At 38.8% G+C, this 57671-nt stretch carries 54 protein-coding genes (2 of these 54 cut by a window edge); 37 read left to right on the top strand and 17 right to left on the bottom strand.

Going from position 1 to position 57671, the window contains the following annotated elements; all coding sequences use genetic code 11:
* On the bottom strand, nt 1-255 hold the beginning of the coding sequence (locus NXS00_RS22540; protein ID WP_258101548.1) for a hydroxypyruvate isomerase family protein. Its footprint begins 618 nt before the window's first position; only the first 255 of its 873 coding nucleotides appear in the window; its start codon is at nt 253-255; its stop codon lies beyond the left edge, outside the window.
* Nucleotides 256-383: 128 nt separating this feature from the next.
* Between NXS00_RS22540 and NXS00_RS22545 the strand changes: the two genes are divergently transcribed.
* Entirely contained in the window at nt 384-2084 is a 1701-nt protein-coding gene (locus NXS00_RS22545) for a GMC oxidoreductase (RefSeq protein WP_258101549.1), read from the top strand.
* Between the two features lie 2 nt (nt 2085-2086).
* Nucleotides 2087-2668 carry a gluconate 2-dehydrogenase subunit 3 family protein gene (locus NXS00_RS22550; RefSeq protein ID WP_258101550.1) on the top strand — a complete coding sequence of 194 codons (582 nt, stop codon included), beginning with the start codon at nt 2087-2089 and terminating at the stop codon, nt 2666-2668.
* 84 nt (nt 2669-2752) lie between these two features.
* Here the strand turns inward: NXS00_RS22550 and NXS00_RS22555 are convergent, their stop codons facing one another.
* Entirely contained in the window at nt 2753-3241 is a 489-nt protein-coding gene (locus NXS00_RS22555) for a hypothetical protein (RefSeq protein ID WP_258101551.1), read from the bottom strand.
* 63 nt (nt 3242-3304) lie between these two features.
* Here NXS00_RS22555 and NXS00_RS22560 point away from each other — a divergent pair, with 63 nt between their 5' ends.
* From NXS00_RS22560 to NXS00_RS22590, 7 genes are all read left to right on the top strand, one after another.
* Nucleotides 3305-3934 (top strand): LON peptidase substrate-binding domain-containing protein, encoded by a 630-nt coding sequence (locus NXS00_RS22560; RefSeq protein WP_258101552.1) that lies wholly within the window; start codon nt 3305-3307, stop codon nt 3932-3934.
* Nucleotides 3935-3954: 20 nt separating this feature from the next.
* Nucleotides 3955-4437 (top strand): NADH-quinone oxidoreductase subunit A, encoded by a 483-nt coding sequence (locus NXS00_RS22565; RefSeq protein ID WP_258101553.1) that lies wholly within the window; start codon nt 3955-3957, stop codon nt 4435-4437.
* Nucleotide 4438: 1 nt separating this feature from the next.
* Nucleotides 4439-4966: an NADH-quinone oxidoreductase subunit NuoB gene (gene nuoB, locus NXS00_RS22570; RefSeq protein WP_258101554.1), complete on the top strand. Its 528-nt coding sequence runs from the start codon at nt 4439-4441 to the stop codon at nt 4964-4966.
* Nucleotides 4966-5469, top strand: coding sequence for an NADH-quinone oxidoreductase subunit C (locus NXS00_RS22575; protein WP_258101555.1), 504 nt, complete (start codon nt 4966-4968; stop codon nt 5467-5469). The genes nuoB and NXS00_RS22575 overlap by 1 nt, the downstream gene beginning before the upstream one ends.
* A gap of 37 nt (nt 5470-5506) precedes the next feature.
* Nucleotides 5507-6718: an NADH-quinone oxidoreductase subunit D gene (locus NXS00_RS22580; protein ID WP_258101556.1), complete on the top strand. Its 1212-nt coding sequence runs from the start codon at nt 5507-5509 to the stop codon at nt 6716-6718.
* A gap of 87 nt (nt 6719-6805) precedes the next feature.
* On the top strand, nt 6806-8299 hold the full coding sequence (locus tag NXS00_RS22585; RefSeq protein ID WP_258101557.1) for an NAD(P)H-hydrate dehydratase: 1494 nt from the start codon (nt 6806-6808) through the stop codon (nt 8297-8299).
* A 109-nt stretch (nt 8300-8408) separates the two neighbouring features.
* A complete protein-coding gene (locus NXS00_RS22590) occupies nt 8409-8786 on the top strand; it encodes a T9SS type A sorting domain-containing protein (protein WP_258101558.1) in 378 nt (125 codons plus the stop codon).
* A 324-nt stretch (nt 8787-9110) separates the two neighbouring features.
* Here the strand turns inward: NXS00_RS22590 and NXS00_RS22595 are convergent, their stop codons facing one another.
* Both NXS00_RS22595 and NXS00_RS22600 read right to left on the bottom strand, forming a co-directional pair.
* Complete coding sequence (locus tag NXS00_RS22595) at nt 9111-12119, bottom strand: glycosyltransferase family 117 protein (protein WP_258101559.1); 3009 nt, start codon at nt 12117-12119, stop codon at nt 9111-9113.
* Between the two features lie 141 nt (nt 12120-12260).
* Nucleotides 12261-12554 (bottom strand): TIGR03643 family protein, encoded by a 294-nt coding sequence (locus NXS00_RS22600; RefSeq protein ID WP_258101560.1) that lies wholly within the window; start codon nt 12552-12554, stop codon nt 12261-12263.
* Nucleotides 12555-12595: 41 nt separating this feature from the next.
* On the opposite strand from NXS00_RS22600, the gene NXS00_RS22605 reads away from it, so the two are divergent.
* Both NXS00_RS22605 and NXS00_RS22610 read left to right on the top strand, forming a co-directional pair.
* Nucleotides 12596-14053: a cryptochrome/deoxyribodipyrimidine photo-lyase family protein gene (locus NXS00_RS22605; RefSeq protein WP_258101561.1), complete on the top strand. Its 1458-nt coding sequence runs from the start codon at nt 12596-12598 to the stop codon at nt 14051-14053.
* Nucleotides 14050-14202 carry a DUF2256 domain-containing protein gene (locus tag NXS00_RS22610; RefSeq protein ID WP_258101562.1) on the top strand — a complete coding sequence of 51 codons (153 nt, stop codon included), beginning with the start codon at nt 14050-14052 and terminating at the stop codon, nt 14200-14202. The genes NXS00_RS22605 and NXS00_RS22610 overlap by 4 nt, the downstream gene beginning before the upstream one ends.
* On the opposite strand, the gene NXS00_RS22615 is transcribed toward NXS00_RS22610, so the two are convergent.
* On the bottom strand, nt 14189-14836 hold the full coding sequence (locus NXS00_RS22615; protein ID WP_258101563.1) for a hypothetical protein: 648 nt from the start codon (nt 14834-14836) through the stop codon (nt 14189-14191). The genes NXS00_RS22610 and NXS00_RS22615 overlap by 14 nt on opposite strands.
* Before the next feature lie 127 nt (nt 14837-14963).
* On the opposite strand from NXS00_RS22615, the gene NXS00_RS22620 reads away from it, so the two are divergent.
* Genes NXS00_RS22620 through NXS00_RS22630 form a run of 3 tightly spaced genes read left to right on the top strand, consistent with a single transcriptional unit; the run spans nt 14964 to nt 16740 of the window.
* Complete coding sequence (locus tag NXS00_RS22620; RefSeq protein WP_258101564.1) at nt 14964-16142, top strand: tetratricopeptide repeat protein; 1179 nt, start codon at nt 14964-14966, stop codon at nt 16140-16142.
* A gap of 21 nt (nt 16143-16163) precedes the next feature.
* Nucleotides 16164-16454 carry a Uma2 family endonuclease gene (locus NXS00_RS22625; RefSeq protein WP_258101565.1) on the top strand — a complete coding sequence of 97 codons (291 nt, stop codon included), beginning with the start codon at nt 16164-16166 and terminating at the stop codon, nt 16452-16454.
* A 10-nt stretch (nt 16455-16464) separates the two neighbouring features.
* Nucleotides 16465-16740 (top strand): Uma2 family endonuclease, encoded by a 276-nt coding sequence (locus NXS00_RS22630; RefSeq protein WP_258101566.1) that lies wholly within the window; start codon nt 16465-16467, stop codon nt 16738-16740.
* Here the strand turns inward: NXS00_RS22630 and NXS00_RS22635 are convergent.
* Entirely contained in the window at nt 16737-17720 is a 984-nt protein-coding gene (locus NXS00_RS22635; RefSeq protein ID WP_258101567.1) for a glycosyltransferase, read from the bottom strand. The genes NXS00_RS22630 and NXS00_RS22635 overlap by 4 nt on opposite strands.
* A gap of 83 nt (nt 17721-17803) precedes the next feature.
* Between NXS00_RS22635 and NXS00_RS22640 the strand changes: the two genes are divergently transcribed.
* From NXS00_RS22640 to NXS00_RS22675, 8 genes are read left to right on the top strand one after another with little or no spacing between them, the layout of a single operon-like run.
* A complete protein-coding gene (locus tag NXS00_RS22640) occupies nt 17804-19114 on the top strand; it encodes a hypothetical protein (RefSeq protein WP_258101568.1) in 1311 nt (436 codons plus the stop codon).
* 11 nt (nt 19115-19125) lie between these two features.
* Nucleotides 19126-20064 carry a nucleotide-diphospho-sugar transferase gene (locus tag NXS00_RS22645; RefSeq protein WP_258101569.1) on the top strand — a complete coding sequence of 313 codons (939 nt, stop codon included), beginning with the start codon at nt 19126-19128 and terminating at the stop codon, nt 20062-20064.
* Nucleotides 20061-20729 carry a class I SAM-dependent methyltransferase gene (locus NXS00_RS22650; RefSeq protein ID WP_258101570.1) on the top strand — a complete coding sequence of 223 codons (669 nt, stop codon included), beginning with the start codon at nt 20061-20063 and terminating at the stop codon, nt 20727-20729. Before NXS00_RS22645 ends, NXS00_RS22650 begins: the two co-directional genes overlap by 4 nt.
* Before the next feature lie 12 nt (nt 20730-20741).
* Entirely contained in the window at nt 20742-21947 is a 1206-nt protein-coding gene (locus tag NXS00_RS22655) for a glycosyltransferase (protein ID WP_258101571.1), read from the top strand.
* Nucleotides 21922-22761 carry a putative nucleotide-diphospho-sugar transferase gene (locus tag NXS00_RS22660; protein ID WP_258101572.1) on the top strand — a complete coding sequence of 280 codons (840 nt, stop codon included), beginning with the start codon at nt 21922-21924 and terminating at the stop codon, nt 22759-22761. Before NXS00_RS22655 ends, NXS00_RS22660 begins: the two co-directional genes overlap by 26 nt.
* A gap of 10 nt (nt 22762-22771) precedes the next feature.
* The gene (locus NXS00_RS22665; RefSeq protein WP_258101573.1) at nt 22772-23737 is read left to right on the top strand and encodes a glycosyltransferase family 10 domain-containing protein; all 966 of its coding nucleotides are present in this window, start codon (nt 22772-22774) and stop codon (nt 23735-23737) included.
* A complete protein-coding gene (locus tag NXS00_RS22670) occupies nt 23737-24867 on the top strand; it encodes a glycosyltransferase family 2 protein (RefSeq protein WP_258101574.1) in 1131 nt (376 codons plus the stop codon). Before NXS00_RS22665 ends, NXS00_RS22670 begins: the two co-directional genes overlap by 1 nt.
* Before the next feature lies 1 nt (nt 24868).
* Nucleotides 24869-25933 carry a glycosyltransferase gene (locus NXS00_RS22675; RefSeq protein ID WP_258101575.1) on the top strand — a complete coding sequence of 355 codons (1065 nt, stop codon included), beginning with the start codon at nt 24869-24871 and terminating at the stop codon, nt 25931-25933.
* Here the strand turns inward: NXS00_RS22675 and NXS00_RS22680 are convergent.
* Nucleotides 25914-27200, bottom strand: coding sequence for a glycosyltransferase family protein (locus NXS00_RS22680; protein ID WP_258101576.1), 1287 nt, complete (start codon nt 27198-27200; stop codon nt 25914-25916). The two genes, NXS00_RS22675 and NXS00_RS22680, sit on opposite strands and share 20 nt — an antisense overlap.
* Nucleotides 27201-27448: 248 nt before the next feature.
* Here NXS00_RS22680 and NXS00_RS22685 point away from each other — a divergent pair, with 248 nt between their 5' ends.
* The 15 genes from NXS00_RS22685 (at nt 27449) to NXS00_RS22755 (ending at nt 45963) form a co-directional block, all read left to right on the top strand.
* On the top strand, nt 27449-28276 hold the full coding sequence (locus tag NXS00_RS22685) for a glycosyltransferase family 2 protein (RefSeq protein WP_258101577.1): 828 nt from the start codon (nt 27449-27451) through the stop codon (nt 28274-28276).
* On the top strand, nt 28273-29508 hold the full coding sequence (locus tag NXS00_RS22690; protein WP_258101578.1) for a glycosyltransferase: 1236 nt from the start codon (nt 28273-28275) through the stop codon (nt 29506-29508). The genes NXS00_RS22685 and NXS00_RS22690 overlap by 4 nt, the downstream gene beginning before the upstream one ends.
* Nucleotides 29509-29686: 178 nt before the next feature.
* The gene (locus NXS00_RS22695; RefSeq protein WP_258101579.1) at nt 29687-30784 is read left to right on the top strand and encodes a glycosyltransferase; all 1098 of its coding nucleotides are present in this window, start codon (nt 29687-29689) and stop codon (nt 30782-30784) included.
* 4 nt (nt 30785-30788) lie between these two features.
* A complete protein-coding gene (locus tag NXS00_RS22700) occupies nt 30789-31610 on the top strand; it encodes an ABC transporter permease (protein WP_258101580.1) in 822 nt (273 codons plus the stop codon).
* A gap of 4 nt (nt 31611-31614) precedes the next feature.
* On the top strand, nt 31615-32853 hold the full coding sequence (locus NXS00_RS22705) for an ABC transporter ATP-binding protein (RefSeq protein ID WP_258101629.1): 1239 nt from the start codon (nt 31615-31617) through the stop codon (nt 32851-32853).
* A gap of 5 nt (nt 32854-32858) precedes the next feature.
* A complete protein-coding gene (locus NXS00_RS22710) occupies nt 32859-33611 on the top strand; it encodes a sulfotransferase domain-containing protein (RefSeq protein WP_258101581.1) in 753 nt (250 codons plus the stop codon).
* Nucleotides 33608-34252, top strand: coding sequence for a sulfotransferase (locus tag NXS00_RS22715; RefSeq protein WP_258101582.1), 645 nt, complete (start codon nt 33608-33610; stop codon nt 34250-34252). Before NXS00_RS22710 ends, NXS00_RS22715 begins: the two co-directional genes overlap by 4 nt.
* Entirely contained in the window at nt 34249-35325 is a 1077-nt protein-coding gene (locus NXS00_RS22720) for a DegT/DnrJ/EryC1/StrS family aminotransferase (RefSeq protein WP_258101583.1), read from the top strand. The genes NXS00_RS22715 and NXS00_RS22720 overlap by 4 nt, the downstream gene beginning before the upstream one ends.
* Nucleotides 35322-36509, top strand: a complete 1188-nt coding sequence (locus tag NXS00_RS22725) for a sulfotransferase domain-containing protein (RefSeq protein ID WP_258101584.1) — start codon at nt 35322-35324, stop codon at nt 36507-36509. The genes NXS00_RS22720 and NXS00_RS22725 overlap by 4 nt, the downstream gene beginning before the upstream one ends.
* 11 nt (nt 36510-36520) lie before the next feature.
* On the top strand, nt 36521-37207 hold the full coding sequence (locus NXS00_RS22730) for a WbqC family protein (protein WP_258101585.1): 687 nt from the start codon (nt 36521-36523) through the stop codon (nt 37205-37207).
* Nucleotides 37204-38211, top strand: a complete 1008-nt coding sequence (locus tag NXS00_RS22735) for an NAD-dependent epimerase/dehydratase family protein (RefSeq protein ID WP_258101586.1) — start codon at nt 37204-37206, stop codon at nt 38209-38211. Before NXS00_RS22730 ends, NXS00_RS22735 begins: the two co-directional genes overlap by 4 nt.
* Before the next feature lie 13 nt (nt 38212-38224).
* Nucleotides 38225-39127, top strand: coding sequence for a glycosyltransferase family 2 protein (locus tag NXS00_RS22740; protein WP_258101587.1), 903 nt, complete (start codon nt 38225-38227; stop codon nt 39125-39127).
* 48 nt (nt 39128-39175) lie between these two features.
* Nucleotides 39176-44869: a PKD domain-containing protein gene (locus tag NXS00_RS22745; RefSeq protein WP_258101588.1), complete on the top strand. Its 5694-nt coding sequence runs from the start codon at nt 39176-39178 to the stop codon at nt 44867-44869.
* Between the two features lie 102 nt (nt 44870-44971).
* Nucleotides 44972-45460 carry an Lrp/AsnC family transcriptional regulator gene (locus NXS00_RS22750; protein ID WP_258101589.1) on the top strand — a complete coding sequence of 163 codons (489 nt, stop codon included), beginning with the start codon at nt 44972-44974 and terminating at the stop codon, nt 45458-45460.
* Complete coding sequence (locus tag NXS00_RS22755; protein WP_258101590.1) at nt 45457-45963, top strand: phosphoribosyltransferase family protein; 507 nt, start codon at nt 45457-45459, stop codon at nt 45961-45963. Before NXS00_RS22750 ends, NXS00_RS22755 begins: the two co-directional genes overlap by 4 nt.
* Here NXS00_RS22755 and NXS00_RS22760 read toward each other — a convergent pair.
* The 10 genes from NXS00_RS22760 to NXS00_RS22805 all read right to left on the bottom strand — a co-directional run.
* Complete coding sequence (locus tag NXS00_RS22760; protein WP_258101591.1) at nt 45960-47021, bottom strand: hypothetical protein; 1062 nt, start codon at nt 47019-47021, stop codon at nt 45960-45962. The two genes, NXS00_RS22755 and NXS00_RS22760, sit on opposite strands and share 4 nt — an antisense overlap.
* A 1-nt stretch (nt 47022) precedes the next feature.
* Nucleotides 47023-48096: a glycosyltransferase family protein gene (locus NXS00_RS22765; protein ID WP_258101592.1), complete on the bottom strand. Its 1074-nt coding sequence runs from the start codon at nt 48094-48096 to the stop codon at nt 47023-47025.
* A 36-nt stretch (nt 48097-48132) separates the two neighbouring features.
* Complete coding sequence (locus NXS00_RS22770; protein ID WP_258101593.1) at nt 48133-48801, bottom strand: LytR/AlgR family response regulator transcription factor; 669 nt, start codon at nt 48799-48801, stop codon at nt 48133-48135.
* Nucleotides 48798-49805: a sensor histidine kinase gene (locus NXS00_RS22775; protein ID WP_258101594.1), complete on the bottom strand. Its 1008-nt coding sequence runs from the start codon at nt 49803-49805 to the stop codon at nt 48798-48800. The genes NXS00_RS22770 and NXS00_RS22775 overlap by 4 nt, the downstream gene beginning before the upstream one ends.
* Nucleotides 49802-50497, bottom strand: coding sequence for a hypothetical protein (locus NXS00_RS22780; RefSeq protein WP_258101595.1), 696 nt, complete (start codon nt 50495-50497; stop codon nt 49802-49804). The genes NXS00_RS22775 and NXS00_RS22780 overlap by 4 nt, the downstream gene beginning before the upstream one ends.
* 114 nt (nt 50498-50611) lie before the next feature.
* Complete coding sequence (locus NXS00_RS22785) at nt 50612-51994, bottom strand: sensor histidine kinase (RefSeq protein WP_258101596.1); 1383 nt, start codon at nt 51992-51994, stop codon at nt 50612-50614.
* On the bottom strand, nt 51984-53366 hold the full coding sequence (locus NXS00_RS22790; RefSeq protein ID WP_258101630.1) for a sigma-54-dependent transcriptional regulator: 1383 nt from the start codon (nt 53364-53366) through the stop codon (nt 51984-51986). Before NXS00_RS22790 ends, NXS00_RS22785 begins: the two co-directional genes overlap by 11 nt.
* Nucleotides 53367-53493: 127 nt before the next feature.
* Nucleotides 53494-54921: a TolC family protein gene (locus NXS00_RS22795; protein ID WP_258101597.1), complete on the bottom strand. Its 1428-nt coding sequence runs from the start codon at nt 54919-54921 to the stop codon at nt 53494-53496.
* Nucleotides 54918-56273, bottom strand: coding sequence for an HlyD family secretion protein (locus NXS00_RS22800; protein WP_258101598.1), 1356 nt, complete (start codon nt 56271-56273; stop codon nt 54918-54920). Before NXS00_RS22800 ends, NXS00_RS22795 begins: the two co-directional genes overlap by 4 nt.
* A gap of 1 nt (nt 56274) precedes the next feature.
* Nucleotides 56275-57671: the 3' portion of a peptidase domain-containing ABC transporter gene (locus tag NXS00_RS22805; RefSeq protein ID WP_258101599.1), read on the bottom strand. Its footprint extends 781 nt past the window's final position; the window shows 1397 of its 2178 coding nt (coding positions 782-2178); its start codon lies beyond the right edge, outside the window; it ends in the stop codon at nt 56275-56277.

The following is a 57671-nucleotide window of genomic DNA, read 5'->3' on the forward strand; positions in this document are numbered from 1 at the left end:
CCCATATTTGTTAATAGTGGCATAATCTTCCGGGTCTACTAACTCAACAGATTTGATTCCTAGTTCTACAGCCCACTCACACAGCTCCTCAACAGTCTTGCTTCCAAAAGGCCATCGAGTGACAGAGTGATTGATTTTGCCATTTAGTTTAAATGGTTTTTTATCACTAGCCGAAGCTAAAGAAGGTAGTCCGGTTAGCGCCGCTGCTGAGATGCCCGCCATGTTTTTAAGAGCTGTTTTTCTGGTCATTTTCATGAGACCAATATAGTTAGTTTTATTAAATCCGCTAACGCAAACGTTTTCATTGAAATTCTTTCAAAAAAGGTGCGTCTATATGACGCATTATTGATTAGATTAGAAAACTCAAGAAACACAAAATCCAGATGAACATAAACAATAAGGCTAAAGCTCAGAATACTTACGACGCGATAGTGGTAGGTACGGGAATCAGTGGTGGCTGGGCTGCTAAGGAGTTGACCGAGAAAGGTCTCAAGACGCTCGTGCTCGACAGAGGTAGAAATGTGGAGCATGTAAAGGATTATCCAACTATGAACTTGAATCCATGGGAACTTCCTCATGATGATCAGGTTCCTGCGGAAGAGCGCAAGGATTACGAAAAGCAACTCCGTACTGGTTACACTATCAGAGAATCTACCAAGCACTGGTGGATCAAAGATTCAGAGCATCCTTATTCAGAAACCAAGCGATTTGACTGGATTCGTGGATACCATGTGGGTGGCCGTTCCATCATGTGGGGTCGTCAGTCTTACAGATTGAGTGATTTGGATTTTGAAGCAAATGCCAAAGATGGGATTGCGGTAGATTGGCCTATCCGCTATAAGGATTTGGAGCCATGGTACGAATATGCTGAAAAGTGGATTGGTGTAAGCGGAAGAAAAGAAGGTCTTGCACATCTACCTGATGGCAGTTTCTTGCCTCCAATGGAATTGAATTGTTTGGAAGAACATGTTCGTGATTCCATTTCACAAAACTTTGAAGATCGATTGTTGACTATTGGTAGAACTGCCAATATCACAGTAAATCATAATGGTCGTGCACACTGTCATTACAGAAACCTGTGTATGCGTGGATGTCCATTTGGAGGATACTTTAGTAGTCAGAGTAGTACGTTGCCAGCAGCTATGGCAACTGGAAATATGACTCTGAGACCTCATTCCATAGTAACTGAGGTGATGTACGATCCGGAAACGAAAAAGGCTACCGGCGTAAGAGTTCAGGATGCTGAAACTGGTGAAGTGCAGGAGTTTTATTCGAAAATTGTGTTCTTGAATGCTTCGGCTATTGCATCTACCTACATTTTGTTGAATTCAAAAAGTGAGTACCATCCAAACGGAATGGGTAACCAATCTGGTGAACTTGGTAGAAACTTGATGGATCACCACTTCAAAGCGGGTGCTGAAGGGGATTATGATGGGTTTGAAGACATGTATTACCATGGCAGACGTCCGAATGGAATTTATATCCCGAGATTTAGAAATATCAATGAAAAACATCCTGACTTTATTCGTGGATACGGATATCAGGGAGGAGCAAGCCGCCAGGAATGGAGATCTGCTATCGCTGAGTTGGGAATTGGAGAAGAACTGAAAGAAGATATCAAAACTCCAGGAAAATGGAGAATGGGCTTGATGGGCTTCGGAGAGATGCTTCCATATCATGAAAACAAGATGGAAATCAATCCTGATAAATTAGATAAACATGGATTGCCGACCATCACATTTGATTGTGAGTTTAAGGATAACGAGTTGGCGATGCGTAAAGACATGCAAGCTTCAGCTGCTGAGATGTTGGAAAAAGCTGGATTGAAAAACGTTCGTACCTATGACAACATCGGTGGGCCTGGTCTTGGTATTCATGAAATGGGTACAGCAAGAATGGGGCGTGATCCAAAATCGTCTGTATTGAACGGTAACAACCAGGTACACGAAGTACAAAACGTATTCGTAACCGATGGTGCGGCCATGACTTCATCTGCATGTCAAAATCCATCACTTACCTATATGGCTTTGACTGCTCGCGCGGCAGACTTTGCAGTAAATGAACTTAAAAAAGGAAATCTCTAATCATGGAAAATATCAAAAGAAGAGAAGCGATACGAAGAACTGCCTGGATCATGGGAGGTGTATTAAGTACACCAACAATTGCAGGTATTCTGAATGGATGTACTCCAAAGCCTGAGCTGACATGGACGCCAAGTTTCTTCACTGAAGATCAAGCCAGATTGGTGATGGAGATTTCTGAAACGATTATACCTAAAACAGATACTGCTGGAGCAAAGGAGATTGGCGTTCCTGGATTTATCGAAGAGATGGTGAGTATCGTTTGGGATGAAGATAGACGCAAAGAGTTTACCGATGGCCTGATGAAGTTCAATGAAGAATGTAAGACAGAAACAGGAGATGACTTTGTAGCTTTGGATGCTATTAAAAAGAAGGAATTCTGTCAGAAGAAAGATGCGGAAGCAAAAGCTGCGCCTTGGGGTCAAAAACCAGTTTTTTGGTCTTTAAAAGAATTGACTATTGTAGGGTATTACACTTCTGAATATGGAGCTACTGAGGAGTTACAATACATAGCGATTCCTGTGGAACAACACGGTTGCCAGCCATTGTCTGAAACAGGTAATGGTAAAACCTGGGCAACTTCTTAATTTAGAATTTTCGAGGATTGATTATAAAGCCATTGTGACATTGCCGTCATGATGGCTTTTCTTTTTTGGATGGAATAGAAACGGCTAATAATTCTTCTCGATCTCCAATGCCAGTTTTTTAGCAATTGGCTTCAATCGCTTCATTAGATCTTCCTCTGATTTTGAAGAGATCAATTCAAACTTTTTGCCATCAGTGGTTTTTACATATGATTGAAATTCACGATTAGTGAATGTGCTGCTTTGACCACCTCGGCCATGCATCGTTTGCGAAGAAAGGTTAGAGTTAATGAAGATTTTCTCCAGCGAAGTATATTTTTGCACCTCCATTTTTTTGAGTCCCAGAATCAAATACCCTTCCTTGACAATTTTTTCTTCAGGGATGATCTGAAAAAGGTAAAAAGAGGACCAAACCAGTGGTATAAGAAAAGAAATCCCAATACAAACAGAAATTGCTGGTAGTACACTGAGGTTTTGCATGGCCAGGGACATGCCTATAAAAACCAAAAAGGTAACAATAAATCTGAAATGGACGGGAACAACTCGCCCTTGATTGATGGTGACTTTTCTAGACATAATGATTCAAAAAAAATTAAGCAAAACCCAAAACTCTGTGATTACATCTCAGTTACAAATACTATGATCAAAGAAATTCCTTTATTTCCATTGAATCTGGTTGTTTTTCCAGGAGAGGAACTTAATCTGCATATTTTCGAGCCACGATATAAGCAGTTGATCAATGATTGCTTGACTAACCAGTGTACGTTTGGTATTCCGTCTTATGTGTTGACAAAGGTAGAGTATGGAACGGAAGTTAAAATAACAGAAGTCACAAAGACCTATGAAGACGGTCGCATGGATATCAAAACGGAGGGCTTGGGTGTGTTCAATGTGCAAAATTTCATCAACCCTTGGAAAGACAAAGAGTACGCAGGAGGACCAGTTGAATTTATTGACTTTGAAGATGAGTTAGATCCTTCACTGCAATTAAAATTTATTGAGCTCTGCCAGGATCTTTTTGAGTGGCTTCACATGGAAGATGAATTACCAATCAGTGTAGAAACCAGCATGTACTCTGTGATCCATAAACTTGGACTGAAACCCGAAGAGGAATACATTTTACTGAAAATGAAGTCACATAAAAAAAGACAATCATTCATCATAGAACACCTCGAACAATTGATTCCGGCATTGGAAAGAGCTGAGAATGCCAAAGAAAAAATCAGAATGAATGGACACTTCAAGCATTTTAACCCCTTAAAATTCTGATCATTGTGTAATTTTCCATCATGATTGAAATCAGCGGTTTTGGCGTAGCACTATTATTTATACTTGGAGGAGTGGGATTTGTGATGATCACGCTGCTTGTTGGTAAAATTTTGAGACCTGTTCGGCCAAACGAGGAAAAGCAAACTACCTATGAATCTGGAGAGGATCCTGTCAAATCGGCATGGGGAGTTTTCAATGTTCGATTTTATGTGGTTGCGTTGATTTTTTTACTTTTTGAAACGGAATTGGTGTTTCTATTTCCATGGGCAACCGTCTTTGCTGATAAAGAATTGATGGCAGAAACAGACGGCTTGTGGGGAGTGTTTTCCCTAATCGAAACATTCATTTTTATTGGAATCCTTTTGATCGGGCTGATTTATGTGTGGGCCAATGGCATGTTGGATTGGGCTAAGCCAAAACCAAATTCGGTTGACTTCAAGTCAAAAATTCCAGCTTCTGCTTACGATCATATCAATAAGACAAATTACCAGATAGAAAAATAATATGGGTTTACTTGATCATCAATTTGGGCAAGGTGGCATTATTGTCACCAAGGCAGACGATCTTCTCAACTGGGCGAGACTTTCAAGTCTTTGGCCAATGGGTTTTGGTCTAGCCTGTTGTGCTATTGAGATGATGGGAGCCTATACTTCGGGATACGATATGGACCGCTTTGGTGTTTTGCCAAGAGCTTCACCTAGGCAATCAGATGTGATGATTGTAGCTGGCACGGTGACTTTTAAAATGGCTGATCGAGTCAGAAGATTATACGAGCAAATGGCTGAGCCGCGCTATGTTATTTCCATGGGTAGCTGCAGTAATTGTGGAGGGCCTTACTGGGAGCATGGCTATCATGTGGTGAAAGGAGTGGATAAGATCATTCCTGTAGATGTGTATGTGCCTGGCTGCCCTCCAAGACCGGAAGCGTTGATTGGAGGTTTCATGAAGCTTCAAGAGAAAATCCGTGGTGAGTCTCTGATGAAACCTGAAGCTTTGAAAAAATTGATGGAGAAGAAAAAGCAGACTGCCTAATGGAGTTCAATGAAATAAAAGCTGCCATAGCATCACAGTTTCCTGAGGCTGTTCTCGGAGAAGACTTAAACTCTACACCTAAGACTTTGATTTTGGAAAAGTCGGCACTAGTTAACGTTTGTGAATTTCTCCATGGAGAAGAAGGTTTGTATTTTGATTCACTTTCGTGTGTTACAGGTATCGATAATGGTCCTGATAAGAATACTATGGAAGTTGTTTATAATCTATACAGCATTCCATACAATCATCATCTGATGTTACGTGTTGAACTTGATCGAGAAAATCCAGGTGTCGAATCTTTATCATCCATTTGGAAAACGGCTGACTGGCATGAGCGAGAAACGTTCGATTTATTCGGAATTCATTTTGCCAATCACCCAGACTTAAGAAGAATTTTATTGCCAAACGACTGGGAAGGATATCCACTGAGAAAGGATTATCAGGAACAAGAGAAGTATCACGGAATGACAGTGGTGTATGATCGCGACGAACCTGCCAGTTAAAGTTTGATTTTCAATTATCCATTAGCAATTATCCATTTTGAATATTCAATACATATACGATAAAGATCACCTAAAGAACTCCGAACCAACGGTTAACAATGAAGCATCTATTAAGAAAGAAGAGATGCTAATTAACATTGGTCCGCAGCACCCATCAACTCATGGAGTGTTACGTTTGGAAGTGGTTACGGATGGTGAAATCGTAAAGGATGTTATTCCTCACATGGGATATTTGCATCGGTGCTTTGAAAAGCACGCTGAATCTGTTCCTTACAATCAGGTTTTGCCTTATGTTGATCGGTTAGATTATGTGGCGGCAATGAACTCCGAGCATGCCTATGCAATGGGTGTGGAGAAGATGCTTGGTATTGCTGATAAAATTCCTAAGAGAGTAGAGTATATCCGTGTTCTGGTAGCAGAGTTAAATCGTCTGGCTTCTCACTTTGTAGCTATAGGTACTTATGGTTTGGATATCGGTGCTTTTACGCCATTCTTATGGATGATGCGTGATCGTGAGCATATTTTACGGTTGCTGGAATGGGCTTCTGGTGCTCGCATGCTTTACAATTATATCTGGATTGGTGGCTTATTCTATGATTTGCCAGTCGGTTTTGAGGAGCGATGTGTGAGCTTCTCTAAATACCTGAAGCCAAAATTAGAAGACCTTAAAAACCTTCTGATAAGCAATAAAATCTTTATTGAGCGTACAGCCAATGTAGGTGTGCTATCTCGTGATTTAGCGATTAATTATGGAGTAACTGGACCAATGCTTCGTGGCTCTGGATTAAAATATGACCTTCGTAGAGTAGATGGATATAGTGTATATCCGGAATTAGATTTTGAGATTCCGATCGGTGAAGGCCAGGTTGGGACTGTTGGTGACTGTTGGGATAGAACCTGGGTACGATTCCGTGAGTGTGAGGAATCAGTGAAAATCATTGATCAATGCCTCGAAAGGCTCATGACTGATCATAAACGAGATAAAGAATTTGATCCTAGAGCCGTCGTTCCAAAGAAAATCCGTCCAAAAGCTCAAGATTTTTATGTGAGAGCAGAAAACCCAAAAGGTGAATTAGGTTTCTTTTTCAGAGCAGATGGTCGGGCAGATCAAGCTATTCGTTGCAAATGCCGTGCTTGTAGTTTTGTGAATCTCTCTGTACTCCCAGAAATCTCAAGAGGTCATATGTTGTCAGATTTAGTCGCCATAATGGGCTCTATTGATGTTGTGATGGGCGAGGTGGATCGTTGATTTCACTTCCTACTTTATCTGTTTATTCGAGCGCTTTCATTAAATAATTAGGAATTCTAAAGCGGAATAGTAGTAGATTTAATTACTATGATTCCAGTACTCAACGCTACCCAAATTAAATCAGTCGATCAATATACGATCGAGGAAGGTGCCACAAGCTCGGCTGCTTTGATGGAAAGAGCTTCAGAAGCCTTCGTAGAATGTTTTCAAACCATAGTTCCTAAGACATCTCGAATCATGGTGTTTTGTGGTGTAGGAAACAATGGTGGAGATGGAATGGCGATTTCTCGGTTATTGCATGATCGAGAGTACGATGTAATCAGTTATTATATAGGAGATCTTCAGAAAGCAACAGAGGACTTTCGGGTTAACATGGAGCGCTCTTCGGGAATATTCCCGATCAAGCAAATCAAGGATTATGACCATATTCCGTTTATTCCAAATGATTATGTGATCATTGATGCATTGCTTGGAAGTGGACTTTCGCGGCCTTTGGAAGGTTTAATTGAAAAATTGGTCAACACCATAAATGACTCCTGGGCGCAAATTTTCTCAGTAGATATTCCATCTGGAATCTTTTCTGACAATACCAGTGATGGAGCAACCATCATTGCTGACCATACGATTTCATTTGAAATACCAAAGTTGTCTTTGTTTCAGCCGGAGCTTGCAGGTCAGGTAGGTAGATGGCATTTAGTGGGAATAGGGTTAAGTAAGGAGTTTATTTCACTCCAAAAAACGAACTACTTCTATACGGAGCGAAAAGACATCAAGCTGCCGAAAAGAGCTAAAAATGCTCATAAAGGTGATGCTGGTAGGATGCTGTTAATCTCAGGGAGTAAAGGTAAAATGGGAGCTACAGTGCTCAGTGCCAAAGCAGCCATGAGAACAGGAGCAGGACTTTTATTTGTTCATGCACCTTGCTGTGGTTTAGATGTGCTACAAACCGCTGTTCCAGAGGCTATGGTCATCGAAGATGAGCATACTGAAGTGATTACCGAAATATTGCCTGCTGATAACATTAGAGTAGTTGCCATTGGTCCAGGGATCGGAACTGGAAGCCTGACTGTTAAGGCATTCAAAGGGCTACTTGATAAGGTCAAAGATCCAATTGTAATTGATGCTGATGCGATCAATATACTAGCGGAAAATAGAGAATTGTTGGACGTATTGCCTGCAGGCAGTGTATTGACGCCACATCCTGGAGAGTTCAAACGGCTGGTAGGTGAATGGAAGGATGATTTTGAAAAACTAGAATTGCTGCGAAACTTGTGTAAAACTTACAAGTTGAATGTAGTGCTTAAAGGAGCTCACTCTGCCGTTTGTGATTATCACGGTATTGTGTATTTCAACCCTACAGGAAATCCAGGAATGGCAACCGCAGGAAGTGGTGATGTGCTTACTGGAGTGATCGCAGCGTTGATGGCTCAAGGATTGAAATCTTTTGATGCGCTCAAAACAGGAGTCTATTTGCATGGGCTTGCTGGAGATCTAGCGGAAGTCAAAAAAGGGCAGTATTCTTTAATCGCAAGTGATATTATAGACTTTCTTCCAGAGGCATTTTTGAAGCTAACCAATTAATATTTTCCTTAAGTTTTGTTAAAAAAGAGGGGTTAACGACAAATTCTGTGAAAAATTTTATGGTGTACTACAAACATTGGCGTTTTTTTTGCGTACTTTGTATGTAGATATGTACAATAAACTCATCATAGCGACGTTTGCTCTCTTCCTTTCTATGTCAGCACTGGCACAGGAAGCGAATGATAATGTGGTGAGTGCTGAAACCGCTTTCTACAATCATAATGTGGATTTGAATAAAAACCGCATTGAATTGTATCCAAACCCTGCGGTAGACTACATCGTGGTTCATATCGATAATTCCACTCTGGAAAATGCAGAATTCGAGCTTCATAGCCTTATTGGTAATGAAATCAAGATTGAAGCGGAGGAAATTGGAAATGGCCGCTACCGAATTCCTGTTAAGAATTATGCTACTGGTTATTATTTCATTGTAGTGAAAGATGAGAATACCAGATTCAAAAAAGCATTTAGATTCCTCAAGAATTAGAATAAGCTAAACGACTTTGACTAGCCATCCTCTTAATTGACGATGGCTTTTTTGTTGTCTTCTCATTTCTTATGGAGTACTGTTCTATCATTCTCCTATTGCAGGGTATTATTCACAAAGAATAAATACTAGTTACCTAAGAATGATTGCTCCATATAGAATCAATCCATTAGAGCCATCGTCATTAATTAAGATAGGATCTTAAAAGTGATGATGCTGGTGTCGAATTGGATAAGTGTTTGAATGTAGTACCGTCTAAACTATGCGACATAAAAAAAGGTGCTTCAACAGAAGCACCTTTTGATATTGTAAGAGAGCTGCTAATTACTTAGCAGCATTCTGGAATTCCTGATAGTATTTGTTGAACAGCTCTTCGTATTTAGCAGCTTCTTCTTTGTAACCACTTGCTCTGTAAGCTCTAGTGATGGTGTTCAAAGAAATCAACATCTGCTGCATTTCAGTCAGATTGTAGTTCTTATTCTTAATCATGTAGTCAAGCATTTCAGCATTTCTGGATACGGTGATCTCAGCAATGTTGTCAGCCATACTCTTCAATTTCGAAGTTTCATTTACCTCACCAGACTTCTGATATTGGTCTAGTTCTAGAAGTATTCCTACTTGCTGCATGTTGAAGTAGTCAAATGGAATCGCTTCGTTAGGCATTGCAGTCAAACACTTCTCGATTACAGCTTCGGCTTTCTTATATTGACCATCTTCCATCAAGCTAATAGCCAATGAGTTGAAAGCAGATCTGTGGTTAAGAACGAAGTTTCTGTAGTCTTCAGAGTAATAAACATTCGGATTGTCTAATTCTCTCCACTGATACTTGTTCATTATGTTGTCATACATCACATCTAGGTCCACTTGATATTCTTGTGGATTTGGATTGCTTACTGGAAGTATTCTGTAAGCAATACCTTCCTGTACTGCATACTTTCTAATGTCGAAGTTTACAGAAGCAAGAGATGTAGTGTTCATGTAAATTGGTCTTTCCCAGTTAGAGTTCACTAGCAAATCGATTACAGCTAAATCACTCTTCTCAAGTCCACGACCTTTAACACTCCACTGCATTTTATCAACTACTCTGTCTTCCAGGTTTGCTGGAATGATACCCAATGACTTCACATAATCAACGTCTACATTAAGGAACATTGATTTAGCAGGTACTGAGTTGTAGAATGATCCCGTGCTCAATGGAATTTGAAGTGCTTTGTGTTCCTGGCTTATCAATTGAAGGAATCTATTAGCGCTGATAGCACCTTTAATACTTGGATTCTCTACTACAGGAAGGTAATCATTCAACCCACCTTGTTGATAGTTTTTCAAAGAAAGTGAGAACGGCAGTGGCTTAGATTCATAAGCGTCTCGCATCATCTGGCTGATGTACCAGTCGGTGTTGAAGTAACTCAATACAACTACGCGAACATCTGTTCTAAACCCTTCAACCTCCTGAACATACCAAAGAGGGAATGTGTCGTTATCCCCACCCGTAAACAAGATGGCGTTTGGAGCACAAGTGTCCAGGTAGTTTTTCGCAGCATCTACTGAGAAGTATCTGTCAGATCGATCATGATCATCCCAGTTTTCTGCTACCATGATTGTTGGAATCAAAAGACCAACCACCGTAGCGATTACGGCCAACACTTGTTTGTTCTTTAGTACAGCTCCAAGCAATTCGTATATCGCTAGTACACCGAATCCAATCCAAATAGCGAACGCATAATAAGATCCAGAGTAGATATAATCTCTTTCTCTCGGTTCAATAGGAGGTGAGTTTAGGTAAAGAACCAATGCAACTCCTGTTAAGAAGAATAATAGAAGAGTTACGGAGAAGTACTTCACATCTTTCTTGTACTGGATAAACAAACCTAAAAGGCCTAATAATAGAGGTAAAGAGTAATAGATGTTTCTTCCTTTATTATTCTCTAATGCCGATGGCAAGTCTGACTGGAATGCATCTCTTATTCCAACCCAGCTAGCATCTTGTTCATCAGACGCACGCCCCGAGAAGTTCCAAAGGAAATACCTCATGTACATCGTTCCAATCTGATGGGTGAACATGAAATACAGGTTGTCACTAAAGCTTGGTTTTACTCCAGGCTGCAGTCCTGTGATCTCCATGTATCGTTTCTTATGCGGTTCCGCCGCGGAATACATTCTTGGAAGAATGGTTGTTTGAGATGGGTCGTATACGTAATCCAGTTTGTAATCTTTGATTTCGTATTTGTCTTCGCCACGCATGTAAATAGCATCACCTTGCTCTTGTGAAGTTACTTGAGCAGTGTAGTACTGTCCGTGGAATAATGGTCTTGAACCATATTGCTCACGCTTCAAGTACGATACGAATGAAAGAATGTCTTCAGGATTATTTTCATCGATTGGAGGGTTGTAGCTACTTCTGATCAAAACGATCGTGTAAGAAGAGTAACCAATCATGATGAAAGTGAAACACAATAAGATGGTGTTCAAAGTAAGTTTTTGCTTTTTGATGGAATAGAAAATTCCATATACCAAGGCTCCAAGGAATGCCAAACAGAAGAAAATCACTCCTGATCCAAATGGAAGACCTAAAGCATTCACAAAGAAAATCTCCAAGCTACCTGCCAATGATGGAAGACCCGGGATTACACCTAACATGATAATTAGGATAGCAGCTCCAGCAGCAACTAGCGTAATGATGATTCCTTGAATAGTTACTTTCTCATAGTATTTGAAATAGATAATGAGACCTAATGCAGGAAGCGTAACTAAGTTCAAAAGGTGAACACCTATTGATAGTCCCACCATGTAGGCAATCAAAATGATCCATTTGTTGCGCTGTGCTTCTTCTTCCATGTTCTCCCATTTCAGGATCGCCCAGAAAACGAAAGCAGTGAAGAATGCAGACATACCGTAAACTTCCGCTTCTACAGCACTGAACCAGTAAGAATCAGACGCCATACAAGAGAATGCTCCAACAGCACCAGCTCCCATCAATAAGATGGTTTGAGCAAGAGTCTCTTCACCTTTTTTGATGCCTAATACTCTTTTAGCAAGGTGAGTAATGGACCAGAATAAAAATAGAATAGAGAAAGCAGTACTTACCACGCTGACCATGGTCACCCAATAGGCAACACTTTCTACATTTCCAGCCGCGAATAAGGAGAATATTCTACCAGTCAAAAGGAAGAACGGAGCTCCAGGAGGGTGAGGTACTTCTAGTTTGTATGAACAGGCGATAAACTCGCCACAGTCCCAAAAACTGGCTGTCGGTTCTATGGTCATCGCATACACTACGAATGACACGAAAAATACAAACCAACCAGTGATTACATTAATTTTTTGATATCCCATCTCAATAGTTTTGAGTCAACTTGGCGAAATTAGCAATAATGTGCTATAATCCTTAGAATTAGAATCGAATATACGCCGACCGTTTAATAAGTAGCGTAATATTCGAATGTTCCTTGGAGATGGGCATTTAAAAAATGTTAATCAGTGACGTTTACTGATATTATTGTGGGTAATGGCACGTTGCATTTTACTTTTAAATTTTACTTCAGAGAAACTGCGCTGAGCTTGATGTTTAGTGGATCTTCCCTGCACTCTCTCACGCCACATTTTCCAACTGCTCAATTTCATTTCCTGTCGCATTAGTTTGATAACATCCTTTTCAGGAACTCCAAACTGATCTAAAATGGCATCGAATGTTGTTCGGTCTTCCCATGCCATTTCGATGATTCTGTCGATATCTCTTTCTGATAGTTGATATTTCTCGGTTATTTTCATTGGTTGCCCAACAATCTGTGTTCACGAATTGTTGGCGACACATGCAGAAAAAAGAGATAAATGTTGTTTGGTTGAAACGAGATCTTCGCTTGTCAGATCATGAACCACTTGCAGCAGCATTTAAGTCTAACCTGCCAATTTTACTCTTATATGTTTTTGAGCCATCATTGATCAATGCCTCTGTAAGTGATATTCGTCACTGGCGATTTGTGTATGAGAGTCTTCAGGATATGCAATCTAGAATAGCTGATTCTATCCAGATGCTAGAAGGTGAGTGTGCGGATGTGTTTCATGAATTATTATCCAGGTACGCCATTCAAAAGGTTTTTTCTTATGAAGAAACTGGGATTCAACTGACTTACGATAGGGATTTGCAATTGAAGGAATTGTTTACTTCAAATGGAGTGGAGTGGCAGGAATACCAAACCAATGGAGTCCAAAGGGGAATACATAATCGTGATGGATGGAGTAAGGCCTGGTACAAAACCATGAGTGAGCCACAATTGCACCCAAGTATTGATGTCAATCGACTAATAGTAGATGAAGACTTAACGACTCGATTCGCTTTGAATCTCAAAAATGTATTCGATGATCCTAGTCATGGTATGCAAAAGGGAGGCGAGAAGCTTGCTCATCAATATATGAGGACCTTTTTCAAAAATAGAAGCACTCAATACAATCAACACATCTCTAAGCCTTCTGAAAGTAGAAAGAGTTGCAGTCGGCTCAGTCCATATTTGGCTTGGGGCAATCTGAGCATGAAGCAAGTGTATCAGTCAATGCTGGAGGCCAAAAAGAACGGAAATAAGAGATATCTTACCTCATTCGGTTCAAGATTGAGGTGGCATTGCCATTTCATTCAAAAGTTTGAAATGGAGGTGGCTTATGAGTATGAAAATATTAACTCGGGTTACAATGATATCAGAACAGAATTAGATCAAGTCAAATTTGAGGCATGGAAAGAAGGTCAAACAGGATACCCTATAGTTGATGCGTGCATGAGATGTGTCAAGGAAACAGGTTATTTAAATTTCAGAATGAGGTCGATGTTGGTTTCCTTTTTGACCCATCACCTTTGGCAGCCATGGAAAGAAGGAGCAGACTTTTTGGCTAAACAATTCTTAGATTTTGAACCGGGCATCCACTTTCCTCAGTTTCAGATGCAAGCTGGGGTGACGGGCATCAACACCATTCGTATTTACAATCCAGTGAAACAATCGCTTGATCATGATCCGAATGCTATTTTCATTAAGAAGTGGGTGCCCGAATTGAATGAGTTGCCTGCTCATTTTGCCTTGGAGCCTTGGAAAATGACTCCTATCGATCATAGCTGTTATGACTTTTTGCCCGGTGTTACCTACCCTAACCCGATTGTAAATGTAAAAGAAACCTATAAGGAGGCAAGCAAAATGCTCTACACAATGAAAGGTACCGATCGAGTAAGGAAAGATGCCGCCAAAATACTAGCCAAGCATACTGTCAAAAATCGATGGCCATGAAAGGAGTGAAGAAGACCGATTTACCGACTAAAATCTGTCCAGTTTGTCAACGGCCATTTTCTTGGCGAAAGAAGTGGTCTAAAACCTGGGAAGAAGTTAAGTATTGCTCAGAGCGATGTAAACGAAATAGAACGGTCAATCATGAATAATGATGAAGTAACCCAACCAGATTAGAAAAAACAGAATGTACGAACAGCTCACGATGATTGCTGACATCTTGAGTTTCTTGTTGCTCAACCAATAAACACCACAAATCAACAATCCCCAATAAATGATTTCGAATAGGTTGAAGGCCTTTAGCGGATAGTGATATTTCTGGGGGAGTGATTCATAATCGAAGAAATTCATCAAACTAGCAGGGTAGTAGGCTACATAATCGTGATAGTTTGGGTCCGTTTCAAAAAACATGAACCAAATCACTTTAAGTAATTCTGGAATAATGAAAACGAGATCCATGATCATCACCATTTTCCATAATTCTGCATAGGTAACCCGATAGCCAAAGAGAAAGCATCCCACCCAAAGGATAAACGCAGTTAAAGTGAATTTCCAGGCAAGAAAGAGTGGGACAGAAAAATATTGAAGGCCAAAAAAGATATCCATCACCCACATTTCACCTCGTTCCTGAAGTACTTCGAAGGCAGCTATTCCATCGACGATGAAAGATCCTTTAATAAAATAGGCTGTGAAATACAGCAAACACAAAACAATAAAGAAGGTTTTACCGTCAATGCTATACCAGTCATTGATAAAACGTTCTCGACTTTTTACTATCCAATTCATTTGGGCTAAGTTGATTAAATTCTTCAAAAATTGAAGGGTAGGAACTAATCTTGCATGGATGATTTTTACTAAAACACGTTTGTTTGGAACAATAGTTGCCTAAGGAAGAGTGTTTAAGGATGAACTAATGAAAAAGTATACACTTGTCATCGTATTAATAGGCCTGTTTTCTTACAGTCAGGCACAGAAAAAGGGGATACCAGCAGTTCCTATTGATTCTACCTATAGTTTGCTATCAAACCCATTTGTACAAATGGAGGCTACTCAGGCCATCAATGACATGTACAATTTTAAGTTTGAGCGCTCCATGTCTCATTTTCGCTATTTACAAAATGAATATGGCTGGCATCCATTGCCATATTTTTTAATGGGCTTGAATTACTTCTGGCGCATACTGCCAAACTTCAATAATGAGCAATATGATGAAACTTTTTATGCCTATATGGACACCTCATTGGTGTTGGCAGAACGATTATATAAGGATTATAACAAAGTAGAAGGTGCTTTTTTTATGGCGGCTACTTATGCGTTCAAGGGCAGGTTGCATAGTGAGCGAAAAGACTGGGGACGATCTGCTGCCGCAGGCAAGAATGCTTTGAAATATTTGGAAGAATGTAAGGGAAATGGAGATCTGAGTCCTGAGTTATTATTTGGTGATGCCCTATTCAACTACTATGCAGAATGGGTTCCTGAGAATTATCCATTACTCAAGCCGATCATGTCCATTTTTCCAGATGGAGATAAAGAAAAGGGTATTGAGCAATTGAAAATTGTTGCTCGAAACGCATTTTATACCAGAACTGAGGCGCAGTATTATCTGATGCGGATATCTTATTTTGAAGAGAATGATATGGTTCATTCCATGCAGTTGGCGGAGTACTTACATGAGACGTTTCCGTACAATGCCTATTTCCATCGATTTTATACTCGTTTGTTATACCAATCGGGTAAATACAAGCAGGCTGTTGAAGAGTCCAAAAGTATGATTAACCGAATTGATAGTGCATATGCTGGGTATGAGTATAATTCTGGACGGTATGCTGCTTTCTTTATTGGTCATATTAGTGAGTTGCGAGGAGATTTAGAAACAGCCAAGAAGTATTTTAAGCTGGCTATGGAATATGGTGAGTATGCGGAAGCTACGGATATGGGCTATTATATCTATTCCGTTTTGCATTTAGGTAGGATTGCTATGCGTGAGGAAGATAATGAGCTTGCAAAGCAGTACTTCAAAGACGTTAAGAAGCTCACCAAGAGAAGCCATTCAGCTAACAAAGAGGCCAGGGCAAGGCTGAATGATTTATAAGAGAATTGGGTAAATTTGATTATGGCAATAGCAATAGATTATAGTCAGAAGTATAGTTACGCAGATTACCTCAGCTGGTCTGATGACGAACGCTGGGAAATTATTTCCGGATATCCTTATAATATGAGTCCTGCTCCATCTAGAAGGCATCAAAAAGCCTTGGGAATATTATTTCGCCGGTTAGGTGATTTTTTGGATAGCAAGCCAAGCGATGTGTATATGGAGCCATTTGATGTTCGTTTATCAGAGGATTATTCGGATGAGCATTTGGTAGATAATGTGGTGCAGCCAGATTTGAGTGTTTTTTTGTGATAAGAGTAAGTTGGATGATAAAGGGGCATTCGGAGCACCAGATTTAGTAGTGGAGAAACTTTCTCCATCCACGGCTGCCAAAGACATGAAAACTAAATTATTACTGTATCAAAAGTTTGGGGTGAAAGAATATTGGTTGGTAGATCCGGAGAAGAAGACTGTGGAGCGCTTCAATTTAGATCGTCAAGGCAAGTACAATCCAGGAATTGTGTTTCAAGAAAAGAATGCAGAATCTGAGCTGTTCGCTGATTTTCAAATTTCACTTGAAGAACTTTTTGCAGATTAGTCTGTAAACAACGAAAAGAAAGTTTCCTTCTGACTTTCCACTGAGTATTTATTGGTAATCAATTCTCGACCTGCCAGTCCCATTTCTTTTCGAAGTGTTGACGAATCAAGTAATTTCTTTAATACTTCAAGCCATTCATTGTGACTTGATGCAAGAAATCCTGTTTCATTATTGATGACAATTTCTGAATTGACTCCAACAGGACTAGCAATGGCGGGGATTCCAATCGATAAATATTGAATTAATTTAAAACCACACTTTCCTTTAGACCATTCGTTATCTTCCAAAGGCATGACACCTATGTCCATAAGGGATAAGTCCTCTATTTCGGATTCTCTCGACCATTTGATGAATTGGTAATTCTTTAATGGAAGTTTAGGATCCTTGTTGGCAATAACCAAAAAAGTGAATTCAAAAGATTCTTCAAGTTCTTGAAGAGTGGGAAGAAGTGAGTCCAGGTAAAAAAGGGTAGAGTGAGATCCGGTCCAACCAATGAAAGGTATTTGATTCTTCTCTTTGGTTGCAGATATATGAACTTCATGATTGATGACTGTCGGCAGGACAATAACTTCATCACAGAATTGTCTTGCATAATCGGCTAGAAAATCATTTCCCGTTGAAACCTTGTAACTCCAGTTGCAAATGGAAGCTACTTTAGATCTCCATTTGAGCAATGTCCAAAGTTGGTTTTCTCCTCCTTGATCAGCCATCCAGATAGCATCATCATAGTCATAGATGATTTTTTTATTTAGCATTTTAGCCAAAATCCATTCAATAATAGGAGGACCCAGAGGAGTTGCCTCTCTATGAATGAGGATGTAATCATATTGGTATACTAAAAATAACCTGATCAATCTTCGTAGATACCCACTGATTACTCCACTGATTTTCTGGAGTGTTTTACCTTGTTTATACAGGTTATTCCATGCATTGATCGAAAGGAATGACTGAAAATCATATTCGAACCCCTTTTCTTCCATAAATTTGAGGAAATGCTCAAACCGGAAGCGTTGCGAAGGAGCTTCGTTTTGTGGGTAAGGGGCAAGGAAGAGAATTTTCGTCAATGGAGATCAAAGATTTAATTATAACGCCAATTTATATTATTCTGCTTTCTTTGATCGCGTATTTCATCAGACCTTATGTGACGACTAAGGAAACCAGAAAATATTTTTTACCCGCTTTGTGGGTAAGATTCTTTGGGGCAATTATGCTGGGTATCATTTACCAGTTTTATTATGGCGGTGGAGATACGTTCAATTACTTCACGCATGGAAGTCGCTGGATCTGGGAAGCTTTTTTAGATGATCCAATACTTGGGTTTAAGCTGCTTATGGAGTCGGGTGGGGAGAGAGTTGGCGAAACGTTCCCATGGAGTCAGCATATCTGGTACTACAAAGATCCACACTCTTTTTTTATTGTTCGATTAGCTGCGTTATTCGATGTTTTTACTTTTCACACCTATTCTGCCACAGCTCTTTTTTTTGCAACATTTAGTTTTAGTGGACTTTGGTCTTTTTATTCCGCGGTGGTAAAAAAATATACAGGCAATGCTAAATGGTTAGCCATTTCGATACTGTTTGTTCCTTCTGTTGTTTTTTGGGGCTCTGGGATTTTAAAGGATACGATTACCCTGGGGGCATTGGGGTGGCTCACCTTTGTATTTATTCAGGTAATTGATTTTGGTAATAAGAATCCTTTCTATTGGGGGATTGCACTGATTTCCGTTTTCTTGATTTTCTCTATTAAGATATATATTGTTATCTGCTATTTGCCGATGGTATTTCTTTGGCTTTATTGGAAATATCAATCAAGGATTGGCAATTCTTTGGTTAAAATACTTGTTGCGCCTTTTCTCATCACCATATTTGCAGGGGGAGGTTATTTTGCTTTGCAGCGCATAAGCTCTTCTAGTAATAAATACAGTTTGGATAATATAGCCTATCAGGCTCGGGTAACTGCGTATGATATTCGTTATGGTTGGGGAGCCCGAACAGGAGGAGATGGAGGATATGATATAGGAATTCCGGATGGAACGATTCCCGGTATGCTAAAGCTAATGCCTGCTGCTATCAATGTGAGCCTGTTCAGACCATACTTGTGGGAAGTAAAAAACCCTCTGATGCTTTTAAGTGCACTAGAAAGTATCATGATATTAGCTTTGTCTATTTGGTTTGTAATTGTGCAAGGGGGATTTAAAAGGCTGATTTCGGATCCTTTTTTGGTTTTTTGTTTTGCTTTTGCTTTGCTTTTTGCCTTTGCAGTAGGGGTGAGTACTGCTAATTTTGGAACCTTGATGAGGTATAAGATCCCTATGATGTGTTTTTATGCTGTTGTTTTGGTGATTTCCAGTAAGCACAATAGACTTGTCAGTTAAATAGTTTATCAATGACCTCTCAGCAAATAGCTCCGGTTCTTTTCTTGATTTTCAATCGTCCTGATGTCACTCAACAGGTATTTGATGAAATTCGTAAGGCCAAACCTAGTCAACTTTTTATAGCCGCTGATGGACCAAGAGGCGGGAATGAGAATGATGTCATTAGATGTGCTAAAACAAGGGAAGTAGTAACTCAGATTGATTGGGAGTGTGAGGTTAAAACACTATTTAGAGAAGAAAATCTTGGATGTGGAAAAGCTGTAAGCGGAGCGATTACATGGTTTTTTGACAATGTAGAAGCGGGTATTATTTTAGAGGATGATTGTTTACCTAATCAAAGTTTTTTCTCTTTTACTTCTCAAATGTTAGATCTTCATAAAGATGACTGTCAAGTATTTCATATATCGGGATATACATGGGTCGATTCGGATAATTTGGATAAACCGTATTATTTTATGAGGTACAGCAATATTTGGGGGTGGGCAACCTGGAAGAGAGCATGGGCTCATTATAATTATCGGATGAGTAATATTTCTGATGATAATCTTGAAGGAATCTTGTCAGAGTTATCCCTTACTAAGGAAGAGAGGTATTTTCAGCGAATGACATTTAATGAAACAGTAAGAGGAAATGTTGATACCTGGGATTATCAATGGAAATTTGCAATTTTCAAGGCTAAAGGTTACTGTGTTACGCCTAAGTATACCCTGATAGAAAATATTGGGAATGTTTCTGGAGCAACTAGGAATATAAACTTAAGAAATGCGCTAAAAGTCAGAAATGAACCAATAAAGATAGACGACTCTAGACTACCGTTGTTAGACGTTGAATTTGAAAATCAGCATAGGATCAAATATATCTGGCCAAAAGCTAATTATTTTTATACCCTCAAAAGTTTTAAACAAAAAGTGAAAAATGTATTGATGAAGGTTAAAAGAATATTCAATTGAACATATTTAAATTTATAAAAAGAAACCTCGATCTCCTTCGGGAAACAAATATTGTAACGAATAATATTTATTCAGCGATAATGTTAAATAAGGTTCAGGCTCAGTTGAAGAACACATTGCCTCACACAAGTTCTGCTTTGGACCATAGAACTTTACAAGTTATTTGTAATGATATTCTAATAAATAATAGAAGATTTTTAGTTGAACTAGGTTCTGGCTATTCTACGATAATAATATCGAAGTTTATTTCGATGAATAATCTTGATTGTAAAGTAATTTCAATAGAGGAAAATGAACAATGGGCGAAGCTTGTTTCAGACCTATTAGAAAAAGAAAGTTTAGATGAAATAGCTAAGATTGAATGCCTAAAGGTTAAAGATTCTTGGTACGTAGAGGATGAATTGGATTTAATTATGAAAAATCAAGAAATTCAAGTGTTAATTATCGATGGTCCAAATGCAGGGAACAAGGAGGATATCAGATCGGAAGCAATGAACTATTTTGACGGGAAAATATCCACAAATGCATTGGTAGTAATTGACGATGTTCACAGAAAAGCTGAATATGCCATGTTAAATAATTGGTATAAAAAAGGAGGTATGAAAAAAGTTGTGGATAATAATACTGGCTATCTTCTCAAAGGGACATACTTCAATATATTCTAGGTTTTTTTAAATATGAAGGTTCTGCATTTGAATACCTTAACTGAGGGAGGTGCTGCTAAGGCTCTAAAGAGACTTCATTTAAATTTGCTTGATTTTGGTGTAGACTCTAGAGTTCTATCACTTTACAAACTTCCTGAAGGTGAAAGTATTGCTAATTGGTTTTCATTACTTAATGAAGAAATATCTTTACAAGAGAAGTTCATCAGATCTATTAAGTATCGGGTGCGGAATTGGACGGACCCCTATTATGAGTACAGTTCTCCCCTTTCAATTTTTAGACCCGAAGAGACAAAGTTGATTGAATGGGCTGATGTGCTAAATCTTCACTGGATTGCTAATTTCATTCATTACCCAAGTTTTTTTAGTCATAAAGTGGTAGCAACCAAGCCCGTGGTGTGGAGAACCCCAGATCTTTTTCCAATGCGGGGTGTTGTGCACTATGATGGTTATATTAATGTAAAAAATCAGAAATTAGAAAAATCTGCAAAGGAGTTAAAAATGAATGCTTTGTCGGTTCATGAGAATATAAATGTAGCTGCAACTTCAAGTTGGACTATGAGAGAAGCTAAAAAATCATTGATTTTCTCGAAAGCAAAATCTTTTCGTCTAATTCATAATGGCTTGAATATTGAAAAATTCGCTGAATCAAATTCGCTGAATCAAGCTCCAAAAAATAAAAAGCAACTTCTATTTGTCGCTGCTAGATTAAGTAATGAGAAGAAAGGATTCTTAAAAGTTATTCAAATCTTAAACACGATTAAGATGGACGGTTGGGAATTATTAGTTGTTGGTGAGGGTGAGGTGAATTATTTTGATGCGCAATTTGCAATTAGATATTTGGGCAATATATCATCTGAGCAGGAAATGATGGCCATTTACAGAGATATTGATATATATATATCGGCAGCAGATGAAGAAGCATTTGGGCAAACGATTATTGAGGCCATGTTTTGTGAGAAACCGGTTGTCGCTTTTGGTGTAGGGGGGATTTTGGATACTGTAATGCATGAGGAAACTGGGCTTCTTTCGGAACTGAATGATATCGAAGGGTTCAAGAAAAACCTTATTTTATTAATGAAAAATAAAGAAATGCGTAAGGATTTCGGGAGGAATGGTAGAGTTAGAGCTGAAAAGTTTTTTAGTGCTCAGGTTCAAGCCGAGAAATATCTTCAGTATTACAAAGATGTATTAAATGAAAAAGCAGACCGTAAACAATAGCCTAATCCTAGGATATCTATACGTAGCAACAGGTAAGAGGTATCTAGAAGAGGCGATAACCTCAGCGCAAACCCTGAAGGCTGTTACGCCGGAAGCTAAGGTTTGCCTGGTTACTGATCATTCATTTGAGCATCCTATTTTTGATATTATTAAGGTTGTGGCTTTTGAAGTGGCTGATGATGGTTCATGGAAGTCCAATCTTATTTATAAGATTATTGGCATTCAAAATTCGCCTTTTGATAGAACTGTATTTCTGGATACCGATATGTACATTGTTCATACTTTTCATGAGGTTTTTCAGACATTGGATCATTTTGATTTTCTGGCTTGTCTGGATTATTATGATCAGAGTGAAGTTATGAGTGAGAGGCAGGTTGTTCCCTATTTTACACCTTACAATACAGGAATGCTTGTGTTCAGAAAAACTTCTGAGACAGAGAAGTTTTTATTAGATTGGGAGTCTTGTTATCGGAGAGGAAAGGAAACTTATTGGAGTGATCAGCCTGCATTTATGGAAGCTTTGCTTTCCAATCCTATCAAGATGTATGTGCTTCATTCTAGTTTCAATTTTAGGTTTTTGTTCAATGTTGGATTTCTGGAAAATGAAATTGTTCGTATTATCCATGGTCGAGCGTCAAGGGAAGAGTTTAAGATTATCGCCAAACGAGTCAATCAATCAAGCAGACAGAGGGTTTGGGTTGCTTCTTTGAGGAAGTGCTACGGTTGGTCTTTACCATGGCACAAGAAGCTTTTGAGGCAAGTTTACTCATGGATTCCGGAGGGTGGAAAGAAACTGTTGAGATCTTTAAGATAACTATCGGTAGATGTTGGTACGGCTGGTAAAAGATTGGCAAAAAGATGATGATTTACTCCATCAGACCATAGCTCACTCCGGAGAATGGAATGGAGTGAAGTTTACTTTGGAAGCGGTTTCAGAGTGTGACGTGGTTGTTTTTTTGAACCGGGTGAAACATGATGAGCAGATTACTTGTAGGAAAGGTGGAAGATGGCTGTTGCAAATGGAGCCTCCTACGCCGGCTCACGCTTGGTATAGAAGGTCTGATCGTGAGGTGGATCATGTAATAGGCCCGGAAAAGGCGAGATATGGTGTGACAAGCGAAAGGACTCATGGTGCACTGCCATGGCATCTAAACAAGAGCTATGATTTTTTGAAGGAGCTGAAACCTAAGGAAGATCCACCGAATTTGGTATCTATGATTACCAGTAATGCCAATTGGATGGCGGGACATGATTTGAGAAATGCTATAGTAAAAAGGCAGCAGTGTGGTGAGCTAAGATTTGATTTATTTGGAAGAGGCTACAACCCTATTGAGGATAAGTTTGATGCTCTTTTTCCGTACAGGTATAGCATCGTAGTGGAGAATAGTTTTTGTCCTAATTACTGGACAGAAAAGATTGCTGATTGCTTGCTTAGCTGGACTGTACCGGTTTATATGGGAGCAACCAATATTGATCAATTTTTTCCTGAAGGGAGTTTTATTCAGGTGGATCCGGATGTAGATAGTTTGAAAGAAGTTTTGACTGATCTTGATCAAGATAATTATCAAGGTCGTTTACTTGCCATTGCAAAGGCGAGGGAGATGATCCTCGATAAATATCAGCTTTTCCCCTTTCTTTCAGAAAGAGTCTTGAATAGTAAGCTTGAAAATAGTCCTTACAGAACTTATCAACTCAAAGGGAATCGAGCTCCATGGGAGGGAGGGACTCTTTCCTTATCAAGGAAAATCCAGTATCAATGGAGGAAATTAATTAACAAAAAGCCGTATTGATGTACTACAAGCTCTCCATTATTTTTGGCTTTAAGAACAGAGACACAGTAAGAGTGAGAAGGTGTCTTGATTCATTACAGCAGCAGTCGCTGAAAGAGTTTCATGTTTGTTTTGTGGATTATGGAAGTGAAGATAATGTCAGTGGAGAGATCCAAGCCCTTGTTCAGAGATATTCATTTTGCAAGTATGTACATGTGCCCTCTCAGGGGCAATTTTGGAATCGTGGACATGCTTTGAATATTGGTGTGAGGCAAAGCAAACCATCAGAATACATTCTGACTACAGATATTGACCTGGTTTTTCCTCCTAATTTCATTGAGAATCTAATAGGTTATTTGAGGCCAGATCGTGAAGTTCACTTTTCTGCAAGGGACTTGTCACAAGGGTTTGATAGATGGGGAGATTTGCATCATGGGAAACTTTATGGAGAATCACGTCCCAATACAGCATTGGGTTTAGCGCAGGCAGTGCTCCGAGAGAAGTTTGAAGCGATCAATGGATTTGATGAGTTCTATTGTATTTGGGGGGTGGAAGATGAAGACCTGAGTGAAAGACTAACTCAAATTGGGGTAGAGACCAAATGGGTTTATCGGGATGATTGTGTGCTTTATCACCAGTGGCATCCGACCTCCGGTAGGAGGAATTTCAACTTGCCTTCTCGCTGGCAGGAGTTTTTAGTCAAGTATAAGGAAGGGAATAAATCGAGTATTCGCAATTCCGAAGATTGGGGGACATTTAAATCGGAGAGGGCAGTTCTTTCTAAGTTGGAGACTCAAAGCGATGGTTTTGTTCTTGACGATATCCCGCTTCACTTGATTACTCTCTTCATCAAACAGAAAGTCGATGAGATGTCTGATGGAGATGTGGTAAAACTCACTTTTAAGGACAGTTTATATCTTTCGGTTGAAAATTCTCGATTGATGAGATTCATCAAAAAGATTAATAAGTTTCTGGATAGAAAGAACTCTGGACTGATGTTGACCAATGACCTTAATTATTATAAAAAACATCATACAGTTTATGATTATAGAGATGCGGTAGCATACTTTATCCTATACAACAGAAGGTCGCTGAGAGACTATTTTTTAGAGGTCAAGCAAGATAGCTTATTGTTTGTCATCTCAAAGTAAGATGGATTTTAAGCATAAAAATATTCTGATCATTTCTCCAGAGCCTTGGCATCATATTCATGTGTCCAAGCATCATTATGCTTTAGAGTTGGCCAAGAATGACGCTCATGTGTTTTTCTTGAATCCTCCTACGCATGTATGGCAGTGTCAGAATACATCTCAGGACAATCTCAAGGTTGTGGATTACTCAGGATTTTGGCCTGGTTTGTATCGTTTACCAGGGGTTTTCAGGCGGGCTAATCAAAGAGCTGTTTTAAGAAAGCTCAAGGAGTTAGTTCAGTGCCATTTTGATATTGTCTGGTCTTTTGATAATTCCGTATTCTATGATATGGAGGTCTTCGGGAGTGCCTTCAAAATCTCCCATATAGTGGATCTAAGTCAGGATTTTCAAACTGCTAGAGCAGCTCGTTCTGCAGATTTATGTCTAGGAGTAATTCCCAAAATTGTAGATAGGTTAAGGCGCTATAATGACAATACATATTTGATCAAACATGGAGTTCATATTTATCCATGTTCGGAGCAGGTTACTTTGCCTGGAGATGGTAAGGTCAAAGCACTGTATTTTGGAAATTTGAAGATGCCACATCTGGACTGGTCACTTTTGCGTAATGCAGCAATGACACATGCTGAGGTAGATTTTGTTCTCCTTGGATCTGGGCATGAGTCTGTCCCTGCTGATGTATCCTCATTACTCAACGTACATTTGCTATATCCTGTGCCTTCTGAAGATCTTTCCTGCTATATGAATGCTGCAGATATATTGCTGCTTTTTTATCAGAAGGAATATTACATGAATTATGCTTCGCCTCATAAGATGATGGAATATTTGAGTTCAGGTAAGCCAATTGTCGCTTCTTATACGGCAGACTACAAGCAACATGAAGACTTAATCCAAATGGCTAGGACCCAGGAGGAATGGCTGGAGGAACTAGCAAAGACGATAGACTTACAGGAAAAAGGAGAAGAACAATCATTGGCTACTAGGAGAATAAGCCTGTGTTATTCTAATGCTTATGATCAAAAGGTGGGATACATCGGAGGATTGATTAGTTCATTGGAAGTATGATTTTACCCATCTTTTGAGCTTGATTGGAGCGGGTAAAAGATTGTAATTCATGCAATTGACTGTCTTTCATTTGATCTATTTCTCCATTTTTCCATAATCTGTACTTGTTTTGAAGGTAGGAGACTACCATGTCAATTTTATTGACAAAGCTGATGTGCTCCATATGAATGAGTGTCTTTTCTACGATTCCTCTATCCGATGGACAAAATAGGATGGCAGTTTTAGCCGCGAGGTAGTCATAAATTTTTGCAGAAAACCACCCTGAGGAATCAGGAAATGCGGGATGCCAAATAAGCGTTTGAGATTGACAAAACTTAATAACTCCAAGTTGATCAGTCTTCGGTAGAAACTGAATATTATTTTCTGGTACGTATGATTTTATTTCATCTATTAGGTTAGGACGATAGGTCTTGTTTAGTCCTAGAAACTCAAGCTTCACGTTTTCTCTTTCTGAAGAAGGTAGACTCTTCAAAAAATGCTTGAAGCCAGTCAAGAAAGTACCTAGATCCTGATTGGGATAGAAGGTGCCTATGCATCCAACGGAAAAATACTCTGATTTTGAAGATGAGATGGTTAGTAATTTGTCATCAAACCCATTGGGGATGATATGTCCTTTTTTTGAAGTTAGTGTCTCTAAAATGGAAAGCCATTCAGGGCTGGTAATGGAAAATGAAGCTGATGATTTGATCCATCTTTTCCAATAGTATTTGATGAATTTGTCCTGAAATTTCTGTGAGTTTCCTACTGTCACAGAATGGGTAAAAACATGCTTGGCCCATAAGTCTCTAAAATCAAGAATATACGGAAGGTTGAATTTTTTGTAGACGAAGTGAGCTAGCTTAAGACAGTGATGGGGGCTATAAATGCCTATTACAGCATCAAACTGCTCTGATTTGAGGTAATTATTAAGGGCTTTTTTGAGATTAATATAAGAATTGAGCTCTGCTGGAGAAACATTTAAATTTCCTATCATCCAGTGAAATGTAATGACAAGCTTGTCGAGTAAGGGAATGTTGAGTAGGAAAGAGAGTATTTTAGCTTTTGTCTTAAATGGGATAGGCACTAGAATTTCATCATGGGTATCATAAATGCCTTTTTGTATAGATACATTCTCCTCTACCAGATGTCCGTTGGAGGTGCGCATGGGAGTAAATATGGTCGGCCTGATCCCAAACTGCTGTAGATAGTCAGCATAGGCTTTGGTTCTTTTGCTGGCTACAACATTGAGCGGTGGAAAATGATAGGCGATAATTAAAACTCGTTTCATATCAATCTAGCAGGAATGGGAAGAGAGATGGTTTAGGGATTCATTCCATACAATATTCCTACTTTTGCCAAAGGTAGTTGGTTTTGAAAATTGAATTGTCTCATAGACTAAAGAAGGAAGTATGGGTGTCCACGCATGTTGCCTTAAGTCAATGCAAACATTTTTGGTAGCAATCACACTGCAGAGCATTACACACTAAGTAGGTTGCTTTACAAATGCGTTCTAAAATATTTTAACTGAAAAATACTGTGAAAAATCCATTGGTTTCTATCATCATGCCGGTTTATAACTCGGAAAGGTATGTTGGTGAGGCAATTCGGTCCGTGATTGATCAGAAATATGAGAATTGGGAGCTTCTGATCGTCAATGATGGGAGTACTGATGATTCTGAGGGAGTGATTTTATCATATGAAGATAATAGAATTCAATATTTTTCTAAGGAAAACGGAGGCGTGAGTTCTGCTCGCAATCTCGCTTTGGGTGTTTGTAAGGGAGCCTTTATGATATTTTTTGATGCTGATGATATCATGCCTGAAGAAGCGGTGAGCGCCCGGATGGCTATTTTTGATCAGGATGATACGCTTGACTTTGTAGATGGCAAAGTTAAGTATGTCTCTAACGAGTTGGAGGTGCTGGATCATGAGTATATACCGGATTTTCAGGGCAATCCTTTGTCTTTATTATTCAGGCTGGATAGAAGGTGTCTGTTTGGGAATACCTGGATGGTGAGAAGGCGGGCAGGAATTACATACAGGTTTAATGAAAGTCTGACTCATGCGGAAGATTTGTTTTTTTACTTATCAATATGCAATCAGTGCGAGACCAAATATACTTTCACAAATCATGAAGTGCTCAGGTACCGGCAGCATCCTACATCTGCTATGAAAAATCTGAAAGGATTAGAAAACGGATACTACAAGCTCCTGCAGACCATACAATCCGATATTTCACATACCAGAGGCCAATTTCATCATTTGAAGCTAAGGGTGATCCGGATCATGTTTTTATCTCATCTGATTGATGGAAAAGACCTTTCATCGGCTTTTCGAGTAGTGTTTAAGTTTTCATGGATATGACAAAAAAATTGAATACGCTGGTTTTTATTTATAATAGCTTCAATGATCCATTGTTTCAGAATCTGGTGCTGAGCTATATCAAAACCCTAAGTACCAAAACACATGGAGAGTTTCATGTGGTGACCTTTGAACAACCAGTTTATGCTTTGACCAGCGAGGAAATGAAACTTGTAACAGAGGATTTGGCACTAAGTAGAATTTACTGGCATCCACTTCAGTTTCACACAGGTAAGTTTTTACTGCTCAAAAAAGCCTGGGATTTTATTCAGTCACTTTTTCATATTCTGTATTTAAGGATAAAGTATCAAACAAAAGTGATTCTGGCCTTTGCCAATGTTGCTGCTTCTATTTCCATTATTCTGAAAAAACTGTTGCGAATGAAAATGGTGGTTTACTCCTATGAACCACACAGTGAGTTTATGGCAGACTTAGGGTTTTGGAATAGAACAGGGTTGAAGTTCAAAATTCTCAATTATCTCGAAAGTATGGCAGGTCAAGATGCCGATTATATCATGACAGGTACCCGATACATGTTGGAGGAGTTGAAGTCTAAAGGGTCTAGAGCACAGCTTTTTCGAGCTCCAACCGCAGTAGACGCCAATGATTTTCAATTTAGACCTGAGGAAAGAGCAAGTTTGAGAAGAAAGTTGGGGGTCGAAAGCAAACATGTCTTTCTATATCTTGGCAAATTTGGGGGACTTTACTATACAGATGAACTACCAGAGATGAGTGCAGCAATCAAACGGGAAATTCCCAATGCCTTCTTTCTTGTGGTGACCTCTAATGATCATGCAGAGATAGCTGAAATGTATTCAAATTTTTTGGATGCGGAAGATTATCATATAACTGGAAACTTGACTTATGAAGAAGTAAAGGAATATATCAGTGCGGCAGACATGGGTATCAGTGGGGTTCCGCCTTCACCCTCGCAGAAGTTTAGATCACCAACAAAAGTAGCGGAGTATTTGCTATGTGGATTGCCTTACATTACTACTAGGGGAGTTTCTGAGGATGATGAGTATGCTGTTAAATACAATGTGGGAGTAGTGTTTGACTCTTTCCGCACGGAGTTGGTTAAGGATGCCTTACCACAGGTTCAAAGATTGTTTAATGAAGATCCAGTAGTTTTGAGGGAACGATGCAGGCAGACAGGTTTGGAATATCGTTCAAAAGAGCATGTAGATGGCGTTTTACTTGAAGTCTATGAGAGCATCTGGCTATGCTCAGATTAATAGTTTATTGATTTATTCATTGCCGTTCTTTTAGTTGTAGCTTTTGATATGTCAATTATCCTTTCATTCAATCAGTTTATCGATTATTCATGTTAATGGCAATAATATATTTTACCTTCGAGATTTAAATGAATGACATTCGCTGTTGTAAAGCGTGGTGTTGCATAAAGCAATATTAATGAAGGAAAGATTTGGGATAGTCATGCAGGACCTTCCTGGTTCAACAGAAACTTTTATAAAAGCGCATATAAGTGAGTTGCAACCGAGATTTGTCTATTACGGAGCTCCAATCCCGCAATTTGTGAATGACGATAAATTACAGCCACTATTCATGCGAGCACTTAGAAAAGTGGCGGCGGTTCTTAAGAATGAAACTTATTGGCATGATGAAGTTGCTTTTGAAAAACACTTGAAAAAGCAATCTATTGAAGTTCTGCTGGCAGAATATGGTGTTGTTGGTGCTTATATTTATAAAACTTGTCAGAAGTTGGGTATTAAGCTGGTTATTCATTTTCATGGATACGATGCTTCTATGTATTCTGTAATTCTGAGGCTTGGCAATCGATACCGTCAGATGTTTGAAGTAGCTACTAGGGTTGTTGCTGTATCTGAGGAAATGAAAAATGACTTAATTATTCTTGGTTGCGACCCTCAGAAAATTGATGTAAACCCCTATGGACCAAATGAGGAGTTCACCAATGTGATTCCCAATTATCAGTCAAATAATATAGTAAGTGTGGGTCGTTTTACGGAAAAGAAAGCTCCAGATGTAATGATTAAGGCTTTTGCAAGAGTCCTTAAAGCATTTCCTGAAGCTCGGTTGAGAATGATTGGAGACGGTGAGTTGAAGAAGAGTTGTGAAGATCTGGTTGTCGAGTTAGGCCTTGCTGATCAGATTGAGTTTCTTGGACTATTATCAAAGGATCATATTTGCAAAGTCTTTGAGGATTCTAGCATTTTCGTTCAGCACTCCGTTCAGGCAAGTAGCGGTGATAAGGAAGGATCTCCCGTAGCTATTATGGAGGCAGCCGCAGCAGGTCTTCCTATTGTCTCAACCAGACATGCAGGCATAAGAGAAACAGTAATTGAAGAAGAAACAGGATATTTGTGCAATGAGCATGATGTGCAATCGTTTAGTGACAACCTGAAAAAATTGCTTGAATCTAAGAACAGAAGAGAGCAAATGGGAAATGCAGGAAGGGTGCACATTAAAACTAATTTTTCCAGGCAGAAGCATATAGGCTTTCTTAATAATATAGTCAGTAACGCAACTTAAGAATATGGATGATATTACAATTATAGAGCCCAAGAAAGGATGGCAGCTGGTAGATTGGAAAGAACTATTCCATTATCGTGATTTGCTTTACTTCTTGACTATTCGGTCAATCAAGGCCAAATATGCTCAGTCTGTGCTAGGAGTAGGTTGGGCTATATTGCAACCGCTCATTCAAACCGTAATATTCACTGTTATATTTGGAAATTTGGCTCAGCTCAGCTCTGATGGAATTCCTTATATTTTATTTAGTTATGTAGCGATGGTTCCATGGAATTATTTTTCAAATATTCTTTCCGGAAGTGCCGGAAGTTTGGTTACCAATAAGAACTTGTTATCAAAAGTATATTTCCCAAGAATCGTACTTCCATTATCAACTGTTTTCTCTGCATTAATTGATTTTGGTATAGCTTTTTTGGTGCTCATTGGTTTCTTTGTTTATTATCAGTTTATTCCTACTTGGGAAATCGTATTTTTTCCGATTCTCTTAATGATATTGATCATGACTTCCCTAGGGACAGGTATGATTCTGTCTGCATTAGCAGTTCAATACCGGGATGTACAGTATGCAATGACTTTTATGGTGCGATTGTTAATGTATGGAGCCCCTGTTGTATATTCTGTATCCATCATTCCTGACAAATACCTTTACTGGTACGCCCTCAATCCAATGGTGGGTGTGATCGAAGGTATGCGGTCAGCTTTTCTCGGCTCCAAACCTTTGCCTTGGGATTTGATTGGAATAGGTGCATTAGTCGCACTCTTATTATTTTTATTTGGGGTCTTTTACTTCAAACGAATGGAAAAGTATTTTGCCGATATAGCCTGAGATGATGTCAGAGACAGTTATTAAAGTAGAGAATTTGTCCAAACGGTATAGGATTGGATTGGAGGATAAGGCTGACACTTTTGCCGAGCAACTCAAGAACACCTTTTTGTACCCTATCAAAAACATTAGGAAAATTGCTCAAATGACCCGTTTTGATAAGGAGGATGATTCAATTTTTTGGGCGCTGAGAGATATAAACTTTGAAGTAAAGAAAGGAGAAGTTCTGGGGATCGTAGGTCATAATGGGGCCGGCAAGAGTACGTTGTTGAAGATTTTAAGTAGAATAACGGAACCAACTTCCGGGAAAATAGAGATTAGGGGACGTGTATCGGCATTACTGGAAGTAGGTACAGGGTTTCACCCAGAGCTCACCGGTAGAGACAATGTCTATATGAACGGTACTATATTGGGTATGCGTAAGAAGGAAATAGATGCTAAATTTGACGAGATAGTGGCTTTCTCGGGAGTTGAAAAACACATTGACACACCAGTAAAATTTTACTCATCGGGCATGAGGGTGCGCCTGGCCTTTAGTGTTGCGGCACATCTAGAGCCTGAGATACTGATTATAGACGAAGTGCTCGCGGTAGGTGACGTAGAATTTCAGAATAAGTGTCTTGGTAAAATGGAAGATGTAGCTGGTCAGGGAAGAACGGTTCTTTTTGTTAGTCATAATATGGAGGCAGTTGAGCGAATGTGTGATCAATCTCTCCTTTTGGATAGTGGAAATTTGAAGGACATAGGTACAACTTATGAAATACTGCAGAAGTACGAAAATGTTAGAAGGCAGAATTTTAAATTAAAGCATGAGTGGATCGAAGATGAAGGACTCTTCGAACTCGAAGGAATTACATTGGTATCTATAGAATTAATTAATGATAATCATGGAATACCACGTTGTATTAGAGTTAGGATGAAATACTTGAGAGAAGTAGGTGTGGTTCCTATGATTCAACTTTTCAATTCCAAACGGATTAAAATTATGTCTTCTGTTTGTTCTGTGCGACATGAAAATCATAATGATATTGTAGAATACGACTTGGAACTACCATTAGAGAGCCTAATAGATGGACGTTATTTTATTAATCTTTCATTGGTTCGAAATGGTAATCAACGAGTTTTGAGGTTTAGTGAACTGCTGAATTTTGAGATCTACCGACCGTTGAAACGAATGGATTATATGGAGAAAAACCTCCCTATAGTTAAGCTTAGAGATGACTGGAGTATAAATACGAATTTGTAATAAAAATGTTAACACCCAGTTTAATCATTATTGGTGCTCAAAAATCTGGAACATCTACCTTGTATGAATTGCTCAAGCAAGTACCAGAACTCATCCCATCAAAATATAAGGAGATTCATTATTTTGATAGAAATTATTCCAAGGGGAAATTATGGTATCTAAATCAGTTCAAATGGTATAAAAGAGGACTTCACTTCGAAGCAAGTCCATCGTACCTTTTTTTTCCTGAAGTACCTCAGCGAATTCTTAAATTATCAAAAAAAATCAAGTTTATTGTTATACTGAGAGATCCAATTGATCGTGCATTTTCAGCTTGGAAGATGTACCATTTCAAATTTGAGCACTTGAAAGATCACCCTACCTTAAGCTATAGGTATGATAATCGATCTTTTGAAAAGGCAATAAAAGAAGAGCTAGATGCTTTATCATCAGGCAGGACCATAGATAAGTTCAATTATATATCTAGGGGATTCTATAAAGAGCAAATTGAACGATATCTCTTGTACTTTGATAAGAGCAACATCCTGTTTCTTCGATTTGAAGACTTATCTAATCAAACTCAAGTGTTAAAGGAATGTAAGGGATTTTTGAATTTAAAACACGATATGGTACATACAGGTGATATTAATATACATGAAAACCCCACCAGAACACACTCAATGGAGTTAGATTCGGGATTACTTTATGATTTGAAGAAACTTTTTGCGCTAAAGAATAATAACTTATCTGACCTAATCGGACTGGATTTAGATCGATGATTTACTTAAGCAGAAATAAAAAAATATTTTGTATTGGTTTGAACAAAACTGGTACCACAACATTGGAATTTTGTCTTGATGAATTAGGTTTCAGGATGGGAGATCAATTAAAGGCCAAGCCACTATTAGATGATTGGGCAAAGAGAAATTTTAAACCAATAATTAAGTATTGCAAGTCAGCCGACGCTTTTCAGGATTCACCTTTTTCGCTTCCGCACACTTATCTGGCTCTGCATAGTGCTTTTCCAAGAGCAAAGTTCATTCTTTCGGTTAGAAATAACCCTGATCAGTGGGCGGATTCAATCACGACATTTCATGGTAAGCTATGGGCAAATGGTAATACCCCAACCAAAGAGGATCTTCAGAATGCTATAAACCATACCAAAGGTAGACCCTGGAAGGTAAACAGACTATTGTTCAATACCCCAGAAGATGATCCTTATAATAGAGATGTACTGAAAGTGTTTTATGATAACCATAATAGGAATGTGGTAGACTATTTTAAAACTCTTCCTGGGTCATTACTCGTATTAAATGTAGCCAAAAAAGAGAGCTACCGAGATTTTTGTGAATTTCTGAATGTTAAGCCCATGAGAGAATTATTCCCAATAAAGAACTCAACTAGCGATTTAAAACTATGATTCCAGTAAATAAACCTTTTCTGCCACCGCTTGATGAGTATCAACAAATGTTGACAGCAATATGGGAAAAGAATATTTTAACCAATAATGGACCAAACGTTAAATCACTTGAGGCAAGTTTGGCTGATTATTTTGACCTGAGAAGAGTTCATTTAGTTAGTAGTGGAACAATGGCAATTCAAATTGCCCTTAAAGCATTACAGGTCAGAGGCGAAGTGTTAACTACACCATTTAGTTATGTGGCTACAACTAGCAGTATCGTTTGGGAGAACTGTGTTCCTAAGTTTGTTGACATTGAACCGTTAACACTAAATATTGATCCCTCAAAGATTGAAGAAGCTATTACAGAAGATACTTCTGCAATTTTGGCAACACATTGTTTTGGAAATTCTTGTGATATTTATTCTATTAATGCGATAGCTAAGAGGAATAATTTAAAGGTAATTTATGATGCAGCACATAGTTTTGGATCTCACTATGATGGCTCTTCAGTTTTCAAATTTGGAGATGTTTCAATAACCAGTTTTCATTCAACTAAATTATTTCATACTGTAGAAGGAGGAGCACTATTCACATCAGACCCAAAGGTTGGTGAAAGAATAGATTTTTTAAGAAACTTTGGGCACGACGGACCTGAGTGCTTTGATGGGGTAGGCATAAATGGGAAAATGAGTGAAATTCATGCAGCCATGGGGTTGGTGAATCTTAGGTACGTAAATGACATTCTTCAAAGCAGAAGAGAACAGTTCGATTTTTACAAAGAACTTTTATCTTCACTCGAAATTTCTTTGGTTGAGAGTTCAGAGATTTCAATAGGGAATCATTCATACTTTCCTATACTGTTTAAATCTGAAGATGAACTATTAAAAGCGCTCAAGTTTTTAGCTAATAATGGAATATCAACTAGAAGGTATTTTTATCCCCCCTTGAACCATCTTAACTATGTGAAATCAACGAGTTTACCTGTGGTAGAAGATATTTCCCGCAGAATTTTATGTCTTCCCATGTATTTCCAATTGACAAGAGAAGAGCAAAAAAGAGTGGTAATAGCTCTAGAAGAGGCATTGAAATGAAAAATGCCAGAGAATTTTTTAGTAAACTCTATAGACTCAATCTTGAAAAGATTGCTCATAGATTGGGTATAAAGGAAACAATAAGCAATGTTTTTCGCACTCATAAACCAAAAATAATGGTCTCGGATAGGTTGTCTAAAGAGGTAATAAGATATATTCATATTGGCTATCCTAAAGCCGGGTCCACAGCACTTCAGCGAGGTTTTTTTGGGCAAGATCCCCATTTGTTTCATCTAGGGTGTGGAAACCACAGTAATAAAAAGTACTGGGATGATCATGGTTATGTAAGTAGTGAAGTTAACTTAGCTATGGAAATAGACTTGAGGTATAAAGGTGACTTGTCCTATGACCCTGCAGGCGTTAAGAGTGTGTTCGAAAAGTATTTTAGAATAGCTCAAAGTAATCAAAAAATACATGCGGTAGGAGTATCAAATGAAAATTTATGTTTCAATTGGCATGGAGGAATTGACACAGTAACAAAGGCAAAAAGGTTACAAAATATATTTGGTAAGAAAACCAAAGTAATAATGGTTGTAAGGCAACAAAAAGGGCTCATTGAATCTCTGTACAAAGAAACCGTTAGATTCGGATATGCTGGAAGTTTTGATGAATACCTCAAATATATTTGGACATATCAAGATAGAAATTTTCTTTACGATTTTCACTTTGATCTAGTATATAGGTTATACTGTGACCTTTTTAGTAGAGAGAATGTACATGTCATGTTTTTTGAGGATTTTCAGGATGATAACAAAGCTTTTTTATCAGATTTAGGCAAAATTTTGGGTTTAACGACGGAGATTAATGAGATTACAAGAAGATATAATGAACAATTAACGAGTAAACAGCTAGCAATCCAGCTTGAATTGAATAGGAGAACACAACATGGCTTTCAAAAAAGCATTATGAATCCATTTGACACGCATCGACATGTGACCTATTACCTAGACAGCTTGGCGGAGAAATCTATAGATGACGAGGTGTATCTGGACTACCATCTTAGAAAGAAGCTAAATGAACTCGCAACTGATTTGGATTTGTCACTTCAAATACCAGAAATCAGTCTTAAATGGGAATCACAATATGCTAGGCAAATTAAAGATCAGCTGATCGTTTCTAATCTGGAATTTGAGGCGTTAATCAATAGCGAGAAAATTAGAAAGTATAATTATACAGCATTTTGAAAACGGCAATTATGCAACCCTATTTTTTTCCATATATAGGGTATTTCCAATTAATAAAATCTTCAGATGTATTCGTCTTCTACGACGATGTTCAATATATTAAAGGTGGATGGGTAAATAGAAACCGCATACAGCAAAATGGTAAGGTGAGTTATATAAATGCTTATTGTAAGCAACTCTCTGTCAACAAACGAATAAATGAAGTAGAATTAATAGACGATTTGGCCTGGAAGAGCAAGCTTTTACAGAAGATACATCATTTTTATAATAAAGCACCTCAATATGGTTCTGTTTACCCACTCATCGAGAGTATAATAGAGGATCATAGCTTGAAGACTCTGTCTTCGTTAAACATCCATGGGATTCAGAGGATTTGTGGCTACTTGAATATTGATGCTCAGTTTCACTTAGCATCCACATTTAATAACAGTAATTTGAAAGGAACAGACCGAGTTTTATCTCTTTGTAAATCTATGAATACATCAGTGTACGTAAATGCTATTAATGGACGTTCTTTATATCATGCAAGTCGATTTGAGGCTAATAAAATGGAATTGAGGTTTGTTCATAGCTATCAAGTTCCGTATAATCAAAACGCACGGGAGTTTTTGAGTAGTTTGTCAATAATAGACGTGCTCATGTGGAATGATAAAAGAGTCATTATCGATATGTTGTGTAAGTTTGATTTGATAAAATGAAAGAGAAAGTTATCATATTTGGATCTACTGGAACGCTTGGTACCTATTTGATTGATGAATTGGTCGCTCGAAACAAATACGAAATAGTTGCCTGTGGTAATAGAAATTTGAACGCAGACTTTTATGCAAAGCGGGGAATAAAGTGTTATTCTATTGATTTATCTGAGATGAACTCTTTTCAGCAACTGCCTATGGAAAACGTGAAGGCCGTGGTGCAGCTGGCAGGTGTAATGCCTTCACGAATGGTAGGATATAAGCCAGAGCTTTATTTAAAAGTGAATACCATAGGTTCTTTCAATGTACTGGAGTATTGTCGAAAAATAGGCTGTAAAAAGTACATTTTTACACAGTCCCACTCTGATGTGGCTGGACTTTGGAATACGGGTAAATTGATCCGTCATGATGCCAGTAGGATGCTGAACTATACTGGAGATCATGCAGTTTATATAATTAGTAAGAATGCCGCTGTAGATTTATCCGAGCATTATTTTTATGATCATGGTATAAGTAATGTGATCTTAAGACTCCCAACTATTTACAGCTATCGTCCTATATCGGAAATGTACGTTAATGGCGAGAAATCAGTATTGGCCTACAGATACCTAATAGAGAAAGCCGTAAAAGGTGAGTCTTTAGAGATATGGGGTGACCCCCATGTTAAGAAGGATATAGTTTATGTAAAGGATTTCTGTCAGATGGTGGATAAGGCGATAGGTTCAAATAAAGCCCGAGGTTTTTACAATGTTGCTACAGGAATCGGGACCAGTTTAGAGGATCAGATTATGGGTATTTCAAAGGTATTTTCGAAAGAAGGCAACCCAAGTGAAGTAGTTTATAGAAGGGACAAGCCAAGTCAAATTTCTTATTTGTATGATATCTCAAATGCTGAAAACGATATGGGGTATGCACCGGAGTACTCATATATAGAAATGCTCGAGGATATGAAACATGAAATGAATGGTGATAGATTTATTCATGTAGATAACCAAAAGGTGTTGTATTGATTTCAATGTAGCCATGCAAATTGAAATTTCAGTTTCCATTATTACCTACAATCACGAAGAATTCATCGCTAAGGCATTGGATAGTGTCCTCGCACAAAACCTTGATATTCCATTTGAAATAGTAGTTGGGGATGATGGATCAAGCGATTCTACTGTTGATATCGTAAAATCATATCAAAAGAAGTACACTGATATAATTAAACTATGTGAAAGAAATCGTAATGATTTTAGAGGTTATATTCATTCAGGGAGAAAGAATTTCCTCGAAAATATTCTAAGCTGCAATGGAAAATACATTGCTTTACTTGATGGTGATGATTTTTGGGATGACCCTGAGAAGCTTACAACTCAATATGAGTTACTTGAAAAAAATGAGCGGTTTTCCGGAGTTATGCATGGAACAGTGGTCTTACGAACTGAGGATAACAAGAAACTGCCGTGGAGAGACAAGTATGAAAGTCTTTACTTAACTAAAGATTTGATCCGGTTGTCGACACCTTTTCACACGTCTTCATTTTTTTTTAGAAAGAAGTTTTTGGTGATACCAGAATGGTTAAAGACAGTGTCAAGTGGAGACATTCCTCTATTTTTCTTGATTTCCTTGAATGGACCTATTGTAAATGCTTATAAACTTAATCCTAGTGTTTATAGAAAACATTTAGGAGGTATTACACAAACCTCACTACATTTAAAAAATGTTTTTCACCTTACGAGAATAGCTCTTTGGCAACAACTTAATGAACATTCAGGTTATAAATTTGATAAATTTGTTGGGAATGTAATTATTAGGCATCTTTTGGGGTTAGAAGTTAAGAGGTTGAAAGAGAGATGGTTGTTGGTTTCTATGGCTTTTAGAAATATGAGATATTTGTCAGTAATGGTTGTCCTCAAATTACTAAAACGAGCGATTCTGTAATTCCAGTAAAATTCAAACAGGTCTTTAATATAAGTTACCTTGAAAACAATGTGGAAGTTTTTTGCATTTGTATTCATTTTAGTTGCGAGTCTTCCAGGATCTGGTCAATGTCTTGATAGTGATTTTGGATTAGACGAAAGCGTGTGTTTAAATGAGAATATTCTCCTTGAAAATGCTACCACAGGTGCAACATCATATAATTGGGATTTTTGTTCTGGGAACCTTTGGCAACTCCCAGATTCTGAAAGTTTGGGTGTGTTGAGTGGGAGCTCATTATTTGATTTAGCAACTCATCACAAAGGAGTTCATTATGGATTCTATACAGACCGAACGGGTAATAGATTATATCGAATTGAATTGGCTAGTGATCTTTCGGAGGTCTCACAAACGACGAATTTTGGCAATATAGGGGGATATTTATCTAGTCCGGACAAGGTATTGTTATATGAAGAGTCTGGTCAGTGGTATGGTTTGGTTACTAATGATCAGAGTAGTGATAATTTGGTTCGGCTGAGTTTTGGGAGCAGTTTGGGTAACGATCCTACAGCGGAGAGTTTGGGAGATTTTGGAGGCAAACTGAACCGCCCACGAGGGATACGTCTGGAGCAGGATGGAGACAGTTTGGTTTTATTGGTATTAAACCGTGGAGACAATACACTTTCGGTGGTCAATTTTGGGAGTAGCATTACAACTATTCCGAGTGATGAGTCGGTATTGAAGAGTGGAGCGATTACGGATGCGAGTGTTACATTAGACCTGAGTTTAGGCAAGGACTGTGATCAGTGGTACGGGTTTAGTGTTTCAGCCGGTAATGGTAATATTCACCGATTTTCATTTGGAGACAGTTTGTACCAGCTACCAGTGATTGAAACCTTTTCTGTTGGATTAACAAGTCTTAGTCAGATAGAGTTGGGACACGATGGAGTGATTTGGCACGGGTTCATTTCGGGCAATTCAGGTTTTTATCGTTTGGATTTTTCTGACGGATTATCGTCATCACCGGATCTGATTGACTTGGCATCTACAGGTTTATCCAACCTTGTAGGTATAGATTTGGTTAATGACACCTTGGGTTTTGCTATTGATAATAGCAGTAAGGCGTTGTACCGGCTAGATTTTGGCAGTGGCTGTAGCGTGAGTGATCGTTATAGTAGCGCGTATGAGCCAACAGGGGTTAGTTACTCAGAGTCAGGGACCTATTATGTGAGTTTAGCTGCTATAGATTCTGAAGGCAATCGGGCCTATCATCTGGATACTGTAACCGTTACAGCGTCTTTAGCTCCCGACATAGACTTTAGTATAGATGCCAATCGATGCATATCCAATAGTAACAGCTTTACATCGATCAATACGAGTAATGATATCGACACCTACAGCTGGGACTTTGATGATGACGGGATAGAAGATAGCGATGTACAGAACCCTACCTATCAGTTTGCCTCATCAGGTACTTACACAGTAAGATTAGAAGTAGTCAGCAGTGGTGGGTGTACGAATTTTGTGGAAAAAGAGCTGACTATTTACGAGGAGCCGCCGGATTCTTCCTTTGACTACACAGTCACATCTGAGTGTACGAATGCTGAGTTTTCGTTTCATAACAATACCATCGAGACAGGATATGACGATGTATTGTACTATCAATGGGTAATAGCAGGCGATACGGTTGATCAGCAGGATACGACCTATACCTTTACAACACCTGGAGAGAAGATAGTGAGTTTACAAAGTTTTTTACCTGGATGTGCATCAGCAATATTCCGAGATACGCTTACAGTTGTAGATGGGCCATCAGTAGGTTTTACTTATACGAATAACTGTTTTGGAGAAGCGATTCAGTTTACAGACACGACAATTGGTAGCGGGATTACGAGTTATTCCTGGGATTTTGGGGATGGTACAGGTTTGGTTACAGAACAGAATCCAATGCATACCTATTCTTTGACAGGGAGCTATACGGTAAGTCTTACTGTTTCCAATGGCGATGGTTGTTCGAATGCATCAAGTCAATCGGTTGTAGTCTCAGACGCATCAAAAGTAAGTTTCACCACACCTGCAACCCTGGAGCAGAATGTTGCATCAGTTTTCACGGGAACAGATCTTACCAATAGCTATGATTCTATAGAGAGCTGGCGATGGTCAGTAGATGGTCAGGAAGAGTCAATTGAGCAAAGTCCAGCATTGGTATTTACATCCACAGGCAGCTACACTGTAGAGTTGACGGCAGTTAGTTATCAGGGATGTGAAGAGACTGTATCAGCGGTAGTATCAGTAGAAGAGCCAAGTTGTCCCACATCAATATTTTCAGTAATAGACCAGGTGTGTACAGGGGAGTCGTTGACTGTAAGTAATTCCAGTGTTAACTCAGCATCATATAATTGGGATTTTTGTTCTGGGTCAATGTTTGGTTCTCCAGGAGCTACCTCAGTGTCAACCATTGGGTTATCATTTCCTGCAGACCTTACACAAGTCTATGAAGGGGACACTTTTTATGGATTTGTTTCAGGTAGGGATAACAACTCACTGCTCAGGCTGACATATAGGGATGGATTAGATGCAAGTCCACAAACGACGAATTTTGGCAATATAGGGGGATATTTATCTAGTCCGGACAAGGTATTGTTATATGAAGAGTCTGGTCAGTGGTATGGTTTGGTTACTAATGATCAGAGTAGTGATAATTTGGTTCGGCTGAGTTTTGGGAGCAGTTTGGGTAACGATCCTACAGCGGAGAGTTTGGGAGATTTTGGAGGCAAACTGAACCGCCCACGAGGGATACGTCTGGAGCAGGATGGAGACAGTTTGGTTTTATTGGTATTAAACCGTGGAGACAATACACTTTCGGTGGTCAATTTTGGGAGTAGCATTACAACTATTCCGAGTGATGAGTCGGTATTGAAGAGTGGAGCGATTACGGATGCGAGTGTTACATTAGACCTGAGTTTAGGCAAGGACTGTGATCAGTGGTACGGGTTTAGTGTTTCAGCCGGTAATGGTAATATTCACCGATTTTCATTTGGAGACAGTTTGTACCAGCTACCAGTGATTGAAACCTTTTCTGTTGGATTAACAAGTCTTAGTCAGATAGAGTTGGGACACGATGGAGTGATTTGGCACGGGTTCATTTCGGGCAATTCAGGTTTTTATCGTTTGGATTTTTCTGACGGATTATCGTCATCACCGGATCTGATTGACTTGGCATCTACAGGTTTATCCAACCTTGTAGGTATAGATTTGGTTAATGACACCTTGGGTTTTGCTATTGATAATAGCAGTAAGGCGTTGTACCGGCTAGATTTTGGCAGTGGCTGTAGTGTGAGTGATCGTTATAGCAGCGCGTATGAGCCAACAGGGGTTAGTTACTCAGAATCAGGGACCTATTATGTGAGTTTAGCTGCTATAGATTCTGAAGGCAATGTCTCTTATCACCTGGATACTGTAACGGTATCAGATAATATTGCTCCAGACATAGACTTCACGGGAGATGCCTCTCGTTGCGTAACCAATGCAAACACCTTCACATCCATCAACACTTCAGGAGATATAACCAGCTATGCGTGGGATTTCAATGATGACGGCATAATCGACTCCACAGATCCAAACCCACAAGTACTATTTGATACAATAGCAGGAACGGGTACTTACAAAGTGAGGTTGGAAGTAGAGAGCAGTGGAGGCTGTGGCAATTTTGTGGAGCAGGAGATTACGATCTATCCTGAGCCTCCAGTTCCGAGTTTTGAGTTTACAGCAGAAACGTTCTGCGCTGGAAGTGAAGTGACTCTTTCAATTACAAATGATGTCTCAGCTTTTGATGGAAATTTGAGTTACTATTGGTCAATTACCAACCTAGAGGATACAATCACCAGTGATGATTTGACCGTTTCTTTTGATTCGGGAGGTGATAAGGTGATCTCTGTGTATTCTTTCATTCCAGGGTGTGAGTCTTCTATATTCCGAGATACCATCTATATCAACGAGTCTCCTGTAGTTGACTTTCAGGAATCACCGACCTGTGATGGAGATATCATGACTTTTACCAGCCTTTCTGAAGGTTCTTCATTCCATTGGGATTTTGGGGATGGATACATCAGCACGGAACAATCACCCAATCATTTGTATTCGGCAACAGGAGCATATGAAGTCCAATTGAGTGTTGAAAATGACTTAGGTTGTACAAGTGTCCTCACCAAAGAAGTGGTTGTGTCAGCTATTCCAGAACCAGAGTTTGAATATGATATTGTTTGCCAGGGATCAGAAACGATTTTAAGGGATGTCTCAGTAGTTAATGGAGCAGATATTGCTCAGTGGGAGTGGTATGTTGAAGGAAGACAAGTTTCTACACAACAGTCTCCGGAACTTGTTTTTGAATCTGTCGAAGATCAGGTGATTACTTTGACGGTCTATTCGTCATCTGGTTGTTCTGCAACCTATACTGAATCTTTATCTGTTTTGGCTGAGCCCGATGTTCAGATTTTGGCAGATGTCTCCTGTTATGGTGAGAGTTCTATTCTGACCGACATGTCTGCCAATCAAGAGGAAATCATTACTCGAATGTGGAGAGTAAATGGTAATTTACTAGATACCAATGAACCTCAACTAGATTATTTGTTCGACCAACCGGGGACATATGAGGTTAGCCTGACTATTGATAATGAAAACCTTTGCTCGGCTACAAAGACACAAACAATCAACGTTCTTACTCCTCCTTCGTTAGGGTTCTCTTCTACCAATTCCTGTGAAAATGAGAATATCATTATTACGGACACGTCATCCGTTTTTGATGATGCTATTGTTTCGAGAAAGTGGTTTGTAAATGGTGAACAATTTGGTTCGGGAACACAATCCGTAGTGCCAGTAGAAAGTGATGGCGAAATTGAAGTTACTCTCAGAACAACGACAAATAGTGGCTGTGAAATAACTCAATCTAAATTAGTTTCTGTTGACCCTAAACCTGAAGTAGCATTTAGTCTTAGTAATGACTATGGAGTTCCTCCATTCAGCTTGGCGACATCCAACCTGACAGAGAACGGAACTGAATATTTTTGGTATATCAATGATGAACTTGTCTCTAGTGCAGCGGAACCAAGTTTATCATTTACTGAAACTGGAAGGAATGAAGTAAAATTGGTGACCGTTAATGAGTTTGGATGTGTAGATAGTACATCACAGATCATACGATCGATACAGCCTATTGTTGATTTGAGTATCAGAGATTTGCAATTGGTTGGTTCCAATAAAGTTGGGTTCACCTTAGCGAATAACAGTAATATCCCTGTAGACTCCATCGAGTTCCAGATTATTTTGGAGGATTTGTTTGATCAGCCGGAGGTTGTTGTTCAGCGCATCAATGATGGTGAGGAAAAACAAATTATTCTTTCGACCAGCCTGCCATTGAAATTGGATTACTTCTGTATTCGAATGACCACTCCATATAATGTGGAAGATCAAAATACGCTTGATAATGAAGTCTGTATGAACATCAATGAAGATGTGATATTTGAACCGCCATACCCAAACCCAACAAACTCCACATCAATAATACGAGCTGTTTTGCCAAGATCTGGAGATGTAAGTATTACGATTCTGGACCTTTCAGGGCAAATTCAGCAGAATCTTCTGTTGGAAAATCAACCTGCTGGATTGACTTCTGTTATAGTGGATATGACTATAATGGACGCTGGAGCCTATTTTATAGTAATTGATTATGAAGGAGCTAGTTACAAATCAAGAGTCATAAAGCAATAATTCCGGCTCATTCATAGAATGCTGTATAAATTGAATTAGAATTAATGGAAAGAATCCAAATATTTCCAATTATTATTAACTTTGCAGCAAATAAAATTTGGAATGAAGGTAAATTCACTACACTTGAAATTAGACGAGATAGATAGGAAGATTTTAGAAATTCTTCAATCAAATGCTAAAATCACAAATGCCCAATTATCAAAAGACATTGGACTATCTCCGGCCCCAACCCTTGAGCGTGTGAAGAAACTTGAGAACTCTGGAATTATCAAGAGTTATCATGCGAAGTTGGATACGGAGAAGATTGGATTAGGTGTACACACATTCGTTCAAGTGACTTTAAAAGGACACAACAAAAAGAACATAGATCTATTCCTTGCAGAAATTAACCAGGTGCCAGAAGTAATTGAGTGTCACCATATTACTGGTTCTGGAGACTTTATTTTGAAAGTGATCTCTAAAGACATCACTTCTTATCAGAGATTGATGTTGGAGAAGGTAAGTGAAATTGAAGTAGTAGATAGTCTTCAATCTATGGTAATCCTTTCTACCTTTAAGGATAGCAAAGTGATGCCAGTACCAAACTCATGATCAAAGAACAAAATTTGATTTTAACAGGACATCAAGTCCAGCAAATAATTCGGCGGATAGCCTTTGAAATCTATGAAGACAACTTTGAGGAGAAGCATCTCATCATTGTCGGCGTTCATGACAAAGGCTATCAAATTGCTGATATGTTGGTATCTCAACTGTCTGATATTGCTCCGGAGATTACAACCAAGCTTGTAAAACTTCACATCAATAAGGAAAATCCTGTGGCTTCAGAAGTAACATTGGATGTTCCATCTAAGGAGCTGAAGGGAAAATCAATCGTTCTGGTTGATGATGTCCTTAATTCAGGAAAAACAATGGCTTATGGGTTCAAGGCTATCCTTGACGTTGAGGTGAAAAAACTTCAAATGGCTGTTTTGGTGAATAGAAGTCACAAACGTTTTCCTGTATTGGCGAACTACATGGGATACGAGCTTTCTACAACTATCGATGAGCATGTAGAAGTTGTACTGGAAGAAGGAAAGGGAGTATTTCTTTATTAACTAGGATTACCAGTTAGGTGATCTTTGTATAGATCTGGTTTCCTGATCAGCATCTCAAGACTTAGAGAGACTATTTCCCCCATCGAGTCACAAGCTAGAAACTCACGCTCTTCGTAAAAATCAGCTAACTCTTCACCAAGGCGTTTTACGTTCTCATGAGAAGAAACTTTGTCCAAACTCATGGTGTGTAACAGGTCATCTACACGTACACGATCCATCTTTATTCTGTTGGCCATAAGCGAGCGTTCTTCTCTTTGGTATTGTCTTACCGACTCAGGCGTCATGTTTTTGAGTCCTATCTGGATGATCGGATTGTTTTGCTTGAAGTATTGCGGTAGATAAATCGCTCTTCGACCTTCATAAGACTGTTGGTCAAAGTCAATGGCTCTTATACGGTAGTCTACTTCTTCAAAATCAGGTGTAATATCAATCACAAAGTTACTAGAGTGCATATCGCCCAGAAGTCTTACGAAACAACGTTCGTTGAATTTCACAAACTCCTTAGCTAAACGAATTTCGTTGAGATTGGGATCATCTAGATGATTTTTGATAAACTGATCTCCGGGGATTCCTACGATGTGCTCTTCAATAAGTGTGTCTTTGAAAACCAGGTATTGAAGCTTATTTGGCGACAATAAATGTTCTAACTCTAGACCATAAATTCTCGAAGCATCCGCATTTTTGATGTAGAAATAGTCAAAGTTGTCATTGATTCGATTCACTACGCGAACTCTGAATGGTTGAGTGTTTCCATAAACACATAAATCAACTCGATCAATGAACAGGTGATCCATGACAGACATGTCACCATCAGCCTTCATCAAGGCATAGATTTTTTTCAGCGAACCATAGATGTTTTGCATTTCATCCTGAGCAAAAAAGACCGTTTCCCATAGGGTGTCTTTTCCATTACGATCGTAAAGTGGAATCGAATTATCATATCGAAGCAGACTGGTATAGTCTATTGGTAAATCCGTCTCACGATCGTATTTCTGTAAATAGTTTCTGAGGGGTTCACAGATTTTTACAGGAATCTTTTTTTTGCTGATAATAGCCATCTCAGGTCAATTCTTTTAGGAAAATGTCCCCTGATTGATCAGCCCAGTTTTGAAATTTAGATTGAATATTCTCATGTCTTGGAATGTACTCTTTCAACAATCCAATATCAAAGCGGTCACTAAATATGCCTGCTCCTGCTTTTTTTGCATCTACAGCATTGCAAGCTTGTTCATAATGACCCGCTACAGGCACCATCAATACAGGTTTACCAAGATACATAGCTTCACACACAGATTCAAAACCAGCTGTAGTTACATAGCCCTGACAATTGGCCATTTTATCGATGAATTTCTCGTCATTTAGCTGATGATAGGTCAGCGAATCATCTACCTGATAGGTTTCTGGTTTGTCACTTTTGTCCCAAAAACAATGCAATGATTGTTCAGGATTGTTTTGATGAAATTGATCTACTTCTGTAGCGTAACCAGGATTGACCATGTATACCAGGTAATGATCACCAGAAGTGGGAGTCTTCGATTTTACTTCTTCACGCAATAGAGGTGGGACCACTACGAGTTTTTTGCGATGGTCATAATCGAAATGCTGAAAGGAAAGAGCAAGAATTTTATCAGCGCCCAGACTAGCTATGCGATTACCCATTTGGAGTGAAATCTTATCCAATTGCCGTTTTGGAGGAAACTCAAATTCAGGATGTGCAATCAAAAACTGATGTGCAATACAAACGAATTTGGCTTTTGGTCGTCTCGAAAAATTGTATAGCCCACCAAGAAAATCATAAAAATTGATGATCACATCAGGTTGATCTTCTTTCACAATTTCGTCTATTCGATTGATGGATTTGATGTATTTCTGGCTTTTCAGCAATGAATAGACGATCGTACGAAAAGGCTTGACAGATTTTTGATTCTTATCCGTGACAAAGTTTGGACTATCAAGGTGTTCTAATTCACATCCAATTTTGTCAATGAAAAACTGAGGGATATTTCTGCGTTTACTTTTACCCACAATGACGCGGGTGATCTCATGATTTTGAGAGCGTAGTATTTTGGCAAGAGCCAACGCTTGTGTCATGTGCCCACGACCTTCACCCTGAATAAGAAATAGATATTTCAAGACTTTTCGTTTGAGAGGAAAGTTAGTTGATTGTATTTATTTCTTAAATAAGCGAGATACACTTTCCCTGTAAGCATAACCTACCGGTAACATCTGATCATTCACCTTAAGGCGGTTCCCTTCTAAATATTCAATATGGTCTAGGCAAACAATGTACGATTTGTGGATTCTTAGAAAGTTGGAGGGAAGACTGCTTGCCAGTGACTTCAAGGTGTCTGTTGCCAAATATGGTTTTTCGTGAGTGTGATATTTTACATAATCACCAAGAGATTCGATAAACAGAATGGACGACAGCTTTACTCGGTAAGACTTTTTGTCTTCTTTGATAATAATGATGTCATCAATATCCGATTCGAGTTGTGTTTTTAGTTTGTTCACAGCAGCAAGAAAACGCTCATAACCAAAGGGTTTTAGTAGATAATCTACAGCTTCCAATTCAAACCCCTCTACCGCAAATTCAGAATAAGCAGTGGTGAAAATGACTTTGGGTTTGTGAATTAAGGATTTGTAAAAGTTGATTCCAGAAATGTCAGGCAGCTTGATGTCTAAAAAGATCAAGTCTGGTTTATTAGAGTTGATTTGTTGCCGAGCTTCTTCAGCATCCTCGGCAGACCCAAGTAACTGTAATCCATCAGTCGATTGGATATACCTGGTTAGTAAATCTCTTGCCAAAGGCTCATCCTCTATTATGATGCATTTAATCATGTCAAGTCGATTTTAACTGTTGCAATAAATTCTCCTTCCATGCTAGAAGTGGTTAGGTTTCCCTTCTCCTCATAATAGAGCTCCAGTAATTTTTGGATACTCTGAAGTCCAATACCAGATCTTGGATCTGTATTTTTTACAATAAATGAGTTCTTACATTCAAATACTATGGTGTCGGAAGAGTAACTACATGATATTTCTATGAAGGAATCTTCTTTGGTCAGATTTCCATGTTTGAATGCGTTTTCTACAATTGGGAGTAGCATCATCGGAACAATTTTGGGAGATCCTTCACTTGAAAAGTTCACAAGAATATTTCTGTCAGGTTTGAATCGGATCAACTGAATATCAATGTATTTTTTGATTATCTCCAATTCCTGTTGGAGGTCAACTAACTCTGTAGATACTTCATATAAACTGTATCTCAACAAATCGGATAATTTCAGTATAGCTTCTGGCGCTCTGGGATCATTCTGAATAGACAGAGAATAGATTCCGTTTAAGCCGTTGAAAAGGAAGTGTGGGTTGAGTTGATTCTTCAATAAGTTGAGTTCCAAATTGATTTTGTCCTTTTCTAGCAAATTCACTTTGAACCACGATTTAGAGAAATGTAATAGGATTGCTAAAATATTGTAGACACTGAAAATGACAATTAGAATCGAGTTTTCGGTAAATGATACGATGTAATAGGAGGTAAGTAATGCAGGGACTAAATAGTTAAATACAAGAAAGTGAAGCAACCATCCAACTCCTACATTCAGAGATACTGCAATTGTGAAAAGTAGATATTTTTCTTTCTCAAAAAGTGATGGAATGATTATTCGCAGGAGCAAATAGATCATTGGAAAGATGCATAGATGAAAGCACAGAGAGTAGATGACATCTGTAAATGAGAGCTCTCCGGAAATGGCAAAATAAAAGGTGATAAATGCGATGGACAGCATCCAGAAGGCCAGATGCTGTAACCATGTCAGGGATACTATTTTGATCAACTTTGATTTCATGACCCTACTCGCACGTAGTAATCTGGCTTTTCAAAAACTGTCTCATCTTTAGAATAGGAGATCAGGAATTTCTGAATTTCTTCAGGTTGAGCAGTGATCATAATGGCTCCATTCACTTTTTCATGTCTTAGGCGAATTCTATTGCTATCAAAAAGATCTTTCAGTTTATCCAAATCAAATTGAGTGAGTGATAGGTTATTGTTATCCAATTGTAGTTTTAGAAAAGTGTGAACGGGAAATAGGTTATGACTCATGTATTCATCATCATATTCCTCGGCAGGATACATATCTATAAAATGTTCTGACCCGATCTTAGCAATTTTGGATTTGAAACTAAGTGTGTCATTGTTTTCTATAATTTGAAACAAGTGACCTTTTTCGGTAAATGCAGCCAATTCAGGTTCTACTTCCTTTTGAAGTTCTTTTTGCCAATATGCTGCCACTTTTTCCGTGTCTCGGATGGTGTCTCCCTCTACTACGATAAACTCATCTTCTCCAGGCTCCACAGTTATTGTAAGGTTGGCATCCAAAGGGATTACATTGATTAGATCACCCTCTTTATTCTTCCATTGACCTTCTAAGCCTTTCAGGTAAACCAAAGAATCTTTAGTATAAATAGGGAACAGTGAATACACGCAGGAGCTCATGCAGATTGCTAGCGCCAGCAGAAGTAAGTAATTGGTTTTTTTCATTTCAATTAGTTTTTGATTGTTGATTCAAAACTGTTTGAATTGGTCTAACCAAAATAATTTAATCTTTCATCAAATAAGATTTTCGGATGAACGAATGATTATTGGGGATATCACTTACTGTGTTTCTGCAAAACGAAGTGTGAATTCTGTTCCATCATTGATCACCGATTTCACAGCAATATTCCCTCGGTGATTTCGCATGATTTGCTTAGATAAACTAAGTCCAATACCAGATCCGCTTTTCTTAGTAGTGAAGAATGGAATAAAGATTTTCTTTAATGCTTCTTCATCAATACCGGGTCCATTGTCTCTTACGGAAATATAGGTTCCACCTTCTTTCCTGGTCTCTGCCTTGATCCAAAGTTTCTTGTCGCCTTCTATCTCATCATGCTCTGCAAGCGCCTGAATGGCATTTTTGACAATATTGATTAACACTTGCTCGATTTGGTGTTCATCAATTTCAATGCATAAGTCTTTAGCTATATCACACTCCACTTTGATGTCATGTTCCTGAACATCATTTTTAAGTAATGCCATTACATGTTCGATCAGCTCTTTAATATTGACTCTAGAGAAGTTTGGAAGGGTGATTCGCGTCATGTTACGGAAGTCACTTACGAACCTGATCAAGCTTTCACTTCGCCTGTGGATGGTGTGCAGAGCCATATGAAAGTCTTCGACAGTGTCATTGTCAATCTGATTGATGTTTTGGCCATTGTGCAGCCAGTCTTCCATTTCTGATTCCAGTGTTCTGGCAAGAGATGAGATAGGGGTTACGCTGTTCATGATTTCATGAGTCAGAACTCTAATTAAGTTCTGCCATGCTTCCATTTCTTTCTCTTCCAGTTCGCTCTGGATGTTCTGAATCGAAATCAACTTAAATTCTTTACCTCTTAACGATAATTCAATGGCGTAAACGGCTAATTGAATTTCTCCTTCATCATTGCTTTTACTGATTTTGATGAGATCTCTTCCGCCGGTTCTTAAGTTTTTAAGAGTATCAATGAGTGCTTCACTTACGCTTTTAAGCTGCCTTACATTTTTAATCTGTTTGACACCCAGGAGTGATTTGGCAGCACTATTCATGATCTGAATTTCACCTTCTTTATCAAAAGTGATGATCCCAATCGCTACATGCTGAACGATGGTTTTTAAATATTGATAGTGAGCTTCTTTCTCCGCTCGGATATCTCGGAACTTGCGCATCACTGCGTTAAACTCTACATAGAGATTGTCTAAACTAGAGCCCGATTTTTTCTCAGGATAAGTATGCGAAAAATCATCCCACTGGATACTTTGGAGAAAGCTAATTACTTCACGGTTCGACTTCTCTAAAAAATAGTAGAGGTAGTAACCCTGTATCACCACCAGAGTGAAGATCAGGAGTTTGGTGAACGTATAGCTTTCTGTGTAATAAAGACTTGCCAGAAGGAAAATGGTCAGTCCAAGCAGAATAATCCTACCGGCAAGTTGATATTTAAACTTTTTATAGACCATACTTTTCTAGTCGTCTATACAATGAAGCTCTAGTTAATCCAAGTTCTTTAGCAGCTTGAGAGATGTTCCCATTGTGTTTGTTGATGGCTCTTTGGATGACATTTTTCTCCACATCGTCCAGATTGAATGTGTCAGCCTCTGAAGAAAGATTGTTTTCAGGTTTTTGAGATAGGAAGAAGAAATCATCAGGTTGTAGCGTTGTGGAGTCACTCATAATGATTGCTCGCTCTATGGCATGTTGCAACTCTCTGATGTTTCCTGGCCAACTATATTTCTGTAGCTTCTTGATGGTAGCCGCTGAGATTCCGTCGATGTGCTTACGATACTTCTGGTTATACATTTTCACAAAGTGGTCAGCCAAAAGCGGAATATCATCTAGTCGATCTCTCAATGGAGGAAGATGAAGTTCTACTGTATTGACTCTATACAATAAATCCTGACGGAAAGTATTGTCTCCAACCATCTCATAGATTGGCATATTGGTAGCACAAATCAGACGAATATCTATTGGCATGGACTGATTTGATCCTATTCTTGTTACTTCACGTTTTTGTAAAGCAGTCAGTAATTTGGACTGTAATGGCATGCTGAGGTTTCCAATCTCGTCTAGGAAAAGTGTACCATTATTAGCTATCTCAAATCGGCCAGGACGGTCTTCCTTGGCATCGGTAAAGGATCCTTTTTTGTGTCCAAAAAGCTCTGATTCGAATAACGATTCAGTAATTGCTCCCATGTCCACTCCAATGAACACATTGTCTTTTCTAAGAGATTTTTGATGGATCGCTCGAGCAATTAGCTCTTTGCCAGTTCCATTTTCTCCTAATATCAGAATGTTAGCATCCGTACCGGCTACTTTATCTATGATTTTGAAGACTTCTTTGATTTCATCACTCTCGCCAATGATGTCTTTGAATGCACTGTTGCTGTCTTCTTGTAGTTGCTTAGATGTTTGCTTTAGTTGGGTGACCTCTTTGTAAGACTCCTTCAGTTTAGCAGCACTGTTCAGTGTAGCAATGAGTTTTTCATTCTGCCATGGCTTCAATACGAAATCTGTAGCACCAGCTTTCAATGCTTTTACAGCCATCTCCACATCTCCGAAGGCGGTGATGAGAACTACAACAGCTTGTGGATCTTTATCCAGGATTTGCTCCAGCCAGTAGAAACCCTCTTTACCGGAAGTGATGTCTTTGCTGAAGTTCATATCTAATAATATCAGATCATAAGTATCGTTATTTAGAAGGAACGGAATCTTCTTTGGGTTCTTCTCAATAATTACCTCTTTGGCGTGTTTTTTCAACAGCATTTTCGCTGCCAACAACACATCCTCATCATCATCTATTATTAATATTTTACCTAATTCTTTATCCACGATTTTACTATTTGAGTTGATTTAAGTCCATAATGGTGCCAAATGGAAAAATAGCCCATTATTCAATCAATTCAATGGTTTCGTGAAATTAAGTGTTCAAAAATGTACACCTTTTCGTGGGAAGGTGTACTTATTCGTACATTTCCATATAGGATAAATAAGGAAGTCCAGCTACGTAAGGAAGCTCAGCTTTCAGTTTTTCAAAAGTAGTTTGAACCTTCAAGTATTTGATTTGAGCTTCAATGAACTTGTCTTGCTGGATATTTAATTTGAAGAGATCACTTTCTCCGTTCTCCACATTGAAAATTTCTGCTTCTAATAGTCGTTGATAGTTTCTAGAAAGATCCAGATACTGTGATGTCAATTGCTCACTCGCTATCAATTCCACAAACACAGATCTGATTTCAGCACCCACTTGCTGCTGAGTTTGCATGTAATCAAACTCCAAACTTTCCACATACAACTTCGTTTTCTGAAGTTTACCACGTTCTTTTCTAAGCAATAATGGAAAAGAAAAATCCATTCCAATCTTATAGTTCTCTCCAATATCAATTGGCTCAAATCCAGAGTAACTAATTGGAGCATCGATAAAACTATAGCTTAGGTCAATCTGGGGTTTTAAACTTTCGCGGTTCCATTGTTGCTCTACTTCGTACTGCGCCTTTTTCGCTGTTACCTTGGTGACTTCTGGATGATTGTCAGCCGCCCATGTGACGATTTTGCCCAAAGTACTATCTGCAGGAACAATCCACTGCGAACTTGCCGCACTTGGAGAAGCACCTTCAGGGATTTCCAGAGGAAGTCCTTCATTAGACCACAAATGAATAGATAGCGCAAGCTTGGCACTATTCAGTTGCACTTGTGAGTTGATAAAATCCGCTCTTCGATTCTGGAAAGTAATTTTTGCTTGTACGGTATCCACCACAGCAGCTTCCCCATATTCGTAATCAAGTTTTACGCGCTTGAAAATCTCATCTGCAATGTTCATACTCTGCTGCATCAGCTCATATTGTTTAAAAGCAAAGTACCATTCCCAATAAGCTTTTACAATTGTGAATAGAGCCTTATTAGTTAATTTAATTTTCTCCGCTTCAGCTATATCACTGTAGATATTGGCTTGTTTGATTAAAGCTCTTCGTTCATCTATGAACAAACCCTTACCTATAGGAAGGCTGACACCAGCTGTAAATTGCCAGTAATCATTGGAAGAACTCACATAATTTTCCTCACTTAGGTGTTCTCCAGAATTTCGATATGCTTCAATCTTAGGATCAATAGGAAACCACACAGGTATTTTCAGTGAATTATAAAACTTGCTGTAATACTCCGTTCCTTTATATTCTTTTCTATTGAAAGAAGACTCGAGTTTTGGATCCATGTATCCTTTTGCGGTTCGAATCTCTGCCTCTGCAAACTGGTCCTGAAGACCGGCTTGCTTCACAATAGGGTGGTTTCTTTTGGCCAATTCCAGGACATCATCAAGAGAAAATTGAAGAGAATCCTGAGCTGCCAATGAAATGCCAAACCCAAGTAATACTACGGCTATAAGTATTCTCATTTCTTCTTTTTGTTATCCATCTGAATCTCACCATTCTCATAGATACTAGGAGGGAAGCCATTGAGCTGTCGCCAGAGCTCATACCATATAGGCACATCATTTAGCATCACCCATCCTTTAATACCTGACCCCATTCTTAGTTGATGTGGCCATTCTTCCTGCTCAGGATCTGGAGTTACAAGTATTCTAAAATAACCAGGCTTGCTTTCCACTCGGTCAATTACGTCCACAATCCCTCCAAAGGTACCAACCGAAACATTTGGCCAACCTGAGAATTGAAGTGCGGGCCAACCATCGAATTGCACTCGAACAGGTCGTCCATGGCTAATGAATGGCAAGTCCATTGCTTTTACATACATTTCAGCGGCTTTATCATCAGTTTCAGGCATGATGGTAGCGATAGCTTCACCTTCCTTGATCGTTTCACCAATTCCCGCTTTCATTGCCTTCACCAAATACCCCGTTTGTGGAGCAATTACCTGATAATTGAAATTTCTAATTTCCACGTTGGTGAACTCATTCCGCATTTTACTCAGCGTTGCTTCCGAGTCAAAAATGTCAGCAATAGTTGCAGATAGATCCGACTGTGACTTGCTGATTTTATCCTGATATTCTGCCTCTATTGAAGTTAGGTTGACTCTGGCATTGATCAATTCTGCTTGACTTTGTAGCCATTTGTTCTCGGCAGAAATTACCTTGGCTTTACTAGCCTGGAACTTGGATTCCAATTCCTGGAATTTTGTCAAGGAGATGTTTCCAGCTTCGTAGCGCTTTTTATTTCTCTCAAAAATGTTCTCAGCGTTATCAAAATTGACCTTCTCCGATTCAAAAGCAATGCTGTCACTCTCAAGTTTGAGAATCGTTTGTTTTAGCTTGTTCTGTGCCTGTTTCAGTTTCATTTGACGACCCTGTCGAAGAGCTGCAACCTGGTTTTCAAGTGCTTGACGTTTGGCTCTTTTTGCCTCTAGGCCGGATTCTTTGGCTTCAATCTGTTCTTTCATTCTTGATAAAAGCTGCGGATCAAAGTACTTGTCCTTTACTTCTGCAAGAGACAGGATAGTGTCTCCTTTATGTATGAACTCACCTTCACGCTTTTTCCAATCAATAATTCTTCCGGCTATAGCTGACTCTACAGTTTGTGGTCTATTGCGTGGATGAAAAGCAGTTAATGTACCTGTACCACGAATGTTCTGCTGCCATGGTAGAAACATAACAATGATGGAGATGCCAATAATCACGAGCAATACTTTTGCTAAAAGTCTGCCCATACCTGGAGTCTTCAGGGTTCTTAGTGAATAGAACTCGCCCTCGTCCAGAAAATCAGTGTCTTTGTTGTTAGAAATATTTAGCATCTTAATAGATTTTTTGAACGATCGTGTCGTTTTTAATCACATTTTCAAAAGTGTCATCGGCAATTATTTTGCCTTCATCCATGTAGATTACCCGATCTACTGCAGACATTACCAGCGGATCATTGGATACCACTATGAGTGTCCATTTATTTTCTGGATTTGTTAGCATTTCGATCATTTTCAAACGCTCATATTTCTGGAAGTTTCCAAAGAAATCATTGAGAATCAATAAAGCGGGATCTTTTGCCAAGCATCTTGCTAAGATCATTCGATTGGCAAAAGAGCTACTGAACCCTTTACCACTACTTAATATTTCGGTATTGAAACCATCAGGTAAACCATAGATCTCATCGGTAAGACCGACTTTTTCTACTGCTCTGATAGCATTATCCATGCTAGCAAATGGCTTCCCAACAAGAATATTATCAATGACCGATCCTTCGAAAATATCTTCTTGAGAGACGTTTTTACCAATCTTATCTCTTAGATAGGTCATGTCCAAATCACGAAGGTTGTATCGGTTGTAAGTTAAGATCCCATCGTAATTAGTGTGAATACCAGCAATGGCATTGGTCAGGGTTGTCTTTCCTGAAGCACTACCACCGGCTATACAAATCCTTTCGCCAGCTTGAATGGTTAGATTGATGTGATCAAGTGATGGCTTTTTGTTGCCAGGGTAGGTGTAACTAAGGTTTTTTATTTCGATAGATATTCCATTTTCTTTTATTTGAGATTTTGGAATGTCAATACCGCCGGATTTCTCTAAAGGTAGGTCAGTCACATGCGAGATTTTATCAACAGCCGTAAGCATGTCATAAACAACATCCATGTACATGATAATTTTCTCTACCGAATTCAAAATCAAAATGATAATTACCTCAGATGCGACAAACTGTCCAAGTGTGATTTCTCTTTGCACCACTAGAACGGTACCTATAATCAACAAGCCTCCAGTGACAATTGCTTTGAAAAGAAGAACATAACTGTATTGGCTGATCAATACCTTGAAGTGAGTACTTCTGTTTTTAAGGTAGTTATTAACGTTATAGTCCGTTTTCTTAATAGGTAGAGAAGTGTTTCCTGAAAGTTTGAACGAATAAAGTGTTCTGGCCATTTCTTCCAGCCAGTAAACTACCTTGTATTTATACTTTGATTCGGTGATACTCGATTTCAATCCTTTCGGTCCAGTGATATAGAAAATCATGAAGAGAATTGACAACAAGAAAATCCCAAAGAATACGAAGAACGGGTGATAGAATGATAAAAGTAACAACCCAAAAATGATCTGAATAGCACCCGTAGATAAGTCAATTAAGAGTTTTGGAAGACCTTTTTGCAGAGTAAGTACATCAAAGAAACGGTTCATCAACTCAGGCATGTGCAGGTTGAAAACAGACT

Source organism: Marinoscillum pacificum (assembly GCF_024714495.1).
GTDB lineage: Bacteria > Bacteroidota > Bacteroidia > Cytophagales > Cyclobacteriaceae > Marinoscillum > Marinoscillum pacificum.

Coding starts and splice junctions, on each gene's coding strand:
- NXS00_RS22545 (WP_258101549.1), top strand. CDS start 384: ATGAACATAAACAATAAGGCTAAAGCTCAGAATACTTACGACGCGATA.
- NXS00_RS22550 (WP_258101550.1), top strand. CDS start 2,087: ATGGAAAATATCAAAAGAAGAGAAGCGATACGAAGAACTGCCTGGATC.
- NXS00_RS22555 (WP_258101551.1), bottom strand. CDS start 3,241: ATGTCTAGAAAAGTCACCATCAATCAAGGGCGAGTTGTTCCCGTCCAT.
- NXS00_RS22560 (WP_258101552.1), top strand. CDS start 3,305: ATGATCAAAGAAATTCCTTTATTTCCATTGAATCTGGTTGTTTTTCCA.
- NXS00_RS22565 (WP_258101553.1), top strand. CDS start 3,955: ATGATTGAAATCAGCGGTTTTGGCGTAGCACTATTATTTATACTTGGA.
- nuoB (WP_258101554.1), top strand. CDS start 4,439: ATGGGTTTACTTGATCATCAATTTGGGCAAGGTGGCATTATTGTCACC.
- NXS00_RS22575 (WP_258101555.1), top strand. CDS start 4,966: ATGGAGTTCAATGAAATAAAAGCTGCCATAGCATCACAGTTTCCTGAG.
- NXS00_RS22585 (WP_258101557.1), top strand. CDS start 6,806: ATGATTCCAGTACTCAACGCTACCCAAATTAAATCAGTCGATCAATAT.
- NXS00_RS22590 (WP_258101558.1), top strand. CDS start 8,409: ATGTACAATAAACTCATCATAGCGACGTTTGCTCTCTTCCTTTCTATG.
- NXS00_RS22595 (WP_258101559.1), bottom strand. CDS start 12,119: ATGGGATATCAAAAAATTAATGTAATCACTGGTTGGTTTGTATTTTTC.
- NXS00_RS22600 (WP_258101560.1), bottom strand. CDS start 12,554: ATGAAAATAACCGAGAAATATCAACTATCAGAAAGAGATATCGACAGA.
- NXS00_RS22605 (WP_258101561.1), top strand. CDS start 12,596: ATGCAGAAAAAAGAGATAAATGTTGTTTGGTTGAAACGAGATCTTCGC.
- NXS00_RS22610 (WP_258101562.1), top strand. CDS start 14,050: ATGAAAGGAGTGAAGAAGACCGATTTACCGACTAAAATCTGTCCAGTT.
- NXS00_RS22615 (WP_258101563.1), bottom strand. CDS start 14,836: ATGAATTGGATAGTAAAAAGTCGAGAACGTTTTATCAATGACTGGTAT.
- NXS00_RS22620 (WP_258101564.1), top strand. CDS start 14,964: ATGAAAAAGTATACACTTGTCATCGTATTAATAGGCCTGTTTTCTTAC.
- NXS00_RS22625 (WP_258101565.1), top strand. CDS start 16,164: ATGGCAATAGCAATAGATTATAGTCAGAAGTATAGTTACGCAGATTAC.
- NXS00_RS22635 (WP_258101567.1), bottom strand. CDS start 17,720: ATGGAAGAAAAGGGGTTCGAATATGATTTTCAGTCATTCCTTTCGATC.
- NXS00_RS22640 (WP_258101568.1), top strand. CDS start 17,804: ATGGAGATCAAAGATTTAATTATAACGCCAATTTATATTATTCTGCTT.
- NXS00_RS22645 (WP_258101569.1), top strand. CDS start 19,126: ATGACCTCTCAGCAAATAGCTCCGGTTCTTTTCTTGATTTTCAATCGT.
- NXS00_RS22655 (WP_258101571.1), top strand. CDS start 20,742: ATGAAGGTTCTGCATTTGAATACCTTAACTGAGGGAGGTGCTGCTAAG.
- NXS00_RS22660 (WP_258101572.1), top strand. CDS start 21,922: ATGAAAAAGCAGACCGTAAACAATAGCCTAATCCTAGGATATCTATAC.
- NXS00_RS22665 (WP_258101573.1), top strand. CDS start 22,772: ATGTTGGTACGGCTGGTAAAAGATTGGCAAAAAGATGATGATTTACTC.
- NXS00_RS22670 (WP_258101574.1), top strand. CDS start 23,737: ATGTACTACAAGCTCTCCATTATTTTTGGCTTTAAGAACAGAGACACA.
- NXS00_RS22675 (WP_258101575.1), top strand. CDS start 24,869: ATGGATTTTAAGCATAAAAATATTCTGATCATTTCTCCAGAGCCTTGG.
- NXS00_RS22680 (WP_258101576.1), bottom strand. CDS start 27,200: ATGAAACGAGTTTTAATTATCGCCTATCATTTTCCACCGCTCAATGTT.
- NXS00_RS22690 (WP_258101578.1), top strand. CDS start 28,273: ATGACAAAAAAATTGAATACGCTGGTTTTTATTTATAATAGCTTCAAT.
- NXS00_RS22695 (WP_258101579.1), top strand. CDS start 29,687: ATGAAGGAAAGATTTGGGATAGTCATGCAGGACCTTCCTGGTTCAACA.
- NXS00_RS22700 (WP_258101580.1), top strand. CDS start 30,789: ATGGATGATATTACAATTATAGAGCCCAAGAAAGGATGGCAGCTGGTA.
- NXS00_RS22705 (WP_258101629.1), top strand. CDS start 31,615: ATGTCAGAGACAGTTATTAAAGTAGAGAATTTGTCCAAACGGTATAGG.
- NXS00_RS22710 (WP_258101581.1), top strand. CDS start 32,859: ATGTTAACACCCAGTTTAATCATTATTGGTGCTCAAAAATCTGGAACA.
- NXS00_RS22715 (WP_258101582.1), top strand. CDS start 33,608: ATGATTTACTTAAGCAGAAATAAAAAAATATTTTGTATTGGTTTGAAC.
- NXS00_RS22720 (WP_258101583.1), top strand. CDS start 34,249: ATGATTCCAGTAAATAAACCTTTTCTGCCACCGCTTGATGAGTATCAA.
- NXS00_RS22725 (WP_258101584.1), top strand. CDS start 35,322: ATGAAAAATGCCAGAGAATTTTTTAGTAAACTCTATAGACTCAATCTT.
- NXS00_RS22730 (WP_258101585.1), top strand. CDS start 36,521: ATGCAACCCTATTTTTTTCCATATATAGGGTATTTCCAATTAATAAAA.
- NXS00_RS22735 (WP_258101586.1), top strand. CDS start 37,204: ATGAAAGAGAAAGTTATCATATTTGGATCTACTGGAACGCTTGGTACC.
- NXS00_RS22740 (WP_258101587.1), top strand. CDS start 38,225: ATGCAAATTGAAATTTCAGTTTCCATTATTACCTACAATCACGAAGAA.
- NXS00_RS22745 (WP_258101588.1), top strand. CDS start 39,176: ATGTGGAAGTTTTTTGCATTTGTATTCATTTTAGTTGCGAGTCTTCCA.
- NXS00_RS22750 (WP_258101589.1), top strand. CDS start 44,972: ATGAAGGTAAATTCACTACACTTGAAATTAGACGAGATAGATAGGAAG.
- NXS00_RS22755 (WP_258101590.1), top strand. CDS start 45,457: ATGATCAAAGAACAAAATTTGATTTTAACAGGACATCAAGTCCAGCAA.
- NXS00_RS22760 (WP_258101591.1), bottom strand. CDS start 47,021: ATGGCTATTATCAGCAAAAAAAAGATTCCTGTAAAAATCTGTGAACCC.
- NXS00_RS22770 (WP_258101593.1), bottom strand. CDS start 48,801: ATGATTAAATGCATCATAATAGAGGATGAGCCTTTGGCAAGAGATTTA.
- NXS00_RS22775 (WP_258101594.1), bottom strand. CDS start 49,805: ATGAAATCAAAGTTGATCAAAATAGTATCCCTGACATGGTTACAGCAT.
- NXS00_RS22780 (WP_258101595.1), bottom strand. CDS start 50,497: ATGAAAAAAACCAATTACTTACTTCTGCTGGCGCTAGCAATCTGCATG.
- NXS00_RS22785 (WP_258101596.1), bottom strand. CDS start 51,994: ATGGTCTATAAAAAGTTTAAATATCAACTTGCCGGTAGGATTATTCTG.
- NXS00_RS22795 (WP_258101597.1), bottom strand. CDS start 54,921: ATGAGAATACTTATAGCCGTAGTATTACTTGGGTTTGGCATTTCATTG.
- NXS00_RS22800 (WP_258101598.1), bottom strand. CDS start 56,273: ATGCTAAATATTTCTAACAACAAAGACACTGATTTTCTGGACGAGGGC.